This window comes from Mycobacterium colombiense (assembly GCF_001672755.1).
Lineage (GTDB): Bacteria > Actinomycetota > Actinomycetes > Mycobacteriales > Mycobacteriaceae > Mycobacterium > Mycobacterium colombiense_C.
This window is the reverse complement of the sequence record NZ_LZKI01000168.1, coordinates 1-40,389: the sequence shown is the minus strand read 5'-3', so window position 1 is coordinate 40,389 and position 40,389 is coordinate 1. Positions and strand designations below refer to the sequence as shown.

39 protein-coding genes and 1 other RNA gene are annotated in these 40,389 nt (G+C 68.8%); 21 read left to right on the top strand and 19 right to left on the bottom strand.

The window, feature by feature from the left end; all coding sequences use genetic code 11:
- The 5 genes from sucB to A5708_RS21880 form a co-directional block, all read left to right on the top strand.
- A partial coding sequence (sucB, locus tag A5708_RS21900; RefSeq protein ID WP_065030628.1) for a 2-oxoglutarate dehydrogenase, E2 component, dihydrolipoamide succinyltransferase occupies positions 1-786 on the top strand: 786 nt, incomplete at its 5' end.
- Positions 787-802: 16 nt separating this feature from the next.
- Positions 803-1,726 (top strand): TIGR01777 family oxidoreductase, encoded by a 924-nt coding sequence (locus A5708_RS21895; RefSeq protein WP_065030627.1) that lies wholly within the window; start codon positions 803-805, stop codon positions 1,724-1,726.
- A 58-nt stretch (positions 1,727-1,784) separates the two neighbouring features.
- On the top strand, positions 1,785-2,483 hold the full coding sequence (gene lipB, locus A5708_RS21890) for a lipoyl(octanoyl) transferase LipB (RefSeq protein WP_065030634.1): 699 nt from the start codon (positions 1,785-1,787) through the stop codon (positions 2,481-2,483).
- Positions 2,480-3,403, top strand: a complete 924-nt coding sequence (gene lipA, locus A5708_RS21885; protein WP_065030626.1) for a lipoyl synthase — start codon at positions 2,480-2,482, stop codon at positions 3,401-3,403. Before lipB ends, lipA begins: the two co-directional genes overlap by 4 nt.
- A 57-nt stretch (positions 3,404-3,460) precedes the next feature.
- The gene (locus tag A5708_RS21880) at positions 3,461-4,213 is read left to right on the top strand and encodes a DUF4191 domain-containing protein (RefSeq protein ID WP_065030625.1); all 753 of its coding nucleotides are present in this window, start codon (positions 3,461-3,463) and stop codon (positions 4,211-4,213) included.
- A 32-nt stretch (positions 4,214-4,245) separates the two neighbouring features.
- Here the strand turns inward: A5708_RS21880 and A5708_RS21875 are convergent, their stop codons facing one another.
- Positions 4,246-4,668, bottom strand: coding sequence for an RDD family protein (locus A5708_RS21875; RefSeq protein WP_065030624.1), 423 nt, complete (start codon positions 4,666-4,668; stop codon positions 4,246-4,248).
- Between the two features lie 244 nt (positions 4,669-4,912).
- Between A5708_RS21875 and glnA (A5708_RS21870) the strand changes: the two genes are divergently transcribed.
- Positions 4,913-6,349, top strand: a complete 1,437-nt coding sequence (gene glnA / locus A5708_RS21870; RefSeq protein WP_065030623.1) for a type I glutamate--ammonia ligase — start codon at positions 4,913-4,915, stop codon at positions 6,347-6,349.
- A 1,261-nt stretch (positions 6,350-7,610) separates the two neighbouring features.
- On the opposite strand, the gene A5708_RS21865 is transcribed toward glnA (A5708_RS21870), so the two are convergent.
- From A5708_RS21865 to A5708_RS21830, 8 genes are all read right to left on the bottom strand, one after another.
- Positions 7,611-8,024 (bottom strand): hypothetical protein, encoded by a 414-nt coding sequence (locus tag A5708_RS21865; RefSeq protein WP_231117984.1) that lies wholly within the window; start codon positions 8,022-8,024, stop codon positions 7,611-7,613.
- A gap of 184 nt (positions 8,025-8,208) precedes the next feature.
- A complete protein-coding gene (locus A5708_RS21860; RefSeq protein ID WP_065030621.1) occupies positions 8,209-9,069 on the bottom strand; it encodes a TIGR03619 family F420-dependent LLM class oxidoreductase in 861 nt (286 codons plus the stop codon).
- Positions 9,066-9,710: a PaaI family thioesterase gene (locus tag A5708_RS21855; protein WP_065030620.1), complete on the bottom strand. Its 645-nt coding sequence runs from the start codon at positions 9,708-9,710 to the stop codon at positions 9,066-9,068. The genes A5708_RS21860 and A5708_RS21855 overlap by 4 nt, the downstream gene beginning before the upstream one ends.
- Complete coding sequence (locus A5708_RS21850; protein ID WP_065030619.1) at positions 9,707-12,691, bottom strand: bifunctional [glutamine synthetase] adenylyltransferase/[glutamine synthetase]-adenylyl-L-tyrosine phosphorylase; 2,985 nt, start codon at positions 12,689-12,691, stop codon at positions 9,707-9,709. Before A5708_RS21850 ends, A5708_RS21855 begins: the two co-directional genes overlap by 4 nt.
- A 50-nt stretch (positions 12,692-12,741) precedes the next feature.
- Positions 12,742-14,082, bottom strand: a complete 1,341-nt coding sequence (gene glnA / locus A5708_RS21845; RefSeq protein WP_065030618.1) for a type I glutamate--ammonia ligase — start codon at positions 14,080-14,082, stop codon at positions 12,742-12,744.
- 81 nt (positions 14,083-14,163) lie between these two features.
- Positions 14,164-15,732, bottom strand: coding sequence for an alpha/beta hydrolase (locus A5708_RS21840; RefSeq protein WP_155766127.1), 1,569 nt, complete (start codon positions 15,730-15,732; stop codon positions 14,164-14,166).
- Between the two features lie 143 nt (positions 15,733-15,875).
- The gene (locus A5708_RS21835) at positions 15,876-17,432 is read right to left on the bottom strand and encodes an alpha/beta hydrolase (RefSeq protein WP_065030616.1); all 1,557 of its coding nucleotides are present in this window, start codon (positions 17,430-17,432) and stop codon (positions 15,876-15,878) included.
- A 58-nt stretch (positions 17,433-17,490) separates the two neighbouring features.
- Positions 17,491-18,882 carry a WS/DGAT/MGAT family O-acyltransferase gene (locus A5708_RS21830; protein ID WP_065030615.1) on the bottom strand — a complete coding sequence of 464 codons (1,392 nt, stop codon included), beginning with the start codon at positions 18,880-18,882 and terminating at the stop codon, positions 17,491-17,493.
- A gap of 151 nt (positions 18,883-19,033) precedes the next feature.
- Between A5708_RS21830 and panB the strand changes: the two genes are divergently transcribed.
- Complete coding sequence (panB, locus tag A5708_RS21825; protein WP_065030633.1) at positions 19,034-19,882, top strand: 3-methyl-2-oxobutanoate hydroxymethyltransferase; 849 nt, start codon at positions 19,034-19,036, stop codon at positions 19,880-19,882.
- Positions 19,883-20,094: 212 nt separating this feature from the next.
- Positions 20,095-21,282 carry a 1,4-beta-xylanase gene (locus tag A5708_RS21820; protein WP_081293046.1) on the top strand — a complete coding sequence of 396 codons (1,188 nt, stop codon included), beginning with the start codon at positions 20,095-20,097 and terminating at the stop codon, positions 21,280-21,282.
- Positions 21,283-21,292: 10 nt separating this feature from the next.
- On the opposite strand, the gene A5708_RS21815 is transcribed toward A5708_RS21820, so the two are convergent.
- The gene (locus A5708_RS21815; protein ID WP_231117983.1) at positions 21,293-21,673 is read right to left on the bottom strand and encodes a heme-binding protein; all 381 of its coding nucleotides are present in this window, start codon (positions 21,671-21,673) and stop codon (positions 21,293-21,295) included.
- Positions 21,674-21,856: 183 nt separating this feature from the next.
- Here A5708_RS21815 and A5708_RS21810 point away from each other — a divergent pair, with 183 nt between their 5' ends.
- Positions 21,857-22,102 (top strand): hypothetical protein, encoded by a 246-nt coding sequence (locus A5708_RS21810; protein ID WP_065030614.1) that lies wholly within the window; start codon positions 21,857-21,859, stop codon positions 22,100-22,102.
- 144 nt (positions 22,103-22,246) lie between these two features.
- Positions 22,247-23,785 (top strand): CYTH and CHAD domain-containing protein, encoded by a 1,539-nt coding sequence (locus A5708_RS21805; RefSeq protein WP_065030631.1) that lies wholly within the window; start codon positions 22,247-22,249, stop codon positions 23,783-23,785.
- Positions 23,786-23,789: 4 nt separating this feature from the next.
- Here the strand turns inward: A5708_RS21805 and rnpB are convergent.
- Positions 23,790-24,190, bottom strand: an RNA gene (rnpB, locus tag A5708_RS21800) — RNase P RNA component class A.
- Positions 24,191-24,267: 77 nt separating this feature from the next.
- Here rnpB and A5708_RS21795 point away from each other — a divergent pair.
- Positions 24,268-24,978 carry a 2OG-Fe(II) oxygenase gene (locus A5708_RS21795; RefSeq protein ID WP_065030630.1) on the top strand — a complete coding sequence of 237 codons (711 nt, stop codon included), beginning with the start codon at positions 24,268-24,270 and terminating at the stop codon, positions 24,976-24,978.
- Positions 24,979-24,984: 6 nt separating this feature from the next.
- Here the strand turns inward: A5708_RS21795 and A5708_RS21790 are convergent, their stop codons facing one another.
- Entirely contained in the window at positions 24,985-25,617 is a 633-nt protein-coding gene (locus A5708_RS21790) for a class I SAM-dependent methyltransferase (RefSeq protein WP_065030613.1), read from the bottom strand.
- Between the two features lie 46 nt (positions 25,618-25,663).
- Here A5708_RS21790 and A5708_RS21785 point away from each other — a divergent pair, with 46 nt between their 5' ends.
- The 4 genes from A5708_RS21785 to A5708_RS21770 all read left to right on the top strand — a co-directional run bounded on the left by A5708_RS21785 (position 25,664) and on the right by A5708_RS21770 (position 29,734).
- Positions 25,664-26,239, top strand: coding sequence for a helix-turn-helix domain-containing protein (locus A5708_RS21785; protein WP_065030612.1), 576 nt, complete (start codon positions 25,664-25,666; stop codon positions 26,237-26,239).
- Positions 26,240-26,288: 49 nt separating this feature from the next.
- Positions 26,289-27,467 carry a cytochrome P450 gene (locus A5708_RS21780; protein WP_065030611.1) on the top strand — a complete coding sequence of 393 codons (1,179 nt, stop codon included), beginning with the start codon at positions 26,289-26,291 and terminating at the stop codon, positions 27,465-27,467.
- 49 nt (positions 27,468-27,516) lie between these two features.
- Positions 27,517-27,711, top strand: a complete 195-nt coding sequence (locus A5708_RS21775; RefSeq protein WP_065030610.1) for a ferredoxin — start codon at positions 27,517-27,519, stop codon at positions 27,709-27,711.
- Between the two features lie 70 nt (positions 27,712-27,781).
- Positions 27,782-29,734 carry an aconitate hydratase gene (locus tag A5708_RS21770; protein ID WP_065030609.1) on the top strand — a complete coding sequence of 651 codons (1,953 nt, stop codon included), beginning with the start codon at positions 27,782-27,784 and terminating at the stop codon, positions 29,732-29,734.
- 2 nt (positions 29,735-29,736) lie between these two features.
- Here A5708_RS21770 and A5708_RS21765 read toward each other — a convergent pair whose 3' ends face one another.
- From A5708_RS21765 to cobC, 4 genes are read right to left on the bottom strand one after another with little or no spacing between them, the layout of a single operon-like run.
- Positions 29,737-30,852, bottom strand: coding sequence for a bifunctional RNase H/acid phosphatase (locus A5708_RS21765; RefSeq protein WP_065030608.1), 1,116 nt, complete (start codon positions 30,850-30,852; stop codon positions 29,737-29,739).
- Positions 30,849-31,586, bottom strand: coding sequence for a zinc ribbon domain-containing protein (locus tag A5708_RS21760; protein ID WP_065030607.1), 738 nt, complete (start codon positions 31,584-31,586; stop codon positions 30,849-30,851). The genes A5708_RS21765 and A5708_RS21760 overlap by 4 nt, the downstream gene beginning before the upstream one ends.
- Complete coding sequence (locus A5708_RS21755; protein ID WP_065030606.1) at positions 31,583-32,731, bottom strand: Nif3-like dinuclear metal center hexameric protein; 1,149 nt, start codon at positions 32,729-32,731, stop codon at positions 31,583-31,585. Before A5708_RS21755 ends, A5708_RS21760 begins: the two co-directional genes overlap by 4 nt.
- Positions 32,728-33,780 carry an Rv2231c family pyridoxal phosphate-dependent protein CobC gene (cobC, locus tag A5708_RS21750; RefSeq protein ID WP_065030605.1) on the bottom strand — a complete coding sequence of 351 codons (1,053 nt, stop codon included), beginning with the start codon at positions 33,778-33,780 and terminating at the stop codon, positions 32,728-32,730. Before cobC ends, A5708_RS21755 begins: the two co-directional genes overlap by 4 nt.
- Before the next feature lie 81 nt (positions 33,781-33,861).
- On the opposite strand from cobC, the gene A5708_RS21745 reads away from it, so the two are divergent.
- Genes A5708_RS21745 through A5708_RS21735 form a run of 3 tightly spaced genes read left to right on the top strand, consistent with a single transcriptional unit; the run spans position 33,862 to position 35,904 of the window.
- Positions 33,862-34,563, top strand: coding sequence for an HAD-IA family hydrolase (locus tag A5708_RS21745; RefSeq protein ID WP_196772712.1), 702 nt, complete (start codon positions 33,862-33,864; stop codon positions 34,561-34,563).
- A 4-nt stretch (positions 34,564-34,567) separates the two neighbouring features.
- Positions 34,568-35,062, top strand: coding sequence for a low molecular weight protein-tyrosine-phosphatase (locus tag A5708_RS21740; RefSeq protein ID WP_065030604.1), 495 nt, complete (start codon positions 34,568-34,570; stop codon positions 35,060-35,062).
- The gene (locus tag A5708_RS21735; RefSeq protein ID WP_065030603.1) at positions 35,062-35,904 is read left to right on the top strand and encodes an SURF1 family protein; all 843 of its coding nucleotides are present in this window, start codon (positions 35,062-35,064) and stop codon (positions 35,902-35,904) included. Before A5708_RS21740 ends, A5708_RS21735 begins: the two co-directional genes overlap by 1 nt.
- On the opposite strand, the gene A5708_RS21730 is transcribed toward A5708_RS21735, so the two are convergent.
- Positions 35,886-36,842, bottom strand: a complete 957-nt coding sequence (locus A5708_RS21730) for a cobalamin biosynthesis protein (protein WP_065030602.1) — start codon at positions 36,840-36,842, stop codon at positions 35,886-35,888. The two genes, A5708_RS21735 and A5708_RS21730, sit on opposite strands and share 19 nt — an antisense overlap.
- A 34-nt stretch (positions 36,843-36,876) precedes the next feature.
- Complete coding sequence (locus A5708_RS27005; RefSeq protein ID WP_155766126.1) at positions 36,877-37,014, bottom strand: hypothetical protein; 138 nt, start codon at positions 37,012-37,014, stop codon at positions 36,877-36,879.
- Between the two features lie 62 nt (positions 37,015-37,076).
- Here A5708_RS27005 and A5708_RS21725 point away from each other — a divergent pair, with 62 nt between their 5' ends.
- Genes A5708_RS21725 through A5708_RS21715 form a run of 3 tightly spaced genes read left to right on the top strand, consistent with a single transcriptional unit; the run spans position 37,077 to position 39,079 of the window.
- Positions 37,077-37,892, top strand: a complete 816-nt coding sequence (locus tag A5708_RS21725) for an oxygenase MpaB family protein (protein WP_065030601.1) — start codon at positions 37,077-37,079, stop codon at positions 37,890-37,892.
- A complete protein-coding gene (locus A5708_RS21720; RefSeq protein WP_065030600.1) occupies positions 37,893-38,672 on the top strand; it encodes an SDR family NAD(P)-dependent oxidoreductase in 780 nt (259 codons plus the stop codon).
- Between the two features lie 11 nt (positions 38,673-38,683).
- Positions 38,684-39,079, top strand: a complete 396-nt coding sequence (locus A5708_RS21715) for a VOC family protein (RefSeq protein WP_065030599.1) — start codon at positions 38,684-38,686, stop codon at positions 39,077-39,079.
- A gap of 4 nt (positions 39,080-39,083) precedes the next feature.
- On the opposite strand, the gene A5708_RS21710 is transcribed toward A5708_RS21715, so the two are convergent.
- On the bottom strand, positions 39,084-40,202 hold the full coding sequence (locus A5708_RS21710) for an epoxide hydrolase family protein (protein WP_081293045.1): 1,119 nt from the start codon (positions 40,200-40,202) through the stop codon (positions 39,084-39,086).
- Positions 40,203-40,389: the final 187 nt, after the last annotated feature.

Here is a 40,389-nt window from a genome sequence, read left to right as displayed (position 1 = left end):
GCCCCCGCAGCCGCCGCCCCCAAGGCCGCCGCGGCGCCCACCCCGGCTCCCGCGCTGGCGCACCTGCGGGGCACCACCCAGAAGGCCAGCCGGATCCGCCAGATCACCGCGAACAAGACCCGCGAATCCCTGCAGGCCACAGCCCAACTCACCCAGACCCACGAGGTCGACATGACCAGGCTGGTCGGTTTGCGGGCCAGGGCCAAGGCGGCGTTCGCCGAACGCGAGGGGGTGAACCTGACCTTCCTGCCGTTCATCGCCCGCGCGGTGATCGACGCGCTGAAGATCCACCCCAACATCAACGCGAGCTACAACGAGGACACCAAGGAGATCACCTACTACGACGCCGAGCACCTCGGCTTCGCGGTCGACACCGAACAGGGCCTGCTCTCCCCCGTCGTGCACAACGCGGGCGACCTGTCCCTGGCCGGGCTGGCCAGGGCGATCGCCGACATCGCCGCACGCGCCCGGTCGGGCAACCTGAAACCCGACGAACTGTCCGGCGGCACATTCACGATCACCAACATCGGCAGCCAGGGTGCGCTGTTCGACACCCCGATCCTGGTTCCGCCGCAGGCCGCCATGCTGGGCACCGGCGCGATCGTCAAGCGGCCGCGGGTCGTGGTCGACGACGGCGGCAACGAATCGATCGGCGTCCGGTCGATCTGCTATCTGCCGCTGACCTATGACCACCGGCTGATCGACGGCGCGGACGCCGGTCGCTTCCTGACCACCATCAAGCACCGGCTGGAAGAGGGAGCCTTCGAGGCCGACCTCGGCCTGTGAAGAAGGACATGCGAACGTGGCTCGGGCTGGTCAGAATTCCGTCGTCGCGATTGCGGGTTCGTCCGGACTGATCGGCTCCGCGCTGGCCGCGGCCCTGCGCGCCGCCGATCACCGGGTGTTGCGCATCGTCCGCCGGGCCCCGGCGAACGCCGATGAGCTTCACTGGAATCCCGAGACCGGCGATCTCGATCCGGACACGCTCGTCGACGTCGACGCCGTCGTCAACCTGTGCGGCGTCAACATCGGCAAGCGGCGGTGGTCGGGCGCCTTCAAGCAGAGCCTGCGGGACAGCCGCATCGCCCCCACCGAGGTGCTGGCACACGCCGTCGCCAACGCGGGGGTGGCGACCCTGGTCAACGCCAGCGCGGTGGGCTTCTACGGCAACACCAAGGACCGCGTAGTCGACGAAAACGACCGCGCGGGAACGGGTTTCCTGGCCCGGCTGTGCGAAGACTGGGAGGCCGCCACGCTGCCCGCCCAGTACGCGGGCGCCCGGGTGGTGCTGGCCCGCACCGGGCTGGTGTTCTCCCCCGCCGGCGGCGCGCTGGGCCGGTTGCGGCCGTTGTTCCGCACCGGCCTCGGCGCCCGGCTGGGCGGCGGGCGGCAATACATGTCGTGGATCACGCTGGAAGACGAAGTGCGCGCGCTGTTGTTCGCGATTTTCGACCCCGAGCTGTCCGGCCCGGTGAACATGACCGGGCCCGCGCCGGTCACCAACGCCGAATTCACCACGGCCTTCGGGCGGGCGGTCAACCGCCCGACCCCGTTGATGGTGCCCGGTTTCGCCATCCGGGCCGCGCTGGGCGAGTTCGCCGAGGAGGGCCTGCTGATGGGGCAGCGCGCCATCCCGTCCTCGCTCGAGCGCGCCGGTTTCGTCTTCCACCACAACACCATTGGCGAGGCACTCGCCTACGCGAACGCCCGGCGCGACCACGACTAGTTGTGATCGCATCGCCCGGGCTGTGCCCGGCCGGCCCGGGCCGAGTACCGTCGCGGACGTGATCGATTCCATCCGGTCCAGCCAGGCCTTGATCGACGTCCGCCAGCTCGGCATCGTCGACTACCGCGTGGCCTGGCAGCAGCAACGCGATCTGGCCGACGCCCGGGTGGCCGGTGGCAGCGACACGCTGCTGCTGCTGCAGCACCCCGCGGTCTACACGGCCGGCCGGCGCACCGAGCCGCACGAGCGGCCGGTGGACGGAACGCCCGTCGTCAACACCGACCGCGGCGGCAAGATCACCTGGCACGGTCCCGGACAGTTGGTCGGGTATCCGATCATCGGCCTGGCCGAACCGCTCGACGTGGTCAACTACGTGCGGCGCCTGGAAGAGGCGCTGATCAAGGTCTGCGCCGATCTCGGCGTGGACGCGGTCCGGGTGCCGGGCCGGTCCGGGGTGTGGGTGCCCGGCGACGAGGGCCGGCCCGACCGCAAGGTCGCCGCGATCGGCGTCCGGGTGTCGCGGGCGACCACCCTGCACGGGTTCGCCCTCAACTGCGACTGCGATCTGGACGCTTTCAACGCGATCGTGCCGTGCGGCATCAGCGACGCAGGGGTGACCTCGCTGTCGGCCGAACTGCGCCGCCCGGTGTCGGTCGAGGACGTCCAGACTTCGGTCGGCGACGCCGTCTGCGACGCCCTGGACGGGGTGCTGCCGGTCCGTGAACACCCCGCCGCCCGCGTAGGGTCGGCGATGTGACCGTCGCACCGGAAGGACGCAAGCTGCTGCGCCTGGAAGTGCGCAACGCCGAGACCCCGATCGAGCGCAAACCGCCGTGGATCAGGGTGCGGGCCCGGATGGGCCCGGAGTACACCCAGCTCAAGAGCCTGGTCCGGCGCGAGGGGCTGCACACGGTCTGCGAGGAGGCCGGCTGCCCCAACATCTTCGAATGCTGGGAGGACCGCGAGGCCACCTTCCTGATCGGCGGCGACCAGTGCACCCGCCGCTGCGACTTCTGCCAGATCGACACCGGGAAGCCCGCCGAACTGGATCGCGACGAGCCCCGCCGGGTCGCCGACAGCGTGCGCACGATGGGACTGCGCTACGCCACGGTCACCGGGGTGGCCCGCGACGACCTGCCCGACGGCGGTGCCTGGCTGTACGCCGAGACGGTGCGGGCCATCAAGGAACTCAACCCGTCGACCGGCGTCGAACTGTTGATCCCCGACTTCAACGGCGAGCCCACCCGGCTGGCCGAGGTGTTCGAGTCGCGCCCGGAAGTGTTGGCGCACAACGTCGAAACCGTGCCGCGCATCTTCAAGCGGATCCGGCCCGCCTTCACCTACCAGCGCAGCCTGGACGTGCTGACCGCGGCGCGCGACTTCGGGCTGGTCACCAAGAGCAACCTCATCCTCGGCATGGGCGAGACGCCCGACGAGGTGCGCACGGCGCTGGCCGACCTGCACGACGCCGGCTGCGACATCATCACCATCACCCAGTACCTGCGCCCGTCAGCGCGTCACCACCCCGTCGAGCGCTGGGTGAAGCCGGAGGAATTCGTCGAGTTCGCGCAGCACGCCGAACAGCTGGGTTTCGCCGGGGTGCTGGCCGGACCGCTGGTGCGCTCGTCCTATCGCGCGGGACGGCTCTACGAGCAGGCCGCCCGCAGCCGCGCCTGACGACCCGGCGGCACGGTGGCGGCGTCTGCCCGTCGCGGCCCTACGTATTCTTTGACTATGGCTAAACCCCGCACCGCCGCTGAGAACAAGGCCGCCCGAGCGCAGGCGCAGGCCGCCCGCAAGGCCGCCTCGCGGGAGCGGCGCGCCCAGTTGTGGCAGGCGTTCAACATTCAGCGTCAGGAGGACAAGCGCCTCCTGCCGTACATGATCGGTGCCTTCGTGCTGATCGTGGGCATCTCGGTGGGGGTCGGCATCTGGGCCGGCGGGCTGACGATGATCACCCTGATCCCGCTCGGGGTGGTGCTGGGCGGGCTGGTCGCCTTCATCGTGTTCGGCCGCCGCGCCCAGAAGTCGGTTTACCGCAAGGCCGAAGGCCAAACCGGCGCCGCCGCATGGGCTTTGGACAACCTGCGCGGCAAGTGGCGGGTGACCCCTGGGGTGGCCGCGACCGGCCACTTCGACGCCGTGCACCGGGTGATCGGCCGGCCCGGCGTCATCCTGGTCGGCGAGGGGGCGGCGACCCGGGTCCGACCGCTGCTGGCGCAGGAGAAGAAGCGCACCGCACGGCTGATCGGGGACGTGCCGATCTACGACATCATCGTCGGCAACGGCGAGGACGAGGTGTCGCTGGCCAAGCTGGAGCGCCACCTGACCAAGCTGCCGGCCAACATCACCGTCAAGCAGATGGACACCCTGGAGTCGCGGCTGGCCGCGCTGGGGTCACGGGCCGGGGCCGCCGTCATGCCTAAGGGGCCGCTGCCCAACTCCGGCAAGATGCGCGGTGTGCAGCGCACCGTGCGCCGCAAGTAGCGCAGGGCTTCAGCGGCCTGGCCGCCGTCGATTCAGCGTCGCACCACGGCCGTCGCGGTCAGCCGGTCCTGCATCCCGCGGCCGTCGAAGTCGGTGAACAACGCCGGAACCACCGCCCCGACCAGCACGCCGCGCACCACCGCCCGGCCCAGCCCGACCGACCCGCGGCCGTCCACCGTCACCACCTGCAGGCGTAGTGCCAGCTGGCCGGGCGTGAACCCGAACAATCGCAAAAACACCACACCCAGCACGAACCAGATCACCAGGACCGCGGTGGCCAGCGCCGGCGGCGACAACCAGCCGAAGCGCATGGCCAGCGCGGCCAGGCCGTACGAGATCAGCCAGTCGATCATCAGCGCGCCCAGCCGGCGCCCCATCGGCGCCAGCGATCCCGGCCCGCTTTGCGGAAATCCGAGCTTCTCCCCGGGGTGTGCGGATCGTGATTCCGCCATCATCGGCGCGGACCGGGGTCCGAATAAACGGCCGGAATGGCGTGGTAAGGAGGGCGGACCGTGCGCCCGGCCACCGGAAAAGATACGATCTTGCGATCCATGGCCCCACAATAGAACCCGCCGCCGACGCGGCCACTTTTAGCGTGTGGCATGGTCACGTAACGTGCGCGCAACATCGGGTTGACTGACGGGCAACATCTGCTCCATAGCGTCAGGCCGCGGATCTCACCAAGTAAAGGAGCATTCTGTGACGGAAACGACGCCCGACGACGTCTTCAAACTCGCCAAGGACGAAAACGTCGAATTTGTCGACGTCCGGTTCTGTGACCTGCCCGGCATCATGCAGCACTTCACAATCCCGATTTCATTTTTCGACGAGAGCGTTTTTGAGGACGGCTTAGCCTTCGACGGCTCGTCGATTCGCGGATTCCAGTCCATTCACGAATCCGACATGCTGCTCCTCCCCGATCCCGCGACGGCGCAGATCGACCTGTTCCGCGAAGCCAAGACGCTGAACCTCAACTTCTTCGTGCACGACCCGTTCACCCTCGAGCCGTACTCGCGCGACCCGCGCAACATCGCCCGCAAGGCCGAGAACTACCTGATCAGCACCGGCGTGGCCGACACCGCCTACTTCGGCGCCGAGGCGGAGTTCTACATCTTCGACTCGGTCAGCTTCGATTCGCGCACCAACGGCTCGTTCTACGAGATCGACGCGATCGCGGGCTGGTGGAACACCGGCTCGCCGAACGAGCTCGACGGCAGCCCGAACCGCGGCTACAAGGTGCGGCCCAAGGGCGGCTACTTCCCCGTCGCCCCCGTCGACCACTACGTCGACCTGCGCGACAAGATGCTGTCCAACCTGATCACGGCCGGCTTCAGCCTGGAGAAGGGCCACCACGAGGTGGGCACCGGCGGCCAGGCCGAGATCAACTACAAGTTCAACACGCTGCTGCACGCGGCCGACGACATGATGCTGTACAAGTACATCGTCAAGAACACGGCCTGGCAGAACGGCAAGACCGTCACGTTCATGCCCAAGCCGCTGTTCGGTGACAACGGCTCCGGCATGCACTGCCACCAGTCGCTGTGGAAGGACGGCAGCCCGCTGATGTACGACGAGACCGGTTACGCCGGCCTGTCGGACACCGCCCGGCACTACATCGGCGGCCTGCTGCACCATGCGCCGTCGCTGCTGGCGTTCACCAACCCCACGGTGAACTCCTACAAGCGCCTGGTGCCGGGCTATGAGGCGCCGATCAACCTGGTCTACAGCCAGCGCAACCGGTCGGCGTGTGTCCGTATCCCGATCACCGGCACCAACCCGAAGGCCAAGCGGCTCGAGTTCCGTTGCCCCGACTCGTCGGGCAACCCGTACCTGGCGTTCTCGGCCATGCTGATGGCCGGCCTGGACGGCATCAAGAACAAGATCGAGCCGCAGGCGCCGGTCGACAAGGACCTCTACGAGCTCCCGCCGGAGGAGGCCGCCAACATCCCGCAGGCGCCCACACAGCTGTCCGCGGTGATCGACCGGCTCGAAGAAGACCACGAATACCTCACCGAGGGCGGCGTTTTCACGCCGGACCTCATCGAGACGTGGATCAACTTCAAGCGTGAAAACGAGATCCTGCCGGTCCAGATCCGGCCGCACCCCTACGAATTCGCGCTGTACTACGACGTTTAAGTCGGTTGAACGAAACCACCCGCGTGGCAAGCCGCCGCGCGGGTGGTTTCGTCTTCGGCATCGGCCATGCTGAAACGCGCCTGATCGTTCGTCTGAATTCGCGACGCACTCAACGGCATCTCGAGATTTCAACTCGGCGCATTGGTGAAATAGCAGGGCCACGAAGGTTTTTGGTGTTCTGAACCGAGCCGCGACCAGCGTTGAGCACGCCGAGACATGTGTCCAAGCTCGACGACGATAGGAACGCCGAATTCTTCTACCGGTTAAGGCGTTACAGGCTGGTCCGGCGCGCCCGGCACGTTAGGTGCGGCCGGCACATTAGGTGCCGCCGGCACATTGGGCGCGGCCGGCACATTGGGCGCGGCCGGCACATTGGGCGCGGCCGGCGCGGCAGGCGCGGCCGGAACGGCAGGCGCGGCCGGAACGCCATTTTGCGTATCCGAAACGCCGGGGGTGTCCGGAACGCCGGGCGCGGCTGGCGCGGCCGGAACGGGCGGCGGTGCGGGTACCGGCGGCGGAGACGGCGGATCTGCAATTGCCGTTCCGATACCAAGTCCGACGGCGGCTAAGCCTAATCCGCCGACGAGGGTTGCTTTTGCCGTGAATTGTTTGAGGTTCATAACCACATCTCCTCGTCCCGTTGACGTCGCATGTTTTGCTTGGCCAACTCGGGATCCACCAAAAGTACCACTGCCCGCCGTGTCTGTAACCACACCGACCTGTGGCGATGAAATCTCAGCAAGCGACCCCGCCGGACACGCCGGTGGTTACGGCAATACTTCGCCCACGAAAACCGCGTCCTCACATGTGGGATTGAAAATCCTTTGGTGAAAAAAACCGGGAGCCCTCGACCGCGCGTAACACCCTCCCTGACGAAATATAGCCGCCCCCAACACAATCGAGAACAAACGATGGGTTGGGACATGGATACACCCGGTACAGCCACGAGTGCACATGCGACGACTCGCAACGCCGCCGAGCGTGACTACCAGCGCATCACTACCAGCGTCCACGCGGGCTTCCGTTCGACCCGCCTGACCGTCCGAATCTGAATGCGGTTGACTGCGCGCCGAACTCGACGCTGCCGCGAGCGCCGCCGACGACCAGCGCACAGTGTCCACCGATTAGTCGAGTCGGAATGAAACCAAACGATATGGCCGAACGGGGTAATTCGCGATGTAGCACGACGTCTGAGTCGGCTGACGAAACCACCCGCGTGGGGGTTGCCACGCGGGTGGTTCGCATTTTGCCGCCTCGGCTGTTATCCGCGGCGTGCGCAGTCCTTGTCGGTGGGTGCTGACGGCCACGCGCAGGCGTCGATGTCCGTCGCGCTGCCGAAGCCCCCTCCGGTGAAGACCCCGAAAGCGTTGCCATTTCTGGCGGTATACGTCACCCCGCCGCCGCCCGCCCCGTTGCCTGCGCTGTCGACGATCAGCGTCCAGTTCATGCTCAACAGCGCGGCCTTGTAGGCGCTCATCACGTCGGCCGGAGTCCCGTTGACGAAGAAGTGCGAACGGATGCCGCCGTCATGAATGGGATCGGGGCCGTCGGTTCTGTTCGTGGTCGCCGGCGTCGGGATCAGCGATCGCAGATAAGCGACGGCGGCGGCGCTCGCGGCCTGCGACACGATGGTCGTGACCGTGTTGGTGTGGTTCCCACCCGTGGTCGTCGCCATTCCCGTATACGGTGAACCACCGCACGCCGCCGTCACCACTCCGACGGCCACAGCGGCAACGCAAACAGTGGGGCGCATCTGGGCTCCGTTCGGGCAAGGATTCCCGAAATGTAGGCGATGGCGAGTCGCACCAGCGTGCCTACGCCCTCGGTTAGGTGCCGGGACACCTGGAATTAGGTGTCCGCTAGCCGTCGAGCGCGAGGTCCTTGCGGAAGCGCTGCATGCCGTCGATCTTGTCGTCCAGGCTGGCATCGGGCCCCGCGTAGAACATCCACGGCATGGTGATGATGCCGGTGATGCCGGCGTCCTCGACGCGTTGGTAGTCCGCGGTGGTGAACGCGTCGGTCAGCGGCGTCAGGATGGTGAAATCGTGCATGGTCAAACCGTTTTCGGCGCGCATCTCCCGCAGCCGGCCGACCGCCTCGATGGCCCGCTCGGACTTGATAAGGTCGCCGATCCAGCCGTCGTTGCGGGCGGCGCGGCGCAGCGCGATATCGCTGAGCCCTCCGACATACACCGGTATCGGTGGCGGAGTGGGTTGCATCTCCAGCCGCGGCGCTTGGTAGAACTGGCCGTCGAACTCGGTCCAGCCCGGCGACCACAGCGCCCGCATCAAGTCGATGATTTCGTCGGTACGCTTGCCGCGGGCCTCGAATTGCTCGCCCATCAGCGCGAATTCCTCGCGGCACCATCCCACGCCGATGCCCAGCTCCACCCGGCCGGACGCCAGAACCGCCGCGGTGCCAATGGCTTTGGCCGCCGAATACGGGTTGCGCATGGCGGGGATGTAGACGGTGTTGACGAACCGCAACCGCGTGGTGACCTGAGCCAGCGCACCGACGAGCACCCAGGGATCGGGCCAGTCGGTGAAGGGCTGCCAGCGCCGTTCCCCGTCTTTGGTGTACGGGTACGGGGTGTCCAGGGTCTCCAGGTTGACGACGTGGTCGGGGATGCCGATGCCGTCGTAGCCGAGCTCGTCGGCCGCCTTGGCGAGCTCGATGATCTCGCGGGTGTTCAGGAAGGCGCTGCTGATGTAGAACTTCACTGCGCCTCCTGCGCCCAGGCCGGCTCGATGAAGACGCCGTCGGCCTCGACGGTGACGCCGGCGGCATCCGAAATGGTGCCGCGCGCAAACACTTTGCGGCCCTCCTTGCCGTCAACCCACGCCTCGCAGCGAAGCGGTCCCAGCGGGGTGCCGCGCAGGTACTTCACGGTGATGGTGCCGGTGAAGCGCGCCTTGGACAGCCCCTCGCTGGCCGCCTCGCCGAGCATGTGGTCGAGCACCAGGGCGCTGACGCCGCCGTGCACCAGCTTGGGCGGGCCCTCGTAGGCCGAGCCGAGGGTGAACTCGCTCCAGCAGCGCCCGTCGCCCTCGTGGTGCACGACGATCGGCGGGGCGATGGGGTTGCACACGCCGATCGCGGCGTTGCCCAGCGGCAGCGGGCGGCCGTTGACGCGGTAGCTCACCCCGAGCGGGCGGGTGCGTTGCCGCAACGACGCGGTGACGGCCTCGATCGCCCGCCTGGCCTCGGCGACGACGTCGTCGTCGGCCTCGGTCCGGATGGTGGCGTCGACGAGCTCGCGGACCGCATCGGCCAGCGGAGCGTACAGCGCGGTCACACGATCGGCCTCCGCCGCGCTGAGCACCTCGAATACGGCGTCCAACGCGCCGGCCTCCTGACTCAACTTCCAAACACCTTGCGCACCACCGCTTTTGCTCGTCGCGTCACCCGAAGATAGTTGTCCAGGAATTCCCCGCCCTCATCGGTAGGCCAGCCCGCGGCCACCGCGACCGCGTTGAGCTGACGCCCGGGCCCGGGCAGCTGGTCGGTGGGCTTGCCGCGGACCAGCACCAGCGCGTTGCGCGCCCGGGTGGCGGTCAGCCAGGCCTGCCGCAGCAGCTCCACCTCGTCGGCGGGCACCAGGTCGGCCGCCGCGATCGCGTCCAGGCACTGCAGCGTCGAGGTGTTGTGCAGCGCGGGAATCTCGTGCGCGTGCCGCAGTTGCAGCAGTTGCACGGTCCATTCGACGTCGGCCAGTCCCCCACGGCCCAGCTTGGTGTGCGTGTTGGGGTCAGCGCCGCGCGGCAACCGCTCGGAATCGACGCGGGCCTTGATCCGCCTGATCTCCTGCATCGCCTCGGCGGACACCCCGTGGGCCGGATACCGCGTCTTGTCGGCCATCAGCAGGAACCGCTGCCCCAGCTCCGTGTCGCCGGCGACCGAGTGCGCGCGCAGCAGCGCCTGGATCTCCCACGGCTGCGCCCACTGCTCGTAATAGGCGGCATAGGACGCGAGCGTGCGCACCAGCGGACCGTTGCGGCCCTCGGGCCGCAGATTGGCGTCGACCTCCAGCGGCGGGTCGACGCTCGGCGTCCCCAGCAGCGCCCGAATCTGTTCGGCGACACCCGTCGCCCAGCGCACCGCCGCGGAATCCTCGACGCCGGCGGCGGGTTCGCAGACGAACATCACGTCGGCGTCGGACCCGTAGCCCAGCTCGGCGCCGCCCAGCCGGCCCATCCCGATGACCGCGATCGCGGCCGGCGCCTTGCCGTCCTCGGGCATGTTGGCCCGGATCATCGCGTCCAGCGCGGCCTGCAGCACCGCCACCCACACCGAGGTCAGCGCCCCGCACACGTCGGTGACCTCGAGCATGCCGAGCAGGTCGGCGGACGCGATGCGGGCCAGCTCGCGCCGCCGCAGCGTGCGCGCCCCGGCGATCGCGCGCACCGGGTCGGAGTAGCGGCTGGCCGAGGCGACCAGCGCGCGGGCCACCGAGGCGGGGTCGGTGTCGAGCAGTCTGGGGCCCGACGGCCCGTCGCCGTAGTCCTGAATCACCCGCGGCGCGCGCATCAGCAGGTCCGGCACGTACGCCGAGGTGCCCAGCACGTGCATCAGCCGGCGGGCCACGGCCGGCTTGTCGCGCAGCGTGGCCAGGTACCAGCTTTCCCCGGACAGCGCCTCGGACAGCCGCCGGTAGGCCAGCAGCCCGCCGTCGGGGTCGGGCGTGTACGACATCCAGTTCAGCAGCCTGGGCAGCAGCACCGACTGAACCCGGCCGCGCCGGCCGCTCAGATTGACCAGGGCCGACATGTGTTTCAGCGCCGACTGCGGACCCTCGTAGCCCAGCGCCGCCAGCTGGCGCTCGGCGGCTTCGGAGGTCATGCCGCGGGCGATCTCCAGCCCCGGCGGGCCGATCGACTCCAGCAGCGGCTGATAGAAGAGCTTGGCGTGCAGCTGGGAGACCCGCAGGTTCTGATGCCGTAACTCCTCGCGCAACACCCCGGCCGCGTCGTGGCGCCCGTCCGGCCGGATGTGGGCGGCCCGCGCCAGCCAACGCACCGCCTCCTCGTCGTCGGCCTCGGGCAGCAGGTGGGTGCGTTTGAGCCGCTGCAGCTGCAACCGGTGCTCGAGTAGCCGGAGGAACTCGTAGGAGGCGGTCAGGTTGGCCGCGTCCTCGCGGCCGACGTAGCCGCCCTGGCCCAGCGCGGCCAGCGCGTCGACCGTCGACGCCACGTGCAGCGAATCGTCGCCGCGGCCGTGCACCAGCTGCAGGAGCTGCACGGCGAATTCCACGTCGCGCAGTCCGCCGCTGCCGAGCTTGATCTCCCGGCCGCGTACCTCGGCGGGCACCAGCTGCTCGACCCGCCGGCGCATCGCCTGCACCTCGACCACGAAATCCTCACGCTCACAGGCGACCCAGACCATCGGCATCAGCGCGTCCAGGTAGCGCCGCCCGAGCTCCGCGTCGCCCACCGCCGCACGGGCTTTCAGCAGCGCCTGGAACTCCCAGGTCTTTGCCCAGCGCTGGTAGTAGGCGATATGCGACTCGACGGTACGGACCAGTTCACCGCTGCGCCCCTCCGGCCGCAGCCCCGCATCGACCTGGAAGAAGGCCTCGGAGGCCAGCCGCATCATCTCGCCGGCCACGCGGGTGGTGACCGGGTCGGCCTGCTCGCCGACGAAGATGACGTCGACGTCGCTGACGTAGTTCAGTTCGCGGGCACCGCATTTGCCCATCGCGATGACCGCCAGCCGCGGCGGCGTCCGGTCGCCGCACACGCTGTTCTCGGCCACCCGCAGCGCGGCGGCCAGGGCGGCGTCCGCCAGGTCCGACAGGTGGGCCGCGACCACGGTGAACGGAACCACCGGTTCGTCCTCGACGGTCGCGGCGAGATCCAGCGCGGCCAGCACCAGCAGCCGGTCGCGATACAGGGTGCGAAGGCGCACCATCGCCGAACCCGGCTCCGCCAGCGCTTCGTCGACGCATTCGGTGAACATGTCGCACAGCCGGTCGTGGGTGGGCAGTGTGACGTTGCCGCGCAAGAGTTTCCAGGACTCCGGCTGAGCGATCAGATGATCGCCCAGCGCCAGCGACGAGCCGAGCACGCCGAACAGCCGGCCGCGCAGCGGACGTTCGACCAGCAGGGCGGCGTTGAGCTGATCCCATCCGGCGTCGGGGTTCTCCGACAGCCGGACCAGCGCGAGCAGGGCGGCGTCGGGATCCGCCGCGCGCGACAGCGACCAGAGCAGGTCGACGTGGGCCTGGTCGTCGTGGTCGTACCAACCCAGCTGCGCCATACGTTCGGCCGCTTGCGGATCGACCAACCCGAGCCGGCCGACGCTGGGCAGCCTGGGGCGCTGCGTCGCGGGTTTGGTCACGCCCACGACCGTAGCGCAAGCCGCAGGCGTTCAGCCTGATCGGCGCTCGATCCGGGTCAGAGCGACAGGTAGGTGCTCAGCTCGTACGGGGTGACGTGGCTGCGGTAGTTGGCCCACTCCGTGCGCTTATTGCGCAGGAAGAAGTCAAAGACGTGCTCCCCCAAGGTTTCCGCGACCAGCTCGGAGGACTCCATGGCGCGCAGCGCGCTGTCCAGGCTGGTCGGCAGCTCGCGGTAGCCCATCGCGATGCGTTCCTCGGCGGTCAGGTCCCACACGTTGTCCTCGGCCTGCGGCCCCAGCACGTAGCCCTTCTCCACCCCGCGCAGTCCGGCGGCCAGCAGCACCGCGAAGGCCAGGTACGGGTTGCACGCCGAGTCGGGGCTGCGGACCTCGACGCGTCGCGACGACGTCTTGTGCGGCGTGTACATGGGCACCCGCACCAGGGCGGACCGGTTGGCCGCACCCCACGACGCGGCGGTGGGCGCCTCGCCGCCGCCGACCAGTCGCTTGTAGGAGTTGACCCATTGGTTCGTGACGGCGCTGATCTCCGAGGCGTGCTCGAGGATCCCGGCGATGAAGGACTTGCCCACGTCGGAGAGCTGCAGCGGGTCGTCGGGGCTGTGGAACGCGTTGACGTCACCCTCGAACAGGCTCATGTGGGTGTGCATGGCGGAGCCGGGGTGCTGGCCGAACGGCTTGGGCATGAAGGTCGCGCGGGCGCCGTTCTCGATCGCGACCTCTTTGATGACGTAGCGGAACGTCATCACGTTGTCGGCCATCGACAGCGCATCGGCGAAGCGCAGGTCGATCTCCTGCTGGCCGGGCGCGCCCTCGTGGTGGCTGAACTCCACCGAGATGCCCATGAATTCCAGGGATTCGATCGCGTGGCGGCGGAAGTTGGAGGCCGAGTCGTGGACGGCCTGGTCGAAGTAGCCGGCGTTGTCGACGGGAACCGGCGGCGTGCCGTCGTCGGGACCGGGCTTGAGCAGGAAGAATTCGATCTCGGGGTGCACGTAGCAGGAGAAGCCCAAATCGTTGGCCTTCTGCAGCTGGCGGCGCAGCACGTGCCGCGGGTCCGCCCACGACGGCGATCCGTCCGGCATGGTGATGTCGCAGAACATCCGCGCCGAGTGGTGGTGGCCGTTGGGCGAGGCCCACGGCAGCACCTGGAAGGTGGACGGGTCGGGGTTGGCCACCGTGTCGGATTCCGACACCCGCGAGAAGCCCTCGATCGAGGAGCCGTCGAAGCCGATGCCCTCCTCGAAGGCGCCCTCGAGCTCGGCGGGGGCGATGGCGACCGACTTCAGGAAACCGAGCACATCGGTGAACCACAGCCGAACGAAGCGGATGTCTCGTTCCTCGAGGGTGCGGAGAACGAATTCCTTCTGTCGATCCATAACTCGAACAGTATGCAACTGCTGTTAATTCTGTGTTACCGATGCCCGCTCAGAACCATTGCGAAGCGCGCCGGGCGCAGGTCAGGACTGGCAGCGGTAGGCGGCCGGCGGCGGCGTGCCGGCGACGAGATAGCGGACGACGGCGTTGTCGACGCATTGGTGGCCGTTGAACACCGCGGTGTGCTGGGTCCCGTCGTAGGTGATCAGCGGGCCGCCCAGCTGGCGGGCCAGGTTCACGCCGGCCTGATACGGCGTGGCCGGATCGTGCGTGGTGGACACGACGACGACCTTGCCCGCGGCCATGGGCGGCGCGGCGTGCGGCGCCGACGTCGCCGGCACCGGCCACAGCGCGCACAAATCGCGGGGAGCGTTTCCGGTGAACTGCCCGTAGCTGAGGAACGGCGCGGCCTGGCGGATGCGCTGATCGGCGCTCGCCCAGCTGGCCTGGTCGGTCGGATTCGGCGCGTCGACGCAGCGGATCGCGTTGAACGCATCCTGGTCGTTGGCGTAGTGCCCGTTCTTGTCGCGTCCGTCGTAGTCGTCGGCGAGCAGCAGCAGGTCGCCGGCGTCGGTGCCGCGCGCCAGGCCGAGCAGGCCGCTGGTCAGGTATTTCCAGTGTGCCGGTGTGTAGAGCGCATTGATGGTGCCGGTGGTCGCGTCGGCGTAGCCCAGGCCGCGCGGGTCCGCGGTGCGGGCCGGCTTGGTCGCCAGCGGGTTGACCAGCGCGTGGTACCGGTTGACGAATTGCGTCGGGTCGGTGCCCAGCGGGCAGCCCGCCGAGCGGGCACAGTCGGTGGCGTAGTCGTTGAAAGCGGTTTGGAATCCCGCCATTTGGTTGACGTTCTCGTCGATCGGCCCGACGGTCGGGTCGATGGCACCGTCGAGCACCATCGTGCGCACGTGGTTGCCGAACTTCTCCAGGTAGGCGGTGCCCAGCTCGGTGCCGTAGCTGTAGCCCAGGTAATTGATCTGGTCCTCGCCCAGCGCCTGGCGGACGGCATCCATGTCGCGGGCTACCGAGGCGGTGCCGGTGTTGGCCAAAAACGCCGTTCCCATCCGGCTGACGCACTGCTGGGCCAGCTGCCGGTAGAGCTGCTCGATATGCGCCACCCCGCCGGGGCTGTAGTCGACCATCGGTTCACGCCGGTATGCGTCGAACTCGGCGTCGGTGCGGCAGCGCAGCGCAGGTGTCGAGTGACCGACTCCCCTGGGATCGAACCCGACCAGATCGAAGTTGCGCCGGACCGGAGAGTCCTCCAGGTTCGAGGCCATCGCGGCCACCATGTCGACCGCCGAACCGCCGGGACCGCCGGGATTGACCAGAAGCGATCCGACCCGTTGGCCCGTCGCGGGTATCCGGATCACCGCCAGCTTGGCCTGCCCGCCGCCGGGGTTGTTGTAGTCGATCGGCACCGACACGGTGGTGCACTGTGCGGTGGGGACTTCGCTTGTGTCATCGACGAATTGGCCGCAACTGCCCCAACCCTGCGGCACCGCGGCCGACGGCGGATTCGGGCCCGGCGTCTGCCCGGCGCCGGGTTCCGGCGTGGCGACGGCCGCGGGCGGCGCGATGACGCAGGGACCACCGAGCAGCAACCCGAATGAAAACAGCGCCGAGCTCAAGGATCTCAGGCGCGACATGGCTGTCATCGTTGCAGCCCCGGGTACCCGTGACAGCGCGAAACGGTTACGCCTTGGTCTCGGCTGCCGCCTTCGCCGAGCGTGCAACCAATGCGAGAAATCGACGAAAGTTTCGCCGTGAGTGCACGTTCGGCGTCAGCGTCAGCGGGCCGCTAGCATTTGGCGCCGTCGGGCGGGATGGACCCGCTGACCAGATACGCCGTGATGTAGTTGTCGATGCAGCCGTCGCCCTGGAAGACCACGGTGTGCTGGGTGCCGTCGTAGGTGAGCAGCGAGCTGCGCAACTCGTTGGCCAGATCGACGCCGGCCTTATACGGCGTGGCCGGATCGTGGGTCGTCGACACCACCACCGTGGGCGCCAGGCCGGGTGCGGAAATGGTGTGCGGCTTGCTCGTCGGCGGCACCGGCCAGAACGCGCAGGTGCCCAGCGGCGCGTTGCCGGTGAACTGTCCGTAGCTCATGAACGGCGCGACCTCGCGGGAACGGCGGTCTTCGTCAACCACCTTGGCGCGGTCCGTGATCGGCGGCTGGTCCACGCAGTTGACCGCCACCCGCGCGTCGGTGGCGTTGCTGTAGTGACCGTGCGAGTCGCGTCGCATGTACATGTCGGCCAGGGCGAGCAGGGTGTCGCCGTGGTGGTCGACGAGTTCGGACAGGCCGTCGGTCAGGTGATGCCACAGGTTCGGCGAGTAGAGCGCCATGATGGTGCCGATGATCGCGTCGGAGTAGCCCAGTCCGCGTGGGTCGTTCGTCGGGACGGGACGTCCGACCATGGGGTTGTTCGGGTCGACCATCGGGTCGACCAGGCTGTGGTAGACGTCCACCGCCTTGGCCGGATCGGTGCCCAGCGGGCAGGTCGGCTGCTTGGCGCAGTCGGCGGCGTAGTCGTTGAACGCGTCCTGGAATCCCTTGGCCTGACGAAGGTCGGCTTCGATCTGATCGGCGTTGGGGTCGACGGCGCCGTCGAGGATCATCGCCCGCACGTTGTGCGGGAAGGCTTCGGCGTACGCCGAGCCGATCCGGGTGCCATAGGAGTAGCCGAGGTACGTCAGCTTCTCGTCCCCTAGCGCGGCGCGGATGGCGTCGAGATCCCGTGCGACGTTGACGGTCCCGACGTTGGCCAGGAAGTCCTTACCCATCTTGTCGATGCAGCGGCCGACGAACTGCTTGGTCTCGTCTTCCATGTGGGCCACGCCCGCCGGGCTGTAGTCGACGTTGGGCTCCGTGCGCAGCCGATCGTTGTCGGCGTCGGAGTTGCACCAGACCGCCGGGCGCGACGCCCCGACCCCGCGGGGGTCGAAGCCGACGAGGTCGAATCGTTCGCGCACCTTTTTGGGCAACGACTGGACGACGCCGAGCGCGGCCTCGATACCGGACTCCCCCGGCCCGCCGGGGTTGATCACCAGCGAGCCGATCTTGTCTCCGGTCGCGGGGAAACGAATCATGGCCAGCGTCGCCACGTCGCCGTCGAGGTGGGCGTAGTCGACCGGCACGGCCAGTTTGCCGCACAGTGCGCCGGCCGGGAGTTTGACCTTCGGGTTCGCGGCCCGGCACGGCGTCCACTCCACCGCCTGGCCCAGCTTCGGCCCGGACATGACGGCGCGTCCGACCACGACCCGGACGCAGCCCGCCAGAAGCAGCGCGACGGCAGCCATCGACGTCCAGATCAGCAGCGTGCGCGCGATCTTGGCGCGACGAGACAGGGCCATGCCAACCTATGCTGCCAGAGGAAACCTGAGATCGGCGATTAGCGGCACCGCCGCCCGCTTACCGCGCGAGCGCGAGCAGCTCCTCCATCCCCACCGCGAACTCGTCGGCCATCTCCCATAAGTCCGGCAGCAGATCCGGGCAGGCGACGAGCCCGATGTCGAGTTTGCCGCGCAGCGACATCGCGGTGATGTTGAGTCCCGAGCCGTGAAATATCGGCCCCAACGGATACATCGATTTGACCTCGCAGCCCAGCATGTACAGCGGAACCTGCGGTCCTGGCACGTTGGAGACCACCAAATTGTGCACGGGCATGCTGTCGGTGAATCGGGTTCTGGAGTAGATCCGCATCGCGATGCCGAAAACCGCCGGGGCGGCGAATTGCGACCAATCCTGCAGCAGTGACGCACCGATGGCTGAACTATGTTCTTTGGCAACCGAATTCGCCTGGGCGATGGCTTTCAGGCGTTCCACCGGATCGGTGATCTGGGTGTGCAAACTGGAAAACATCGCCGATACCTGGTTGCGGCCGGGCCGGTCGGATTTGCCGTGCACCGAAATGGGAACGGATGCCACCAGCGACGAATCCGGCAATTCGTTTCGGTCCGTCAGGTATTGGCGAAGCGCACCCGAAACCAATGCCATCACGACGTCGTTGACTTTGACGTCGAAATGGTTCTTCACCCCTTTGATGTCGTCGAGATCCAATTCGGCATAAGCGACGTTGCGGCGGCCACTGATCCTGGCGTTGAACGCGGTTCGCGGCGCCGCGAAAGGACGGGCCATGGCGAGGCCTTCGCGCGCCCGTCGCACGGTGGCGAGCACCGACGAGACGGTGTCGGGCACCACGTTGGCCAGGTGCAGCGGCCGGGCCGCGAAGCGAACCAGCCCGCCGGCCGCGATCTGCCACCCGTGGGCTCCGCCGACGCCCTCGGCCGGCTCCGGGGCGGGAGCGTCGGCTTCGGTCGCACACAACTGCGACATCAGGTTGGCACCGGTCACCCCGTCGACACCGGCGTGGTGCACCTTGGTCACCACCGCCACCCGCCCGTCGCGGTGGCAGTCCGTGCCGGCCACGCCTTCGATGACCCACATCTCCCAGAGCGGCCGCCCGCGGTCCAACGGCCGCTCGACGATGTGGCCGCAGATCTCGGAGAGCTCGGCCCGCCCTCCCGGCGCGGGCACCGCGATGCGGTGCAGGTGACGATCGATGTTGAACTTCTCGTCGTCCACCCAGACCGGGTGGTCGAGATTCAGCGGACTGTTCGCGAGCTTTTCGCGGAACGCCGGGATGGCCTTGATGCGTACCGCCAGGGCGTCGCGCAGCCGGTCGTAGCTGTAGCCGCCCGGTGCCGTCGACGTGTCCAGCTCGATGATCGAGCACACGTGCATCGGCTGTGACGAGGTCTCCAGGTACAGGAAGCTGGCGTCCAATCCACTCAGCCGCTGCATGCGCGCATGGTATGTCTCACACCGTCGCGGCGATGCAACTGCGCGGAAGAAATGGCAGAATCGAGTAGTCCGACGAACCCGGGGACCCGCTCAGAATTTTTCAAAAGACTGAGGGCCACGAGGATCGAACCGACCACCATTAGGGACAATGATGTCTGAGCACAACGTTTACGGTGCCAACTCGCCTGCGCAGCCCGAAAAGCCGCGGACCAAGATTCGCACCCACCACCTGCAGAAGATGAAGGCCGAAGGCCACAAGTGGGCCATGCTCACGGCCTACGACTACTCGACCGCCCGCATTTTCGACGAGGCCGGCATCCCGGTGCTGCTGGTCGGTGACTCGGCCGCCAACGTGGTGTACGGCTACGACACCACCGTGCCCGTCTCGATCGACGAGTTGATTCCGCTGGTGCGCGGCGTGGTGCGGGGTGCCCCGCACGCGCTGGTAGTCGCCGACCTGCCGTTCGGCAGCTACGAGTCCGGGCCGGCCGCCGCGCTGGCCGCCGCCACCCGGTTCATGAAGGAGGGCGGCGCGCACGCGGTCAAGCTCGAGGGCGGCGAGCGGGTGGCCGAGCAGATCACCTGCCTGACCGCCGCCGGCATCCCGGTGATGGCGCACATCGGGTTCACCCCGCAGAGCGTCAACGGCCTGGGCGGCTTCCGGGTGCAGGGCCGCGGTGACGCCGCCGAGCAGACGGTGCACGACGCGATCGCCGTCGCCGAGGCCGGCGCGTTCTCCGTCGTCATGGAGATGGTGCCGGCCGAACTGGCCACCCAGATCACCGGCAAGCTGACCATCCCGACCGTCGGCATCGGCGCCGGACCCAACTGCGACGGCCAGGTCCTGGTTTGGCAGGACATGGCCGGTATGAGCAGCGGCAAGGCCGCCCGCTTCGTCAAGCGGTTCGCCGACGTCGGCGGGGAATTGCGCCGGGCCGCAACGCAATATGCGCAAGAGGTGGCCGGCGGGGTCTTTCCCGCCGACGAGCACTGCTTCTGATCGGTCCGTAACGGAGCCGTCTCGATCGGTGGCGGTGTTTTGCGCTGGCACGTCGCCGGCCTGAGGTACGCGCCTGGTCGACGCCTTATCCCTGTCGTTGTGAAACCGCTGAAAAGCGTTGCGGTACAGGGATGTACGATGGCTCGCAGAGACAAACCGAACTCTGACGGGCAGGGGTGGACCACATCGACCGGGGGAATCGCGGTGCCTTCGTGCACCGTCGAACGGTGTTGGCTTTGTCGCTGTTAGCGGCGGGAGGCATGGCTTTGGCCCAGACACCACGCGCTTCGCCGCAACCACCCGACACCTCGCCCCAGGCAAGCCGGTGGTCGCCCGAACGGGCCAACCGCTGGTATCAGGCGCAAGGCTGGCCGGTCGGCGCGAACTACATCACCTCCAACGCCATCAATCAGCTGGAGATGTTCCAGCGCGAAACCTTCGACCCCCGGCGCATCGATACCGAGCTGGGCTGGGCGCGGACCAACGGGTTCAACGCGATACGGGTCTTCCTGCACGACCAGCTCTGGGCGCAGGACTACCGCGGATTTCAGGGCCGGCTCGCCCAGTTCGTCGACATCGCCGCGCGCCACGGCATCAAACCGCTGTTCGTCCTGTTCGATTCCTGCTGGGACCCGTTCCCTCAGGCGGGTCCGCAGCGCGCGCCGCGGCCGGGCATCCACAACTCCGGCTGGGTGCAGAGTCCGGGGGCGGCGCGCCTCGACGATCACGGCTACCTGCGCACCATGCGCGGCTACGTCACCGGGGTGCTGACGCAGTTCCGCAGTGACGACCGCATCCTGGGCTGGGACCTGTGGAACGAGCCGGACAACCCGGCCAACGCCTACGCCTCGGTCGAGCGCAGAGACAAGGTGGACCTGGTCGCCCAGCTGCTGCCCCAGGTGTTCGAGTGGGCGCGGCTGGTCGATCCGTGCCAGCCGCTGACCAGCGGCGTCTGGCACGGCGAGTGGGCCGACCCGGGACGCCGCAGCGTCATCAGCGGCATCCAGCTCGACAACTCCGACATCATCACGTTCCACAGTTACGCCGGCCCGGAGGAGTTCGAACGACGCATCGGCGAGCTCGTCCCGCTGGGCCGGCCCATCCTGTGCACCGAGTACATGGCGCGGCCGCTGGGCAGCACGGTGCAGTCCATCCTGCCGATCGCGAAGCGGGCCGGCGTCGGCGCATTCAATTGGGGATTTGTCGCCGGCAAAACGCAGACCTTTTTCCCGTGGGATTCCTGGGACCACCCGAACCCGGATCCCGCGATGCCGCAGGAGTGGTTTCACGACCTGCTGGCCCCCGACGGACGGCCATTCCGCGACACCGAGATCCAGACGATTCTGGAGCTGAGCGACCTGGCGATGCACCTGCAACAGCCGCCACCACCGGCCGGCTGACGGGGATCGGTCAGCGGCACCGATTCTGGAAGTCGGTCAACGGCTGGCGAATGCCCTCGAGGTCGGCGTGAGTCTGCGGGTTGGCGTCCATGTACTGCTTCAGCTGCGCACGCATGTCGTCGCGCGGCTGACCCTTCAAGCTGGTGAAGTACGCGTTGACGTCGGGGTGGGTGAACAAGTACGCCGACGTCGCCGCGGCCACGCCCGACGAGACCTGGGCAAGGTCGGCCGCAGTGCAATTCGGTTGCGACGAGGGCGCCGGCTCCGGATCGTCCATCGGCCAGTCCGCGGCGGCCGAACCCGCTGTCGCGAAAAGCATTGCCACACTGACCGCGCCGGCCGCCATTGCGCCGGCAACAACTCGGGCCGCCGGGCGAACAAAAGACACCATGGAAACGCTCCTTCGTCGGGCATCCGCAACCGCGGCCGTCATCCGTACCGAAACCTTAAGGCGTTTTCTCGCCGCGCATACGTTAATCACCGGCAAACAAATATGGAGCCATTCTCCGATCTCGGCCCGTCGGCCGGGCCGCGGCGGCAGAATGCTTTACGGGTGGCAGGAAGGAGACCGCAGATGATTCGGCGCCGCTGGTTTGCCGCAGTGCTGGTGTTCTCGGGCTTGGCCGCAACTCCCGCAATTGTGGTTGCCGCGCATTCCGCCAACCGGGCGGAGGCGACCGTGTGTGTGAGCGCGGGCCGGCGCGTCTCGGTCAGCGGGTGCTCCAACATCGCCGACAACATCGAACGCTACGTCCCGCCGCCGGCCGCTTATGCGCCGCTGCCCGAGGACGACGCGCCGCCTCCTCCCCCGCCGCCGTAAGCGCGGCCGCGACGGGCGTTTCACTCGCCGGCCGATCCGCGGCGGCCTCGTCGCTTCGGTGTGGCAGGCTATGGGTGCTCATTTCCCATCCGATCTGTTCACGGCCGCGGTGACGCGCCCAACGCGCCCTCAATGGAGCCGAAGATGCCTGCAAAAGCGCCGCAACCCTCGCGTCACCTCGAGGTCGAGCGCAAGTTCGACGTGGTCGAATCCACCGTGTCGCCCTCGTTCGAGGGGATCGCCGCGGTCGCCCACGTCGACAAGTCACCCGCGCAAACCCTGGATGCGACGTACTTCGACACCCCCATACACGATTTGGCGCGCAACAAGATCACCCTGCGCCGCCGCACCGGTGGTTCCGACGCGGGCTGGCACCTGAAGCTGCCGTCCGGCCCCGACGCCCGCACCGAGGTCCGCCTGCCGCTGGACGCATCGGACGGAAACGACTCCGTGCCCAACGAGTTGACGGACGTGGTGCTGGCGATCGTCCGCGACCGCCCGCTGCAGCCCGTCGCGCGCATCACCACCCGGCGCGAGACCCAGGTGCTGTACGACGCCGCGGGCACCGCGCTGGCCGAGTTCAGCAACGACCATGTCACCGCGTGGTCGACGCGGGGATCCGAGGACACCGACGCGCCGACCGAACAAGAGTGGCGCGAGTGGGAATTGGAGCTCCTCGAAGCGAGTGGGCTCTCTAACGGGACGGCCGGCGTCGAGCTGCTGAACCGGTTGAGCAACCGGCTGCTGGACGCCGGTGCCGCCCCGGCTGGTCACGGCTCCAAGCTGGCGCGGGTGCTCGGCACGCCACCCAACGGCGCCACGCCGTCCGAAAACCCGCTGCAGCGCGCGATCGCCGAGCAGGTCCGCGAGCTGGTGGTGTGGGATCGCGCGGTACGCGCCGACGCCTACGACTCCATCCACCAGATGCGGGTGACCACCCGCAAGCTGCGCAGCCTGCTGCGGGACTACCAGGAGTCGTTCGGGCTGCCCGAGGAGGGCTGGGTGCTGGACGAGTTGCGTGAGCTCGCCGCGATCCTGGGCGTGGCGCGCGACGCCGAAGTGCTCGCCGAGCGATACGAGCGCGACTTGGACGGGCTCGCACCGGAATTGGTACGCGGACCGGTGCGCGAACGCCTGGTCGGGGGCGCCCAGCGGCGCTACCAGACCGGGCTGCGCCGGTCGTTGATCGCCATGCGCTCGCAGCGGTACTTCCGCCTGCTGGACTCCCTCGACCTGATAGCCGCCGAAACCCCGGGCGCCGCCACGGCCGAGGAGCACCCGCCGGTGACCATCGAGGCCGCCTACAAGAAGGTCCGCAAGGCCCAGAAGGCCGCCGCCCAGGTCGACCGCGAGCACCCGGACGACCCGCACCAACGCGACGAGGCGATCCATCGGATCCGCAAGCGCGCCAAGCGACTTCGCTACACCGCGTCCGCCACCGGCGCGGCGAAGGTGTCCGAACAGGCCAAGGCGGTCCAGTCCCTGCTCGGTGACCATCAAGACAGCGTCGTCAGCCGCGAGCATCTGCGTCAGGAGGCCGAGATCGCGCACGCGGCCGGCGAGGACACCTTCACCTATGGGCTGTTGTATCAGCGGGAGGCCGACCTGGCCGACCGCTGCCGCGACGACCTCGACGACACCCTGCGCGAACTCGCCAAGGCGGTCCGCAAAGCGGGACATTAGAAGGCGGACGAGTTGGCCTGTAAGCCGGATTCTGTTCCCCGCCGCCGCGCATAAGCAACGGCGGCGCGGCGGCGACCATCCATCTGGACACACCGTCACCGGGTGCCTCGAGCGGCCTACCCGCAGGCTCGGGCGAGCAGCCCTCGAACGCCTGCGCGGCCGCACCAGAGGTGCGGCCTTCTTGGCCTTGCTTCGGGTGGGGTTTGCCTAGCCACCCCGGTCACCCGGGATGCTGGTGCGCTCTTACCGCACCGTTTCACCCTTACCACCGCGAGGGTGGCGGTCTGTTTTCTGTGGCACTTTCCCGCGAGTCACCTCGGATTGCCGTTAGCAATCACCCTGCTCTGTGAAGTCCGGACTTTCCTCGAACCGCTTGTGACGGTCCGCGGCCGCCCGGCCAACTCGTCCGCGACGAACCACGGTACTACCTGCGGCATGCCGGTGCCAGCAACTATCGCTCGCGCGGCTCTATCGTGGACCGGATGGACCGATGGAAAAAGCGTGTCGACACCGGCGATTGGGACGCCATCGCCACCGCGGTCGACGAGTACGGCGGCGCGCTGCTGCCGCGGCTGGTCACGTCGGGTGAAGCGGCCCGGCTGCGCAGGCTCTACGCGGACGACGACCTGTTTCGGTCGACCATCGACATGGCGCCCAAACGCTATGGCGCGGGGCAATACCGCTATTTCCACGCGCCCTACCCCGAACCGATCGAAGAGCTCAAGCAGGCCCTGTATCCCCGGCTGCTGCCGATAGCGCGCGATTGGTGGGGCAAGCTCGGCCGGGACGCACCCTGGCCGGACCGCCTCGACGATTGGCTGGCGGCCTGTCACGCCGCCGGTCAGTCCAGGTCGACCGCCCTGATGCTGAAATACGGTGTGGGCGACTGGAATGCGTTGCACCGGGATCTGTACGGTGACTTGGTTTTCCCGCTCCAGGTCGTCATCAACCTGAGCAACCCCGAGACCGACTACACCGGCGGCGAATTCCTGCTCGTCGAACAGCGGCCGCGGGCCCAATCCCGCGGCATGGCAACGCAACTGCCGCAGGGACAGGGGTATGTCTTCACCACCAGGGAGCGTCCGGTGCCCTCGGCCCGGGGCTGGTCCGCGGCGCCGGTGCGCCACGGCGTCTCGGTCGTTCGCTCCGGCGAGCGCTACGCGATGGGGTTGATCTTTCACGACGCGGCCTAGCCGGGACTATCCCTCTCGCCGCAACACCATGATGTTGTCGGCCATCGTCCCGACTTCCCCGTTCGGGCCGACCATTTCGCGGTCGGCGGCCTCGGTCCGCAGCCGCACCCACCGCGGCGCGCCCAGGCGCAGCGACCCGAGGACCTCCTCGATACCGGCGAAGTGGTGATCGTGATGCTCCGCCCACGGCGGGGGCGCCCCGTGGTCGACGATCAACAGCACCCCACCACGATCCACCCGCTCGGCCGCCCGCTGCAGCACCCCGTCGCGTTCCAGTCGCGCCGGGGAGTGCAGATACTGCGCGGAGACCAGGTCGAAGACCCCTTCGGGGAAGCTCTCGTTGAGGTCATGTCGCTGAAAGTCGATGTGTGCGAGCAAGTTCCGCGACGATGCGGCCTCGGTGGCGCGCTGCAGCGCGGTAGCCGAGATATCGACGGCCGCCACCTGCCAGCCGCGCTCGGCCAGCCACACCGCGTCGGCCCCCTCACCGCAGCCGAGGTCGAGCGCCCGGCCCGCCGGCAGGCCGGCGGCCACCTCGGCCAGGCGGGGATTGACCCGTCCGCTCCACGCTCGCTCCACCGAGCTGTAGCGCTCCTCCCAGAACCGCTGGGGATCATCAGGTTTGCACGAATTGTCCACACCGCGAGCTTGCCTACCCGGTAAGGTTTTGCCAAGCTGAATTGCCATGCAGGCAAAAACCACCCCCGACATCGACCTCCTGGTGCGCCGGCGGCTGCGCGAGTTGCGGGTGCAGCGAGGCCTGACGCTGCAGGAGGTCGGCGAGTGCGCCGGCATCGACGTCTCGACGCTCAGCCGCCTCGAGTCCGGGAAACGCCGTCTGGCACTGGATCATCTGCCGAGGCTGGCCCGGGCCCTGTCGGTGAGCACCGACGAGCTGCTGCAGACGCCGCCCACCCCGGACCCGCGGGTGCGCGGCGCCGCGCACACCCACCACGGCGTCACCTATTGGCCGCTGACCCGCCAGGGCCCCGCCGGCGGCCTGCACGCGTTCAAGGTCCGGGTCAGCGCGCGTCGCCGTACCCCGCCCGACGAGCTGCCGGTACACGAGGGTCAGGACTGGATGTATGTGCTCTCCGGCCGGATGCGGCTCATCCTGGGCGAGCGCGACTTCACCATCGACCCCGGCCAAGCCGTCGAGTTCTCGACCTGGACACCGCACTGGTTCGGCGTGGTGGACGGGCCGGTGGAGGCCATCATGATCTTCGGAGCGCACGGCGAGCGGCTCCACCTGCACAGTTGATCCGCGTCAGACCATTGCCCAGCGGGCACGCCGGTGCCAGGCTGACCGCATGACCGAAGCCGAAAGTTTCGTCGACCAGACGGTCACGGGGCTCGCGGAGCCGCAACCGATGTACAAGGCGCTGCGCGAAACCACTCCCGTGTTCCGGTCGCCGCAGGCGGTCGTTCTCAGCCGCCTGGCCGACATCGAAATGGCGCTCAAACACACCGAGCTGTTCTCGTCGAACATGGATGCGGTCGACCTGGGTAACGTGCGGCCGCTGATCCCGCTGCAGATCGATCCGCCCGAGCACGCGAAGTACCGGCGGATCCTCGATCCGCTGTTCACTCCGCGGGAGATGGCCCGGCGCGAACCACGCGTCACCGAGCTGGTCAACGAGATGATCGACCGCTTCGCCGGCCGCGGCGAGTGCGACTTCCACACCGAGTTCGCGGTGCCGCTGCCCTGCACCGTCTTCCTGCAGCTGCTCGGCCTGCCGCTGGGCGACCTCGACCAATTCCTGGTGTGGAAAGACGGCGTCATCCGTCCCGAGGGCGACTCGGGCCACGACCGCCGCCACGAGAGCTCCGCGGGAATGGCTCAACAGATCTACGAGTACTTCGACCGCGCGATCGACGACCACATCGCCAGCCCGCGCGACGACGTGCTGTCCGCGATGATCGCGGCCAACTTCAAAGACGAGGCCGGCCAGCCACTGTCGCGCGAGGAGCTGCTCGACATCTGCTTCCTGTTCCTCATCGCCGGATTGGACACGGTCACCGACTCGCTCGACTGCTTCTTCGTGTATCTGGCGCGCCACGCCGATCACCGTCATCAACTCGTCGAGCAGCCCGACGTCCTGCCCGGCGCGGTCGAGGAGTTGTTGCGTTGGGAGACACCGGTGCCCGGCGTCGCCCGGGTGGCCATCCAGGACGTCGAGGTCGGCGGGTGTCCGATCAGCAAGGGCGAGCGGGTCAGCCCCTTACTGGGGGCGGCCAACACCGACCCGGCCGAATTCCCCGACCCGGAGCTGGTGGACTTCACCCGCAACCCCAACCGGCACCGGGCTTTCGGCGGCGGGCCGCACCGCTGCCTCGGCTCGCACCTGGCCCGTATGGAGCTTCGGGTGGCGTTGCGTGAATTCCACTGTCGCATCCCGGATTACCAGATCAAGCCCGGCACCGAGCTGACATACACCGCGGCACTGCGCTCGGTGGAGTCGCTGCCGCTGGTCTTCCCGGTGTCATGACTCGCGCCGGCGACGATGCAGAGCGAAGCGATGAGGAGGAGGGGCGCAAATGACTCGCGTCGCCGTCGACCCCGACCGGTGCACCGGGCACGGACGCTGCTACACCCTGGCGCCCGACGTCTTCGACGCCGACGAGGCCGGACACTGCCTGGTTCTGCTCGACGAGGTGTCCGGCGAACTGGAAGCGCAGGCCACCACGGCCGAACGGAACTGTCCGGAAAGCGCTATCACGCTGTCGCGCTGAACACCGGGACGGCGGCAAACGCCGGCCATCGAAGCGCGCTAGAACACGCCGTACCGGGGTAACCCGAGGTATGGCCATGAACGTCGCTCACAAGCTGATCAGCTCGCATCTGGAGTCCGGGGAGATGTCCCCGGGAGAAGAGATCGCGATCCGCATCGATCAGACGCTGACCCAGGACGCGACAGGCACGCTGGTAATGCAGGAACTCGAGGCGCTCGGGCTCGATCGCGCCCGCACCGAGGTGAGCGTGCAGTACGTCGACCACAACCTGTTGCAGGGCGACGAGAAGAACGCCGAGGATCACGAGTACCTGCGCACCGCGGCGCAACGCTTCGGGCTGTGGTTCTCCAAGCCGGGCAACGGTGTCTCGCACCCAACTCACATGCAGCGCTTCGGCATCCCCGGCAAGACGATGGTGGGCTCCGACTCCCACACTCCGGCGGCGGGATCGCTGGGCATGCTCGCGATCGGCGTCGGCGGCCTCGAGGTGGCGCTCGCGATAACGGGGCGGCCACTGCACATCCGCATGCCCGAGGTATGGGGCGTGCGGCTCGACGGAGAGCTGCCCCCGTGGTGTTCGGCCAAAGACGTGATCCTGGAGATGTTGCGGCGCCACGACGTCAAGGGCGGGGTGAACCGGATCATCGAGTACCACGGTCCAGGCGTGAGGACGCTGACGGCCATGGACCGTCACGTCATCGCCAACATGGGAGCCGAACTCGGCGCCACGACGACGGTGTTTCCCAGCGACGAAGCCGTGCGCGAATTCCTGCGCGCCGAAGAGCGCGAGGACGACTGGACCGAGTTGCTGGCCGACGAAGACGCCGCGTATGACGTCGAGGACACCATCGACCTGTCGCAGATCGAGCCGCTGATCGCCAAACCGTCGTCGCCGGGCAACGTGGTGCCGGTTCGCGAGGTCGCCGGCGAGGAGATCGCCCAGGCCGTGATCGGGTCCAGCGCCAACCCCGGACTGCGCGATTTCGCGATCGCGGCCGCGATGGTGGCGGGACGCCAGACCGCCCCGCAGGTCAGCTTCGACATCAACCCGACGTCACGCGAGATCCTGGCCGACCTGACCAAGATGGGCGCGACGCTGGATCTGGTGGTGGCCGGCGCGCGTATCCACCAGGCGGGGTGCATGGGATGCATCGGCATGGGCCAGGCTCCCGCGGTCGGTCGCAACTCGCTGCGCACGATGCCGCGCAACTTCCCCGGCCGGTCCGGCACCAAGGAGGATGCGGTCTGGCTGTGCTCGCCCGAGACCGCTGCCGCATCGGCGCTGACGGGAGTGATCACCGATCCGCGGGACTGGGCCAAACAGGAGCGGATGGACTACCCGAAACTCGATCTGCCCGAATGCAACTCCGTCAACACGGCGATGCTGGTCCCTCCCCTGGACGCGGAGGAGGCACAAGGCGTCGAACCCGTGAAGGGGCCCAACATCTCCAGCCTGCCCGAGTTGTCACCGCTGCCAGACGAACTCGAGGCGCCGGTGCTGCTCAAGCTCGGCGACAACATCTCCACCGACGAAATCTCACCGGCCGGCGTCCAGGCTCTTCCGCTTCGGTCCAACATCCCCAAGCTCGCCATGTTCAGCTTCACCCGGGTCGACGACTCCTACCCCGAGCGGGCTCAAAAGGCCGGCGACGGAGGGCACATCATTGTCGCCGGAGACAACTACGGCCAAGGATCCTCGCGTGAGCACGCCGCGATCGCGCCGCGCTACCTCGGATTGCGCGTTGTCATCGCGAAGTCCTTCGCACGTATTCACTGGCAAAACCTGGCCAACTACGGGATTTTGGCGCTCGAGTTCGAGAATCCCGACGACTACGACTCGATCGACCAGGACGATACCCTCCGCATCGAGCATCTGAACGCGATCGATGAAGAGGATGTCCTACAGGTCGACAACGTCGGCAAAAAGTCGTCATTCGCGGTGCGGCATCGACTGTCACCACGACAAGTCAAGGATGTGTTGGCCGGCGGCTTGATCCCACGACTCAACCAAGAGCAGGAGTGACGCTACAGGTACGCCGTCTGGTTGACCAGACGCACCGAAGACGCTCCGTCGGAATAGAACTCGGCGATGCTCAGCGACGCCAGGTCGAGGTGCAGGCGGTACAGGATGCCGGGCCCGGCGTCCAGCGCTTCGCGGAGCAGCATCTTGATGGGCGTCACGTGCGACACCAGCAGCACCGTGGTGCCCTGGTGCGCGGCGACGATCCGGTCGCGAACACTCGACACCCGATCGGCCACCGCGTCGAAGCTCTCCCCGCCCGGCGGGGCGGCGCTGGTGTCGCGCAGCCAGCGGCCGTGCAGCTCGGGGTCACGCTCGGCGGCCTCGGCGAACGTCAGCCCCTCCCACGCCCCGAAATCGGTCTCGATCAGGTCGTCGTCGACGGTGACGTCCAGGCCGAGCGCCTTGGCGGCGGCCGCGGCGGTGTCGTAAGCCCGTTGCAGCGGGGAGGCGAAGACCGCCGAAATCCCGCCGCGCTGAGCCAGATAGCGGGCCGCCGCGTCGGCCTGCCGCCGCCCCACCTCGGTAAGCGCCGGGTTGCCACGGCCCGAATAGCGGCGGTGCACCGACAACTCGGTCTGGCCGTGGCGCAGCAGCAGCAGCCGGGTCGGGGTGCCGCGTGCGCCGGTCCAGCCGGGCGCCGACGGGGTGGCTTCGGTCTTTTCCGCCGGGGCGGATTGTTGGGCCGGTTCCGGCTTTTCGATCACGCCGTTGACCTCGGCCGCGGCGTCCATCGCCTCGTTGGCCAACCGATCGGCGTGGGTGTTGCGCTCCCGCGGAATCCACGAGTAGGTGATCCGCTCAAACCGTCGTGCCCGGTTTCGGGCTTCGGCGTGCAGTTCGATCAGGTCGGGGTGCTTGACCTTCCACCGCCCGGACATCTGCTCCACCAGCAGCTTGGAATCCAGGTACACGGCCGCCTCGGTGGCGCCCAGGTTCAGGGCGTCGTCCAAACCGGCTATCAGGCCCCGATATTCGGCCACGTTGTTGGTTGCCCGGCCGATGGCCTGCTTGGCCTCCGCCAGCACGGTCGCGCGGTCCTCGGTCCACACCACCGCGCCGTATCCGGCCGGGCCGGGGTTGCCGCGCGATCCGCCGTCGGCCTCGATGACGACCTTCACTGATCGAACCCCTTGACCCGCAACAGGATCGCGCCACATTCCGGGCAGCGCACCACATCGTCTTCTGCGGCCGCCGAGATGCGGGACAGCTCACCGCGGTCGATCTCAAGCCGGCAAGCCCCACACCGGCGCCCCAGCAGCTGCCCGGCGCCGGCGCCTCCCCCGGCCCGCTGCCGTTCGTAGAGGGCGGACAGCGCCGGGTCGAGTGCGGCGCTCAGCGAGTCACGCCGCGACGACTGCAGGTCGCGGGCCTCGCTGATCTCGGCGACCGCGGCGTCGAGCGCCTCACGCGCGGCTGCCATCTCGGCCTCCAGCGACGTGAGTGTCTGCTGCTCGCCGTCCAGCTGCGATTGCAGCTCCTCGCGACGCTCCATCACCTCGAGCAGCGAGTCCTCCAGACTGGTCTGACGACGCTGCAGGGTCTCCAGCTCGTGCTGGAGGTCCGACAGCTGCTTGGCGTCGGTCGCCCCCGACTGCAGCAGCGAGCGGTCGCGGTCCTCGCGCTGGCGCACCGAGTCGATCTCGGCCTCCAGCCGTGCCACCTGGGCGTCGATGTCCTCCAGCGCGATGCGCACCGTGGCCAGCCGGTCACCTGCGGCCTCGAATTCCACCTGCAGCCGCTCGCAGGCCTCCTGCTCGGGCAGGTGCGTGGCCCGGTGCGTGATGCGGGACAGCTCGGCGTCCAATTTCGACAATTCGAGCAGCGAACGCTGCTGTGCCACTTCGGCTTTCATGACCTGTCACCCCCGGACTCGTTGCCATTGCGCTCGACATTCCACGGGTCGGTGCGTATCGAGCTCACCCGCACCTGGAGCTCCGTACCGAAACGCGACCGCAGCACGCCGGCGGCCTGCTCACACCAAGGGAATTCACTCGCCCAATGTGCCACATCGATCAGAGCCACATCGGAGGCCCGGCGATGTTCGTCCGCCGGGTGGTGGCGCAGGTCGGCGGTCACGAAGGCCTGCACGCCCGCGCCGGCCGCGGCGGAAAGCAGCGAATCCCCGGCGCCGCCGCACACGGCGACCCGCGACACCGGCATGTCGGGGTCGCCCGCCGCCCGCACTCCCCAGGACGTGCGCGGCAACGCCGCGTCGACACGGGAGACGAAGTCGCGCAACGATTCCGGGCGTTTCAGCGTCGCGACGCGGCCCAATCCGGCGTCGCCGGGCGGGGGCACCATCGCGAAGATGTCGAACGCGGGCTCCTCGTAGGGGTGGGCGGCTCGCATCGCCGTCAGCACCGCGGCCCGGGAACGCGCGGGCGCGACGACCTCGAACCGGTCTTCGGCCACCCGCTCGACATTGCCGACGCTGCCCACGGCGGGCGAGGCGCCTTCGTGCGGCAGGAACTGCCCGATGCCGCTGACGGTCCAGCTGCAGTGCGAGTAGTCCCCGATATGGCCGGCCCCGGCCGCAAACACCGCCGCCTGCACCGCTTCGGCGTTCTGGGCGGGCACGTAGATGACCCATTTGTCGATGTCGGGTGCGTCCGATGCCGGCTCGAGCACGGCCTCGATGCTGAGGCCCAGCGCTTCGGCCAGCGCGTCGGAGACGCCCGGGCGGGCCGAGTCGGCATTGGTGTGTGCGGTGAACAGCGAGCGCCCGCTCTGGATCAACCGGTGCACCAGTGCGCCCTTCGGGGTGCTGGCCGCCACGGTGTCCACCCCGCGCAACAGCAGGGGGTGATGGGCCAGCAGCAGGCTCGCCCGGGGAACCTCGTCGACGACCGCCGGCGTCGCGTCGACGGCAACGGTCACCGACTCGAGCTCGTCGTCGGGGTCACCGCACACCAGGCCCACCGAATCCCAGGATTCGGCGAGCCGCGGCGGGTAGGCCTCGTCGAGCACCGCGATGACGTCGGCCAGCTTCACGCTCACCGCGGCCCTCCGATGCTCTGCGGCGTGACCGCCTCCGAAATCGCCTGCACCAACTGCGGCCACTCGCGGCGCACCGCGGCCCGCAGATACCGCTCGTCCAAGCCGACGAACGTATCACAGCGGCGAATGGCAATTCCCCTGTCATGCAGGGTCTTTCGTATGTGGACCGCGTCGGGCGTGCGGAACAGCACGAACGGAGCCCGGCCGTCGACCACCTCGGCGCCCACCGACGCCAGCCCGGTCACCATCTCGGCGCGCAGCCCGGCCAATCGCGCCGCCCCGGCCGCCGCGTCGGCGACGGCCCGGCGGCCGCAGCAATCCGCGATGGCCGTCAGTTGCAGCGTCCCCACCGGCCAGTGCGCCCGCTGCGCGGTCAGCCGCGCCAGCACCTCCTGGGAAGCCAGCGCGTAGCCCACCCGCAACCCGGCCAGCGCCCACGTCTTGGTCAGGCTGCGCAGCACCAGCACGTCGGGCAGCGCGTCACCGGCCAGCGACTGCGACTCACCGGGGATCGAGTCGGCGAACGCCTCGTCGACCACCAGGATCCGTCCGGGCCGGCGCAACGCCAGCAGTTGTTCGCGGGTGTGCAGCACCGAGGTGGGGTTGGTGGGGTTACCCACCACGACAAGGTCGGCGTCGTCGGGGACGGCCGCACCGGCCAGGCCGAACGGCGGCTCCAGCACGACGTGGTGCACCGGCACCCCGGCCGCGGTCAGCGCCACGGCCGGCTCGGTGAACGCCGGCGCGATGATCGCCGCCCGCCGCGGACGCAGGTTGGCCAGCAGGGCGAACGCCTCGGCCACACCGGCCAGCGGCAGCACCTCGTCGCGGGTCCGGCCGTGCCGCTCGGCGGCCGCGTCCTGCGCCCGGTGGACGTCGTCGAGGCTCGGGTAGCGCGCCAGGTCGGGCAGCCGCTCGGCCAGCCGTCGCAGCAGCCACTCCGGCGGTTGGCCGTGCCGGACGTTGACGGCGAAGTCCAGCATCCCGGGCGCGACGGCCTGATCACCGTGGTAGCGCGCCGCAGGCGGGCTCAGGTTCAGACTCGCCATCCGTGAAACACTAGTGGGCCGTGCGGCCCGGGCGGAGCAACACCGTCACACCCGGCTACACCCATCAAGGACAATGGTGAGGTGACAGGCACAACGTCAGCCGATCGCCGGGCCCCCGGCGACGCCACCGCCCCGGGTGGGGCGCAGCTGGTGATCTTCGATCTGGACGGCACGCTGACCGACTCCGCGGAGGGGATCGTCGCCAGCTTCCTGCACGCGCTCGAGCACATCGGCGCCCCGGTGCCGCCCGGCGACCTCGTCGCGCAGATCGTGGGCCCGCCGATGGACGACACCTTCCGGGCCATGGAGCTCGGCGACGACGCCGAGGAGGCGATCGCGGCCTTTCGCGTCGAGTACGGGGCCCGGGGCTGGGCGATGAACGCGCTCTTCGACGGGATCGAGGCGCTGCTGGTGGACCTGCGCGCCGCCGGTGTCCGGCTGGCGGTGGCCACCTCCAAGCTGGAGCCGACGGCGCGGCGCATCCTCGCCCACTTCGGGCTCGACCAGCACTTCGAGGTCATCGCCGGCGCGAGCCCGGACGGTTCGCGCAAGGCCAAGGTCGAAGTGCTGGCCCACGCCCTGTCGCAGCTGGAACCGCTGCCCGAGCGGGTGCTGATGGTCGGTGACCGCAGCCACGACGTGCACGGCGCGGCCGCCCACGGCATCGACACCGTGGTGGTCGGCTGGGGTTACGGCAAGGCCGACTTTCCCGACCGCGCGGCCGCGTCCGGCGTGATGCACGCCGCGACCATCGACGAATTACGGAGGGCGCTGGGTGTCTGAGGCCATGACGAGCGAGCCGCTGCACGTCACGTTCGTGTGCACCGGCAACATCTGCCGTTCGGTGATGGCCGAGAAGATGTTCGCCGACCAGCTACGCCGGCGCGGCCTGGCCGACGCGGTGCGGGTGAGCAGTGCCGGCACCGGCAACTGGCATGTCGGTGAGTGCGCCGACGAGCGCGCCGCCGGCGTGCTGCGCGCCCACGGCTACGCATGCGAGCACCGCGCCACCCAGGTCGACACCGAACACCTGGGCGCCGACCTGGTGGTGGCCCTGGACCGAAACCACGCCCGGATGCTGCGCCACCTGGGCGCCGACGAGGACCGCGTCCGGATGCTGCGGTCCTTCGATCCGCGCACCGGCGCGCACACCCCCGACGTCGACGACCCCTACTACGGCGACATTGGCGACTTCGAGCGCGTGTACACGGTCATCGAGGCCGCGCTGCCGGGCCTGCACGACTGGGTCGACGAGCGGCTCGAGCAGAACGGATCCACGTGATGCGCCGCCTGCCCTTTCCGCTGCGCCCGGGCTGGATCGTGCTGGCCCTGGTGGTCGTCGCCTTTGCCTACCTGTGCTTCACGGTGCTCGCACCCTGGCAGCTGGGCAAGCACAGCAGGACCTCGCAGGAGAACCGCCAGATCGAATCCTCACTTAACACCGCGCCCGTCCCGCTGAAAACACTGCTGCCGCAGCAGAATTCAGCGGCTCCCGGTGCGCAGTGGCGCCAGGTCACCGCCACCGGGCACTACCTGCCAGACGTGCAGGTGCTGGCCCGGTTGCGGGTGATCGATTCGAAACCGGCGTTCGAGGTGCTGGCGCCGTTCGTCGTCGACGGCGGCCCGACCGTCCTGGTCGACCGCGGCTACGTGCGGCCCCTCGAGGGGTCCCATGTCCCGCCCATCCCCCGCCCCCCGACGCAGCCGGTGACCATCACGGCGCGGCTGCGCAACTCCGAGACCGCCGCCCTGAACAAGGATCCCTTCGTGGGAGACGGTGTGCAGCAGGTGTATTCGATCGACACCGAACAGGTGGCGGTGCTGACCAAGGTCCCGCTGGCCGGGTCCTACCTGCAACTGATCGACGGTCAGCCCGGCGGCCTCGGCGTGATCGGCGTACCGCAGCTGGACGCCGGCCCGTTCCTGTCCTACGGCATCCAGTGGATCGCGTTCGGGATCCTCGCCCCGATCGGATTGGGCTACTTCGCCTACTCGGAGATCCGCGCCCGCCGCCAGGAGAAGCAACACCGGCCGTCGCCCGAGGTGGTGCCCACGCCCGAAGCGCCCGACGTACCGCAGTCCGTGGAGGCCAAACTCGCCGACCGCTACGGCCGGCGGCGGTAACCCGACAGGTACACCACGAGTCCCGCCGACACCGCGGCGCCGGCCTGCACCAGCGACGACAGGGCCACCGCGCGCCGCAGGTCGGTCACCGCCGGCGGCCGGCCGTCGCCGAGGGTGGGCCGCATCTGCAGCTCGTGGCGGTACTGCGTGGGACCGCCCAGGCGCACGTCGAGCGCCCCGGCGAAGGCCGCCTCGACGACGCCGGCGTTGGGGCTGGGATGGCGCGCGGCATCGCGGCGCCAGGCCCGCGCCGCACCCGACGGTGACCCGCCGACCAGCGGCGCCAGCAGCACCGCCAGCGACGCGGTCACCCGTGCGGCGACATAGTTGGCGATGTCATCGAATCTCGCTGCGGCCCAACCGAATCGGAGATAGCGCGGCGAGCGGTAACCCACCATCGAGTCCAGGGTGTTGATGCCGCGATACGCCAGCACGGCGGGCACGCCGCCGGCCGCCGCCCACAGCAGCGGCGCCACCTGGGCGTCGGAGGTGTTCTCGGCGATCGACTCCAGTGCCGCGCGGGCCAGGCCGGCTTCGTCCAGCGACGCCGGATCACGCCCACACAGCGACGGCAGCAGCCCGCGTGCGGCGTCGAGGTCGCCGCGTTCCAGCAGCTCCGACATGTCCAGGCCGGTGCGCGCCAACGACGTTCCGCCCAGCGCGACCCAGGTGGCCGCGCCGGCCGCCGCGATCGACCACACCCGGCCGTGCCGCGCCGCGGCCCGTTCCACTGCCAGGCCCAGCAGGCCCAGCGCCCCGATCAGCACTCCGACATGGACCACGCCGGCGAACCGGCTGTCGCGGTGGGTCACATTCTCCATCGCCGCCGCGGCCCGGCCGAACAGCGCGACCGGATGGCCGCGGCGCGGGTCGCCCAGCGCGCGGTCGGCCAGATAGCCGATCGCCACGCCCGCGATCCGGGTCCGCCGCGCAACCACTTCGGCAGCGTCTCACACCCTCGCGCCCCGCCGACTAGGCGACCACCAGGATCACGACGGCGATGACCAGCACGATCAGGACGGCCAGCGTCCACCACAGCCTGAATTGCCAGGTTCGGTGCTCATCCGCCCAGGCGTGCCCGTTCTCGGGCGGATATAACGCGGAGATCATTGATCGCGCCGATCCGGCGATGGTCTACTCGAAGGCATGAGCCCCAGCAGGCGTGGTCCGCGGTGAAGCGGCCCGCGACCCGCATCGCCGACCTGCTGAACCCGGCGGCGGCGTTGCTGCCCGCCGCGAACGTCATCATGCAGTTGTCGTTGCCCGGCGTCGGCTATGGCGTGCTGGAAAGCCCGGTGGACAGCGGCAACGTCTACAAGCATCCGTTCAAGCGGGCCCGCACCACCGGCACCTATCTGGCGGCGGCGACCATCGGGACCGACTACGACCGGGCGTTGATCTGCGCGGCCGTCGACGTCGCGCACCGGCAGGTCCGGTCGACATCGTCGAGCCCGGTGTCCTACAACGCCTTTGACCCCAAGTTGCAGCTGTGGGTGGCCGCGTGCCTGTACCGGTACTTCGTCGACCAGCACGAGTTCCTGCACGGCCCGCTGGATGACCCGGCGGCCGAGGCGATCTACCGAGACGCCCGCAAGCTGGGCACGACGCTGCAAGTGCCCGAGTGGATGTGGCCGCCGGACCGGGCCGCGTTCGACGAGTACTGGAAACGGTCCCTCGACGAGCTGCGCATCGACCCCCCGGTGCGTGAGCACCTGCACGGCGTGGCCGCGTTGGCTTTCCTGCCGTGGCCATTGCGGGTGCTGGCGGGGCCGTTCAACCTGTTCGCGACGACGGGGTTTTTGGCTCCCGAGTTCCGGGAGTTGATGCGGCTGGACTGGTCGCCTGACCGGCAGCGCCGCTTCGAGTGGCTGCTGACGGCACTGCGGCTGGCCGACCGGCTGATCCCCCACTCGGCCTGGATCTTCGGTTACCGGCTCTATTTGTGGGACATGCGATCCCGCGCGCGCCAGGGCCGGCGGATCGTCTAGATGGCACAGGATCGTCTGGCGGGCAAGGTCGCCATCATCACCGGCGCGGGTTCCGGCATCGGGTGGGCCGCGGCCAGCCGGTTCGCCGAAGAGGGAGCCCGCGTCGTCTGCGCCGACGTCAGCGGGCGGGAGCGCGAGATCGCCGCCCGGCTCGGCGATGTCGCGCTGCCGGTGCACGTCGACGTCACCGACGCCGCCGACGTCCGACGCATGGTCGCCACCGCCGTCGACCGCTTCGGCCGGGTGGATGTGCTGCTGAACAACGCGGGATTCGGCGGGCCACACGCGGCGCTGGCCGACACCGACGAAGAAATGTTCGACAAGATCCTGGCCATCAATCTCAAAGGCGTGTTCCTCGGCATGAAATACGCGATCCCCGCGATGCTCGAGGCGGGCGGCGGCGCCATCGTCAACACCGCGTCGGCGTCCGGGCTGGTCGGCTGGAAAGGCCTGTCCTGCTACGCCGCAGCCAAGGCCGCGGTGGTGCAGATGACGAAATCCGCCGCGCTGGATTACGCCAAGTCGAACGTGCGCATCAACGCGATCTGCCCCGGCATGACCTATACCGGCCTGGCCGGTGCCGAACCCGACGACGACGTGCCGCCCGGCGGTTACCTGCCGACGCCGATGGCACGGTGGGGCGAACCCGCCGAATTGGCCGCCGCCGCATTGTTTCTCGCCAGCGACGAGGCATCCTTCGTCACCGGCGCCGCGCTGGCCGTGGACGGTGGGTACTCGGCCAGCGGCCCGATGGTCGGCAAACCGCGCAGAGCGGACTAGCGTGGCAAGGCATGACCTTTCCAGCGCTCAACCACGTTGCGGTCACGGTGCGCGACCTTGACGTCAGCGGGCCGTGGTATCGCAACCTGCTCGGAGCCGACCCGATCCTCGATGAGCACACCGACGCCGGCTTCCACCACCAGGTGTGGATGCTTGACGGCGGCACCGTATTCGGCATTCACCAGCACGATCACCAGGCCCCCGACGAACAGTTCAGCGAACATCGCGTCGGCCTCGACCACGTCGGCTTCGGCTGCGCCAGCCGCGGCGAGCTGGAGCAGTGGGTCGCCCGGCTGGGCGAACTGGGCATCGAGCACGGCGGCATCGTGGATGCGCCGTACGGCTCGGGGCTGAGTTTCCGCGACCCGGACGGCATCGCGTTGGAGTTCTTCGCCCCGCCCGGCTGATCGTTCAGCGCACGGTCGCGAAGAACGCGCGCACGTCCTCGACGAACAGCTCCGGTTGTTCGAACGCCGCGAAATGCCCGCCCCGCGGCATGTCCGTCCAGTGAGTGATGTTGTAGACCGGCTCGCACCAGCTGCGCGGTGCCTTGAGCAGCTCCCCGGGGAAAGCCGCGACGCCCGTGGGCAATTCGACGCGGTCCCCGCGGCCCCACACCGCAAAGCTCTCCCAGTACAGGCGCGCCGAGGACGCGGCGGTGTTGGTGACCCAGTACACCATCACGTTGTCGAGCAGCTCGTCGCGGTCGACCGCGTTCTCGGGATGCCCATCGCAATCGGCCCAGTCCCAGAACTTTTCGACGATCCAGGCCAGCTGTCCCGCGGGCGAATCGGCCAGGCCGTAGCCCAGTGTTTGCGGCCGGGTGGACTGTTGCTTGGAATAGCCGGTGCCCCACTTGCGGTGGTTGGCCAGCCCGGCCAGCGCTCGTTGCTCCTCCTCGGTCGGGTTCGTCAGCGAGTCCTTGGTGGGCCGGCCGACCGGCATGTTCAGGTGGATGCCCACGCAGTGGCCGGCATTGCGCCCGATCTGTGTCGTGACCGCGGCACCCCAGTCGCCGCCCTGGGCGCCGTAGCGGTCGTAGCCCAGGCGCAACATGAGCGTTTCCCACGCCTCGGCGATTTTTTCCACGCCCCAGCCGGCGTGGGTGGGCTTGCCCGAGAAGCCGTAGCCCGGCAGCGACGGACACACGATGTGGAAGGCGTCCTCGGCGCGGCCCGAGGTGGGATTCGTCAACGGCTCAATCACCTTGTGGAATTCCACGATTGAGCCCGGCCAGCCGTGCGTGATCACCAACGGTAAGGCGTCGGCGTGCGGGGATCGCTGGTGGATGAAATGGATGTCCAGCCCGTCGATTTCGGTGGTGAACTGATCGAAGCGGTTGAGCGCGGCCTCCCGCGAACGCCAGTCGTAGCCGCTGGCCCAGTAGTCGGCCAGTTCGCGGGTGTAGGCCAACGGCACGCCCTGGCTCCAGTCGTCCACGCATTCGGCCTCGGGCCAACGCGTGCGGGCCAGGCGCGATCGCAGATCGTCGAGGACATCGTCGGGAACGTCTATGCGGAACGGTTTCACGCGTTCATAGTGCTCCCGAGTGCGATCGTCGCCGCACATGCCCCCCGCTGTCGCATGCGCGAGCACGAACGGCCCCGCGGGCCGCCGAGCGAAGTCACTCTCTCAGGGTGCGAGCCGGACAAAGCCCGGTGCCATGGGTGGCGCCGCCACCACAGTCGCCGCCTGTTCCCAGGATTGCTCCGCAGCC

Excerpts from the sequence above, each read along its gene's own strand:
- A5708_RS21880 (WP_065030625.1), top strand. The coding sequence starts at position 3,461 with ATGGCTAAACCCCGCACCGCCGCTGAGAACAAGGCCGCCCGAGCGCAG.
- A5708_RS21875 (WP_065030624.1), bottom strand. The coding sequence starts at position 4,668 with ATGATGGCGGAATCACGATCCGCACACCCCGGGGAGAAGCTCGGATTT.
- A5708_RS21865 (WP_231117984.1), bottom strand. The coding sequence starts at position 8,024 with ATGGCGACGACCACGGGTGGGAACCACACCAACACGGTCACGACCATC.
- glnA (WP_065030618.1), bottom strand. The coding sequence starts at position 14,082 with ATGGATCGACAGAAGGAATTCGTTCTCCGCACCCTCGAGGAACGAGAC.
- A5708_RS21840 (WP_155766127.1), bottom strand. The coding sequence starts at position 15,732 with ATGACAGCCATGTCGCGCCTGAGATCCTTGAGCTCGGCGCTGTTTTCA.
- A5708_RS21835 (WP_065030616.1), bottom strand. The coding sequence starts at position 17,432 with ATGGCCCTGTCTCGTCGCGCCAAGATCGCGCGCACGCTGCTGATCTGG.
- A5708_RS21830 (WP_065030615.1), bottom strand. The coding sequence starts at position 18,882 with ATGCAGCGGCTGAGTGGATTGGACGCCAGCTTCCTGTACCTGGAGACC.
- panB (WP_065030633.1), top strand. The coding sequence starts at position 19,034 with ATGTCTGAGCACAACGTTTACGGTGCCAACTCGCCTGCGCAGCCCGAA.
- A5708_RS21815 (WP_231117983.1), bottom strand. The coding sequence starts at position 21,673 with ATGGTGTCTTTTGTTCGCCCGGCGGCCCGAGTTGTTGCCGGCGCAATG.
- A5708_RS21810 (WP_065030614.1), top strand. The coding sequence starts at position 21,857 with ATGATTCGGCGCCGCTGGTTTGCCGCAGTGCTGGTGTTCTCGGGCTTG.
- A5708_RS21805 (WP_065030631.1), top strand. The coding sequence starts at position 22,247 with ATGCCTGCAAAAGCGCCGCAACCCTCGCGTCACCTCGAGGTCGAGCGC.
- A5708_RS21795 (WP_065030630.1), top strand. The coding sequence starts at position 24,268 with ATGGACCGATGGAAAAAGCGTGTCGACACCGGCGATTGGGACGCCATC.
- A5708_RS21785 (WP_065030612.1), top strand. The coding sequence starts at position 25,664 with ATGCAGGCAAAAACCACCCCCGACATCGACCTCCTGGTGCGCCGGCGG.
- A5708_RS21780 (WP_065030611.1), top strand. The coding sequence starts at position 26,289 with ATGACCGAAGCCGAAAGTTTCGTCGACCAGACGGTCACGGGGCTCGCG.
- A5708_RS21775 (WP_065030610.1), top strand. The coding sequence starts at position 27,517 with ATGACTCGCGTCGCCGTCGACCCCGACCGGTGCACCGGGCACGGACGC.
- A5708_RS21770 (WP_065030609.1), top strand. The coding sequence starts at position 27,782 with ATGGCCATGAACGTCGCTCACAAGCTGATCAGCTCGCATCTGGAGTCC.
- A5708_RS21760 (WP_065030607.1), bottom strand. The coding sequence starts at position 31,586 with ATGAAAGCCGAAGTGGCACAGCAGCGTTCGCTGCTCGAATTGTCGAAA.
- cobC (WP_065030605.1), bottom strand. The coding sequence starts at position 33,780 with ATGGCGAGTCTGAACCTGAGCCCGCCTGCGGCGCGCTACCACGGTGAT.
- A5708_RS21740 (WP_065030604.1), top strand. The coding sequence starts at position 34,568 with ATGACGAGCGAGCCGCTGCACGTCACGTTCGTGTGCACCGGCAACATC.
- A5708_RS21735 (WP_065030603.1), top strand. The coding sequence starts at position 35,062 with ATGCGCCGCCTGCCCTTTCCGCTGCGCCCGGGCTGGATCGTGCTGGCC.
- A5708_RS27005 (WP_155766126.1), bottom strand. The coding sequence starts at position 37,014 with ATGATCTCCGCGTTATATCCGCCCGAGAACGGGCACGCCTGGGCGGAT.
- A5708_RS21720 (WP_065030600.1), top strand. The coding sequence starts at position 37,893 with ATGGCACAGGATCGTCTGGCGGGCAAGGTCGCCATCATCACCGGCGCG.
- A5708_RS21715 (WP_065030599.1), top strand. The coding sequence starts at position 38,684 with ATGACCTTTCCAGCGCTCAACCACGTTGCGGTCACGGTGCGCGACCTT.